Raw genomic sequence first — 41,636 nt, 5'->3', positions numbered from 1 at the left:
GCCTCCGATAATCTTCGGAAGCACAATGGACCCAACCCCCGGTCGGTGGGGTCCCTTTTGGACGCCGATCACCCCAGAAGCGGGGTCCTTATTCCACGCCGGTCAACAGCGCAGTTCGGGAACGTCTTTCCTGACCCAGTCCTCCTCGGGATTCATCCGCGCCTGGCGCTTACCGGTAACGGGCTCCCTGACGAAGCGCTGGCGGTTCCAGAGCAGCACACCACGGTAGAGTTCGTTGTTGATGATCCCGGTTCCCCTGACCCGATGACCCCGGATCGTCGTCGGCTTCCAGCTGCGGCCGCCCGGCCCCGGTTCACCATCCCGATTCAACGCATCGGCGATAGCAGCAGGCGTCTTGCCCTCGGCGAAGTCGCGAAAGATGCGACGGATGATCCGAGCCTGATCCTCATTGATGACGCGGCCCCCTGCCCCGCCCCCCTCGTCTGTGACCACATCATATCCGTAGGCGAGACCACCGCCCGAGCGGCCCTTCTCCACCCTGCCCCGTTGGCCGCGCCGTGTCTTTGCGGCAAGATCGTTCAGGAAGAGCGCATTCATCGTGCCCTTGAGGCCGATATGCATCTCGTTGATCCGACCCTCTGCGAGCGTGTAGAGGCCAATGCCCATGAAGCGGAGAAGCTTGTAGACATGGGCGATGTCTTCCTGGTCGCGGGAGATGCGGTCGAGGGCTTCGGCGCAGAGGATATCAAAGCGCCCTGCCCGTGCATCATCGAGCAGCCGCCGCATCCCAGCCCTGCTGCGAATGGCGGCACCGGAGATGGCTTCGTCATGATAGATTTTAGCTATGTCCCAACCTTTGCGTACCGCAAGTTGCCGGCAGATGCGGAACTGGTCGTCGATGGATTGGGGGTTCTGGAGATCGGAGGAGTATCGGGCGTAGAGGGCGGCTTTGGACATTGAGGCTCCGGCGTTGGGGAGCCGGCGCTTCTGGCAGCAATTTCGTTAACTTGGAAGGCCTCGGTCGCCAGCGGCCCTCGACCACGCCGAAGCTCTCTGCAACCCTCCATAGGCCGCTCTCCGCGCCGCGGTACGCTTCGCAACTGGTTGCAGGTTTCGGGACACCTGATTTGAACCTGCGATTGCAAGCTGTTGATTCTGTTGATGCGGGTGTGGAGCGAGCAAACAAAAACCGCGCTAATCCGTTGCTTTAGCGCGGTTATTTAGGTTCTATTTGGTTGCGGGGGCAGGATCAAATCTTTACTTGCGCCCCGAGCAAGTAAAGATGGTTGCGGGGACGGACAACCATCTTCACTTGCCACCAAGCACTCTCATCTTTCCCATGCTCCGCCAGGTTGAACCAGAAATACTTCGAGAGATATTTCGGACAGCCGCGTAGGCAAACGCCCATATTTGCGCTCGAAACCACCAGCATGAACTGAATTTCAAGCGATCAATGTCAGCAGATCACGGGGCTACGATTTCAGGTCTCCAGAGCGTTGCTCCCGCCACTCCCACCTCGGCAAGGAAACTCTCCAAGAGAGCCACATCTTGCATGGACACGATCGCGGCGACATAGCCGTCGGGACGCACCAGCACCCATTCGCCGGGCGCCAGGCCATAGGCGGCGTGCAGGTGGCCGTCCTCGTCCTCAAGCTCCTGGCCGGGGCCGACCCGGTGGATGTGCAGCCCGCCTCTCGGCGCAATGATGTCGCGCTCAGCCTCGAAGCCGATCAGCATCCAGTGAGGGCCGCTGAACAGGTCGAACAGGCGGCGGGACAGTCCAGAAGCGCCGCGTAGCGGAGCGTCGGGCGCGCGATCCCCGGCGAGCAGGATACCGGGCCGTCCGGAGGGATCGAGGGCCAGCGGCGACTCGGGGTATCCGATGTCGAGCTGGCGGGTCTCGCGGCCGCGCCGCGTCATTCCGCGTTTCATCGCGTCAAGAAGGCCGGTAGCAAGCCCCAGCATCGCTTCGGCCACCGGGCGCCGCTCCGCCTCGTAGGTGTCGAGCAGCTCATCCGGCGCGCCATGCAGCACGGCTGCCAGCTTCCACCCGAGGTTCCAGGCGTCCTGCACGCTGGTGTTCAGGCCCTGACCGCCGGTCGGCGGATGGATATGGGCGGCGTCCCCCACCAGGAACGCCCGGCCGACCCGGTAGCATTCGGCCAGCCGCGCGTTCATGGCATAGGCGGAAGCCCAGGCCACGGAATGCACCCGGATATCGCTGCGGCCTGTCCGATCCAGTATCATTCCCTCCAGCGCCTTGGCAGAGAGATCGGCTTCGCCCTCTGGCGGGATGGGCGCCTGGAGCTGGAACAGGTCGGTCCCGGCAAGCGGGCAGATCGCCACCATCCGCTGCATGTCGCCATCGTCGAACTGATGCCAGGCATCGCGTCCAAGGCCGGTCAACGCGACATCGGCTACGATGGCGCGCACGCCCAGCGTCTTGCCGGGGAACTCCACCCCAAGCGTGCGCCGCACGAAGCTGCGGCCACCATCGGCGCCGACGAGATAGCGGGCGTTCAGGGTTTCTTCTCCCTCCGGCCCCACCAGCCGCACGGTGACGCCCCTCTCGTCCTGCTCGAAGCCAATAAGTTCGGTGCCGAACTCCACGCGGTGGCCAAGCTCGGCCAGACGCTCGCGCAGCACCCGTTCCGTCAGGAACTGGGGAACCATCAGCGCGATCTGATAGGGCTCGGCAGGCGTCGGGTCGTGCCGCTCAGCCATGTCTTTCTCGATCCAGGTGCCATCCGCGCGATATTCCCGCATCGGCGGGTAGATGCCGCCTGCCGCCACCACACGGTCGAGGACGCCCAGATCCGCGAACACTTCCTGCGTCCGCGGCTGGATGCCCTTGCCCCGCGAGCCGGCGAAGGGCTGGTCCATCTTCTCGATGATGCGGAAGGCCACGCCACGACGGGCCAGATCGACCGCAAGGGTAAGACCCGACGCACCGGCGCCACAGATCAGCACCGCAACAGGGTTTTGCGCTTTCATCGTTCCCTCCAATGTGTATGATGCACATATTATGGAGGGTCTGCGCGTGTCAACGATAAAAGTGCATCATACACATATCAGGAAGATGTTGCCCGAGCTGCATCGGGCGCTGATGGACATCGCCAGCCTGATGAACCGCCCCGAGCGGGATGCGCAACTACTGGAAATCGCGGGGCTTACGCTGGAGCGGGCGCTGTTTCCGCTGCTCGTCACGGTCGAGCGGCGGGGGCCAATCGGGGTGGTCGAGTTGGCCGATGGTGTCGGGCGCGACTACACGACCGTAAGCCGCCAGATCGCCCGGCTGGAGGAGATCGGGCTGGTCGAACGCCGCGCCTCTCCCTCTGACAAGCGGGTGCGCGAGGCAGTCATCACGACCAAAGGCAAGGCCGCGACGGACGCGGTTGACGCCGCGCGGGAGAAGATGGTGCTTTCGCTGTTCAAAGACTGGAAACGTGACGATTTCGACGAGTTGATCAGGCTGATGAAGCTGCTCGCCGACAGCATGAGCGCCGAGCCTACCCGGAGCGAGTAGGATAGGCCCGGAGCGAGCCGGATGTCAGACCACGAACACCGTGCGGTTGCGGCTGTCGTCCCGATCCCAGGCTCGGGTGCCGTCTGACAGCGGGACTGCACGGAACGCGATTTTCAGGTTCGCGGGCGCCACCGCCTTCAGCAGCGCCTCCACCGCCGCAAGATGACGGTCGAGCGGGACGGCGCCATGACCGGCGCCCATGAGTTCGATCGCGGAAGCCCGCAGAACCGCGCTCGGAAGGGTGATGGTCGCGCCGCTGACCGAGCCGATCTGGATCACGCGGATCGGAGTGCCGGGCCGTCCGGTCTTGGCCCCTGCGATCAGCAGGCATTCCGCGCTCATCCCCCAAAGGTAGTCGACGACCACATCGACGCCTTGCGCGAACTGCTCTTTGAACCTCTCCTCGAGGGCATCCGTATCCTCCGTAAGCGGGATCGTCACGTCCGCGCCCAAAGCGGCGACCTCGCGCAAAGCCTCGGCATCGCGGCCGGTGGCGATGATCTTCCCCGCCCCCAGGTGCCTGGCGATCTGGACGGCAAGCCTGCCCGAGGTTGCGGTAGCGCCGTTGACGAGAACGGTCTCGCCAGGCTGAGGCCGCGCCCGCTCGGTATAGGCGACCCAGGATGACATGCCCGGGTTGGCGATGGCCGCCGCCGTCAGGTCATCGAGATCATCCGGCAAGACAAGGCACTGCGCCACTGGCACCACCGTCTGCTCGGCCATGCTGCCAAAGGGATCGCGCGGCAGGACGAACCAGACCCGGCGCCCGTCATCAAGGCGACCAACGCCGTCGATGCCAGCGACGAAGGGCAGCCCACCCGATGCGCTGTAGTGGCTGCCTGCGGCCCGTCCCTTGACCACCTGGCTCATCGCGGCGGCGTTGACGGCAACCCGAACCTCGCCCGGCCCTACGGCCGGATCGGGGAAATCGGTATAGGCCGGCGACCGGCCGTAGTCCTGCACAACCAGAGCCTTCATGGCGGCTTCCCTCCTTGATGTGTGTATCAAGCACATATCATGGCGGGAAGCGCTGCGTCAATATAATGTGCATGATACACGTTTTCTGTTGACGCCGGAGGCATGTCGCATTTATGTGCATGATACACATTGAACGGGCGGCAGCAACCGACTTCCCGATGCTCATCCGCGACGCAGATGCGCGCCAACAGAAGGAATCGCGAGATGAACGACGCAGCAACTGCGGACGATGCCGCCCCGGAAAGGCTCGATTGGCGGCTGATGCTGCCGGTCTTCCTGGTCGTCAGCCTTTATGCCGCCAGCGCCGCCTCCACCCTGCCGATCCTGCCATTCTATATCCAGGAGATGGGTGGCACACCGCTGATCCTCGGCATCGTAATGGGCACCGAGGCATTGACCCACCTGGTCGCAGCACCGCTGATCGGCCAACTCTCCGACCGGCTGGGGCGCAAGCGGATCTTGCTCGCCACGCAAGCCACAGCCTTCGTCAGCCTGCTGCTGCTGGGCCTGGCTCAGGCCGTTATCCCAGTCCTGCTGGCACGGATGCTGTTCGGCTTCACCGGCGGAACCTTTGCCGCCGCAGCCGCCTATGCCGCCGACCACAGTTCGCCCGCCAACCGGCGACAGGCGATCGGCACCCTGCACGCCGGGGTAGGGCTGGGCGGCATCGTCGGGGCAGGCATTTCCGGCTATCTGTCCGACATCTCGCTGACCGCGCCGATCTACGCAGCGATGGTGCTGTCTGCTGTCAGCTTCACCGTCACGGCACTCTGGCTGAAGGGCAGCCCTGCGGCATCGCAAACCCCCGACCCATCGCGCGAGGTCTCGTTCAGGTCAATCGTCGGCTCGCCCCTGATCCGCGTGCTGGTCGTCGTGCTGCTCTGCTATTTCTTCGCCTACGGGATGTATAGCTCGCAGCTTGCCAACTACCTCCAGGCGAGTTTCGTCACACCGGAAAACCCCTTCGGCCCGCGAGAGCTTGGCTATGTGCTGGCGGCGGACGGAGCGATCAACATCCTCGTGCAACTGTTCCTGCTGCGTTGGCTGGGACGGTTCTTCACCGAACGTCGCCTGATCATTTTCATCTGTGCCATTGTCGCCACCGGCTACATGACGGTGGGTCTTGCGACAACGCTTCCGGTCCTCGTTCTCGCTATCCTCTGCGTCAGCTTCGGCGATGCGATGGCGCGCCCGACGTTCTTCTCGGCTCTGTCGGTCCACGCTCCGCAGGAACGGCAAGGGATCGTCATCGGCACCACCCAATCCCTGATCGCGCTCACCGATGTCGCCTCCCCGGTCTTCGCCGGGCTGTTGATAGGACAGGCGCTCTACGGCCTTTGGACCGGCGTGATCATCGCCCTCGTCGCACTGACCGCAGCCATCGCCTGGCGACATCTGCCGGCGGTGGACCCGGAAACGGCGGCGCGGGCCGACTGATCTCCCATGCAAGGAAACAGTCCGATGATGCCAGAGGAGCCCGCCGCGCCGGATCGGAGTCCCCTGCCCCCGATCTTGGCGGTTGTCGCGGTAGAAAGTGCTGGTCTGGGCATGATCCTGCCCCTGCTGCCGTTCTACGCAAGCGAGTTCGGAGCCACGCCCCTGACCATCGGGCTGCTACTGGCCAGCTTTTCGCTGTTCGAGTTGCTGGCCGCGCCGATCCTCGGGAAAGCCTCCGACCTATTCGGCCGCAAGCGGCTGCTGGTGGCCAGCCAGATCGGAACCTGTGCCAGCTTCCTCCTGCTCGCCCTGGCCCCCAATCTTGCCGTCGTGTTCGCCGCTCGAATCCTCGGCGGCCTGTCGGCAGGCAACATCTCGATCGCGACCGCCTATGTGTCGGACCGGACGGCGCCCCACAAGCGGCGACAGGCCATCGGCTTCGTCAGTGCCGCGATGGGTGTCGGCACGATGGTCGGACCGGCGCTGGCTGGTGTTCTGGCACCGATGGGCCTGGCCGTGCCGTTCGGAGCCGCCGCAGTCGTTTCCCTGGCCAGCATCCTGGCAACCTGCCTCCTGCTTCCCGCCGAAGGACAGCGGCCGATCCACAAGCCAGCGCCAGCACCTTTCCTGGCGCAGATCGGCGGTCTTCTCGCCTTGCCGCAGGTGAAGCACCTTCTTGCGGCGCTCGCCCTGCTGTTCATGGCGTTCAGCCTGTTCGGATCGCAATTCGCCTTGGTGCTGCACGCCCGCTTCCATTGGCAAGGCCGGCCCTTCGGTCCGACAGAGATCGGGTTCGTGTTCGTTGCGGCCGGAGCGATCAATATTCTGGTGCAGGTCGTCGTGATGCCGCTCCTTGGCAAGGCCCTGCGCGAGAGGACGCTGGCCATGGCCTCCTTCAGCCTCCTCGCCATCGGGTTCATGATCATCGGCCTTGTCGGCACGGTCCCGGCATTGGCGGCCGGAATAGTGATGGCCGCAACAGGCATCGCCTTGGCCCGGCCCACGCTTGACCGCCATCGATGCCGGCGCTGATGGTGGTCGCCGCGTCCTGGGTGATGACCATGCCGTATTTGCGGCCGAAATAGCAGTAGAGCCAGCCCGAATAATAGTTGATGCAGTGATACGAGGTGAACAGTGCCGCATCGACGCCGTTCCCGGCCATCCAGCGGCGCATGTCGTCCTGGCGCCGCTGCATCTCGGCATCCGAGAAAGGGGAAAAATCCTTATCGCCATTATGCCATTCCATGACATGAAGCATGTCGTCGGTCATGAGATCCGTCCTCCGTCGGTTTCCTGACGACAAGGCTATCCGCCACTGCAGCGGGACTAAAATTTGTTTTGATAATCTCAGGATTTGGACGAATGCAGGGGCTGCGTCGAACTCTCGCAGCTGGCCAGCACCAGCTCAACACCGCAGCACCCCTTGTGCTGAAGCCTACCGCATCTGTCGAGAAGCCAACAGGAGCGCATGGCGCTCTTTCGCATCACACAAAGCCTGAGGATTACGGAGAAACATGAGTGCATGACTGCAAAAAAGAATGACGCAAGTTGAAAGCGCTTCAGGATATATGCGGGACACCGCACCGGCATCACTTAAACCAGGGCTTGTCCATTTTCGCACCGACTTGGCGAGGAAAACCGTATAACCATGCTGGTTGAGTATGAAGAACTTGCCTGGCCACCCTGTCCCTGTCACATCTCGATACTCGATGCCGCGCCTCCGGCACGGATGCGGGATTGCGTCGCACTCCTCGCTCTTTCTCCCTCGCCAGACACTCGGCCGCCTGCCGGGGCGTTTTATCCGTCTTGATCGGCCGTGCCGTCGATGATGCGATGCGCCTCGGCATCATGCCGATTCCGGGTCTTCGCGGCATGAATGCGAGATTGCAACTTTTCCATCCCCGGCAGCGGGACGGCAGAGCATGCAGGGGGCCAGGATCAGCTTTACCCCCTGCCTTGGCGATACGGGGCCGCTTTCGCGCGATCCTCGGATCGCCAGATCCTGACCGCCCCGCGACGGCGCGCCCAGTCGCTTATCGGTGCGCCCCGGATCGCACGGAAGCAACGCCGTCGCGCTTGTCCTAGTTCAACCGCTCTCCGTTCTCGGGCGAGAAGTAGGACACTTTCGAGAGGTCGAAGGCGAGCGGAAACATCGCCCGCGCCCGAACCGCGCTTTCCGCGCGCAGCCGCGCCGTGACCGGCTTGCCGCCCAGATGGGTGACGGCAAAGGTATCCGCGCCCGCAGGCTCGACGATCTCAATCATCACCTCGCCGCCCGCGCCCTGCGCCAGCCCCGGCAGATGGGCGCTGCCGGTCGCTTCGTGGATATCCTCGGGACGGACGCCCAGGACGATCTCGGCCGGAAGCTGGCGCGCCACCGGGTCGGTGATGACCAGCGGCGCCGCACCCTCGCGCGCGATCTCGATGCGGGTCTGGTCACCTTCGGAGCGCACCTGCGCCGGGATCAGGTTCATCGCCGGGCTGCCCATGAAATCGGCCACGAACATGTTGGCCGGGCGGTTGTAGATTTCCGCCGGGGTGCCGATCTGCTGGATCACGCCGCCCTTCATCACGACGATCTTGGTGGCCAGTGTCATTGCTTCGATCTGGTCATGGGTGACATAGACGATCGAGGCGTTCAGATCCTGGTGCAGCTTCTTGATCTCGGTCCGCATGGACACGCGCAGCTTGGCGTCCAGATTGGACAGCGGCTCGTCGAAGAGGAACAGCTTGGGATCGCGCACCAGCGCCCGGCCCATCGCCACCCGCTGGCGCTGCCCTCCCGACAGTTGGCCGGGCTTGCGGGCCAAGAGCGGCTCGATCTGCAATTGCCGGGCGACCTCGGCCAGTTTCGCGGCCTGCGTGGCCTTGTCCACGCCGCGCACCTGCATCCCGAAGGTGATGTTCCTGGCGACGCTCATCGTCGGGTAAAGCGCATAGGACTGGAACACCATGGCGATGTCGCGGTCCTTGGGCGACACGCCGGTCACGTCGCGCCCGCCGATGCGGATGGTGCCGCCGGTAATCGGCTCCAGCCCGGCGATGCAGTTGAGCAAGGTGGACTTGCCGCAGCCCGAGGGACCGACAAGGACCAGGAAATCGCCCGGCTCTATGCTGATGTTGATGTCATGCAGGATATGCGTGTCGCCATAGGCTTTCTGCAGATGGTCGATTTCGAGGATCGGCATGGCTTACCCTTTCACGCTGCCGGCGGTCAGGCCGCGGATGAAGTATTTGCCGGCGATGACATAGACCAGCAACGTGGGCGCTGCCGCGATGATCGCGGCGGCCATGTCCACGTTGTAGGCTTTCACGCCGGTGGTGGAGTTGACGATGTTGTTCAGCGCGACCGTGACCGGCTGGCTGCCCGGCCCGCTGAAGCTGACGCCGAACAGGAAGTCGTTCCATATCTGCGTGAACTGCCAGATGACCGAAACGGTGATGATCGGCAGCGACAGGGGCAGGAAGATCGCAAAGAAGATCCGAAAGAACCCCGCCCCGTCCACCTTGGCCGCGCGTACCAGTTCCTGCGGGATGGTGACGTAGTAATTGCGGAAGAACAGCGTGGTGAAGCCGATCCCATAGATCACATGGACGAAGATCAGCCCCGGAATCGTCCCCGCGATGCCCATCAGCCCCAGCATCTGCGCCATCGGCAAGAGCACGACCTGAAACGGGATGAAGCAGCCGAACAGGATCGCCGCGAAGAACAGGTTCGCACCCCTGAAGCGCCATTGCGCGAAGACATAGCCGTTCAGCGCGCCGACGATGGTCGAGATCGCCACCGCAGGCACCGCCATCAGCACCGAGTTCCAGAAGAACGGCCGCAGCCCCTGGCATTGCGTGCCCGCGCAGGCGCTGGACCAGGCCTCGGCCCAGGGGGCGAAGGTCAGTTCGCGCGGCAGCGACAAGAGACTGCCGGTGCGGATTTCCTCAAGGCTTTTCAGCGATGTGGTCAGCATCACGAACAGCGGCATCAGGTAGAACAGCGCGAACAGGATCAGGACCGCATAAAGGCCCCAACGCAGCATGGTGTTACTGGTCACGGCCTTACTTGTCATGGCGGGGCCTCAATTCGCTATAGAGATAGGGAACGACGATGGCGAAGATCACCATCATCATGACCATCGCGCTTGCCGCCGCCTGACCCAGATCGCCGCGCGAGAACGCCATCGCGTACATGTAGGTCGCAGGCAGGTCGGTCGCATAGCCGGGGCCGCCATTGGTCAGCGCGATCACCAGGTCGAACGCCTTGATCGCCAGATGCGCCAGCACGATGAAGGCCGACAGGAAGATCGGCGCCATGGTCGGGATGATGATCGCGGAATAGATGCGGTGCGTCGGGATGCCGTCCACCTGCGCGGCCCGGATGATCTCGGTATCGACCGAGCGCAGCCCGGCCAGGAACAGCGCCATCACGAAACCCGAGGCCTGCCAGACAGCGGCCAGCACGATGGTATAGATCGCCATCTCGGGGCGGATCAGCCAGTCGAAGGTGAAGTTCTCGAACCCCCAGCTTCGCACGGTGGCCTGAATGCCCAGGCCGGGGTTCAGGATCCATTTCCACGCCGTCCCCGTCACGATCAGCGACAGCGCCATCGGATAAAGGTAGACGGTGCGCAGGACGCCCTCGGCGCGGATCCTCTGGTCCAGAAAGATCGCCAGCATCAGCCCGATCACCATCGAGATCACGATGAACAGCCCGCCGAAGATGAACAGGTTGTCCATCGCCACATCCCAACGCGGCGCGGCGAACAGGCGCTCGTATTGTCCGATACCCTCGAATTCATAGCGCGGCATCAGGCGCGAGCGTGTCAGGCTGATCCAGGCAGTCCAGGCGATGAAGCCATAGACGAACACCAGAATCGCCACGAAAGACGGCGCCAAGACCAGCTTGGGCACGTTGCGTTCAAGCCATTCCATTTCCCGATTTCCCCCAGAAAGGAAACCCCGCACCCGGGCTTGCGGCCGGATGCGGGGCTGTCGGCCTTACATCGCGGTCGCGACGGCGTTGGCCAGTTGCTCCACGGCCTCGTCCGAGGTCATGTCGCTGTTGAAATGCGCCGTCACCACATCGGTGATCGCCCCGGCGGGCGCGCCGCGCAGCGCCATGCCATGCGCATAGGAGGGCAGCAGGGAACCGTTTTCCGCACCCGCATTCATCGCCTCGGCCGATTGCCGGGCGCAATCGTCGAACTCGTCCAGTGCCACATCGGTGCGCGCGGGGATCGAGCCCTTGTTGAGGTTGAAGGTCTTCTGGAAATCCTCGCCCATGATCAGGCGGGCCAGCAGCGCCTGCCCCTGCTGGCGGTCATCGCCATCGACGTTGAAGAAGGCGAAGCTGTCGACGTTGTAGAGGAACCCGCCGCCGGGCGTCTGGGCACAGACGAAATCCACGCCCGGCTGCTTGTCGGCGGCCAGAAACTCGCCCTTGGCCCAGTCGCCCATGATCTGGAAGGCGGCCTCGCCGTTCATCACCATCGCGGTCGCGAGGTTCCAGTCGCGCCCCGAGAAATTGTCGTCCACATAGCCGCGGATCACCCGCATCTGGTCGAACACCTGGCGCATGGTATCCGAGTTCAGCGCCTGAGGGTCCAGGTCGACCAGCGCCTGCTGGTAGAATTCCGGCCCGCCCAGGCCCAGGACGACGGTCTCGAACACGGTCGCGTCCTGCCAGCTTTGCCCGCCATGGGCCAGAGGCGTCACGCCCGCCGCCTTCAGCGTCTCGGCAGCGGCGTTGAACTCCTCCCATGTGGTCGGCATCGCGATGCCATGCTCGTCCAGGATCTGCTTGTTGCCCCAGATCCAGTTCACGCGATGGACGTTCACCGGCGCGGCGCACCATTGGCCTTCGCATTGCATGTGCTCGGCGATACGCGCCGGCAGGACGGCTTCCCAGCCGTTTTCCTCGGCCACGGGGCCGATATCGGCCAGCCCGGTTTCCTCGTACCATTCCTGAATGGCCGGGCCTTTCAACTGCACGGCGGTCGGCGCATTGCCCGACAGCACGCGGGCGCGCAGCGCGGTCATTGCCGCGTCGCCGCCCCCGCCCGCCACGGGCATGTCGGTCCAGCTGCCGCCCTCGGCTGCGAACTGCTCTTGCAGCACCGCGACGGAGCGCGCCTCGCCGCCCGAGGTCCACCAGTGCAGCACTTCGGCCTGCGGCTCGGCCAGCACCGGCCCGGCCAGCATCACGGCGGTCGAAGCCGCCAGAAGGGGTTTCATGGTCATGGATCCTCCCAGATCTTGATCGCACGGACCTTGCAGGGACCGCGCCGTGAAAGGATCATGCCAAAGCCGCGGCCATTCGCGCAACGCAACACAGCCATGCGCAAGGCGGATTTCCCACCGTTATGTTACAAACTGTTACGAAGTGATATGTCGAAGGCCGGGAGGACGACATGAGCCTGCATCGCCTGCTTCTGGTCGAGGACGACGCCGAGATGGCGGCGATGCTGGCCGCCTATCTGCAACGGCAGGGCTTCCATGTCAGCCGCGCCGACAGCCGCGCCGGCGCATTGGAGGCGCTGCGGGCGGGCCGGGTCAACCTGATCCTGCTGGACGTGTCGCTGGGCGAGGATGACGGCGTGCAGATCTGCGCCGAGATCCGCGCGGCGCAGGATGTGCCGATCGTCATGGTCTCGGCGCTGTCGGCGGATCATCAGCGCATGGCGGGCTACGAGGTTGGCGCGGACGATTACATCGCCAAGCCGTTCAACCCCGACCTGCTGCTGGCCCGCATCCGCGCCGTGCTGCGCCGCGCCCGCCGCGCGCCCAGCCTGACCCATCGCCGCCGCGACGCGATCCTGCGCTTTCAGGGCTGGCGCTATGACGCGCGGCTCGACGAGGTGACGGCGCCGGGCGGCTGGCAGGTCTCGCTGTCCTCACGCGAAACCGCGTTGCTGCGCGTGTTTCTGGCCAACCCGCTGATCCCGCTGACGCGCGAGGAAATCGCCGCGGCGCTGGACCATGACGAAGCCGCCGGGGGCCGGGCCATCGACATGCTGGTGGGCCGGCTGCGCCAGAAGACCGACCCGGCGCTGATCCGCACCGAGCGCGGCACCGGCTATGTGCTGGCGGCCGAGGTCAGCCGCGACGATGCTTAGCCGCCTCAGCCTGCGCTGGCTGGCCAGCCTGTGGGTGGTGCTGGCGATGGCGGCCGGGGGTGGCGGCGTCTGGCTGTGGATGGCCAGCCAAGCGGCTTGGCAGACGCATCTGGACCGCGCCTATATCGCCGGGCTGGCATTGCACGATTCACTGGAAAATCGCAGCGCCCTGCCGGCGGGCGTGACGATGGTGCAGCAGGGAGCCGCGCCCTCTCTGCCGAATGGATGGCGCGAGACGCTGCTGACGCTGACCGGCGGCGGGCGACCCGATCTGTCGCGCGGCGCGCGGCTGTCGATCCGGGTCCAATCGCCCGACATTCAATACCCGGTCGCCGAAGTGCAGAGCTTCGGCGGCGGTTCTCAGGCGGCGGGGCTGGCATCGGTCACGCGCACGCTGGCCCGGTTCTGCAGCACGCCCCGGCTGTTCGTGCAATTCGATACGGGGCCGTGGATGCGCATCGAGGGCGCCGCGATCTGGGGCTGCGACGCCGCGCCGCCGGATCGGCGGTTGCTGGCGGCGCTGGTGCTGGCGGGCGCGCTGATCCTGCTGCTGGGCTGGGTGGCCGAGATCTCGGGCGCCTTCGCCGGCTTCGCCGCCGCGCTGCGCGACCACCGGGCGCGCAACGCCGCCCTGCCGGTGGGAGGCGTCGAGGAGTTGCGCCAGACCGCCGAGGCGGTGAACGCCTATGTCGCGCAGGACCGCGCCGCACTGGAGAACCGCGCGCTGGTGCTGTCGGGTGTCAGCCACGATCTGGGCACCCCCGCCACGCGGCTGCGGCTGCGCAGCACACTGATCGAGGATGATACCCTGCGCAGCAAGCTGGAGCACGATATCGACGAGATGACCACCATGATCGAAGGCGTGCTGACCTATACCCGCGCCGAGATCGGGGCCGAGCCGTTCCGGCAACTCTCTCTGACCTCTCTGGCCGAGGCGGTGGTGGCCGATTATCAGGACGTGGACATGCCCGTGCGGCTTGTCCCCGCGCCGATCCGGGCCGCCCGCGCGGGAACGTTGTTTGCCCGCAGCCGCCGCCAGCCGGTCGAGACCCACGCCATCCTGATGCGCGGCCAGCCCACCTCGCTGCGCCGCGCGCTGTCGAACCTGATCGACAATGCGCTGAAATACGGGCGCGAGGCCGAGGTGATGGTGGATGGCGATGCGGATGACGCGTGGATCACCGTCACCGATCGCGGCTCGGTGTTGACGGAAGAAGATCTCGCCCGCCTGACCGGCGCCTTCCAGCGGGGCGGCAATGCGGGCACGGCCCCGGGTGTCGGGCTGGGGCTGGCCATCGTCTCGACCATCGCCGCGCAGCATGGCGGACGGCTGGAATTCTTCCGGGCCGATCAGGGGCTTGCGGCAAAGCTGGTGCTGTGCCGCCGGTGGGCCTGACCGGACGTGACGCGAACCTTGCCTGAAACTCGCCCCCAGGTCATGTTGACGAATGGCGGAGCCGCCGCGTGGCCGGATATTGCACCGCCGTTGACAGCACCACCAGCGAATCGTCGGCCAGCCGCTCCGTTTCCTGATTCGGATGAAAGACATAGGTCGCAGCCTCGTCGGCCACTTCAGGCAGGAAGCGCCACTCCACATCCTGCGGCTCCTCGCGCCAGATGCCGAAGCTTTCGGCCAGCCAGTCCTGCAGGTCGAAGCCTTCGGGGCGTTCGTAGACGTCATCCTCAAGCGCAATCCGCTCGAATCCGGCCAAGGCGAACAGGCGCAGGTCGTCCTGGTACTCGCTCCAGGCCAGCAGGTATTGCCTCCCCTCGCCGAACAGCATGGCGATCGGGCCAAGCCGGGTGTTGCGCGACAGCTTGCCCGACGCACGGGCGCGGTGGTCTGCCGAGATCATCACCCCGGCAAGGATCGCCTCGCGCAGGGTGGACAGGATCTCCGGTGCGATGCGCTCGCGCGGGCCGGGGCGGAAGGCCACACCATCGGCCAGAAGCTGCGCCTCCAGATCAGCAGCAACGCGGCGGCGGCGGTCGGCGCGGAACATCGCCTGCACCTTGGCCAGCAGCCGTTCCAGCGTCTCGGCCGTGGCCAGATCGCCCTCGCGTCGCGCGATTGCCACGGCACGGTGACCGGCGCCGAGTTCGTCGAGCGTCGGCTCCTCCATCTTGCCCAGCGTGCCGGGCGGAAAGCGCCAGTATTTCTGACCCTGCGGACCGGGGCGTTCCTCCAGTTGCGGATAGGCGCGCAGCACGGCATCGCGCATCCGCTCGGCCGTGCGCCGGGAAACGTCGAAATTAAGCTCGATATCGGCGATGGAAACTCCTTCCGCCGAGCCCTGCATCATCAGGGCCAGCTTTAGCAGATCTTCCTGACGTGAATAGCGCATGGTTTTCCCTGTTCCCCGCGCCTCACATTCCTTTCGGATGCGCGCAAGGTCAACGGCCGAAGCCAATGGCCCTTGTCTTGCCTTCCTTGGCCTCAGACTCGCGGCGCAATTCCGCGAGGATGGTGGCAGGATCATCCTGCCCAAGCGCGCGCATCCTGCGGGCAACATTGGCAAAGTCCCCCGCCGCCAGCCGGTCGAGCGCCCTGACATCACCATGCACCGGTGAGTCGAAATGCGCACGCCACGCCAGCGGCAACTGATCCTCACGCAGCCAGTCAAAGCGGATGCGGAAGGTGAAGCGCCGCTGGGTCGCCGGGTCGAGGTTCTCGGCGAGATTGGTGGTGCAGACGAAGGGCATTGGATGGTTTTCCATCCAGGTCAGCATCTCGTTGACTTGGCTGACTTCCCATTGGCGCGAGGCGTTGCGCCGGTCGGCCAGCAGACTGTCGGCCTCGTCGAAGATCAGCAGCGCCCCTTCGGCGCGCGCACCGGCAAATGCCTGGGCGATGGCCTTTTCGCTGCCGCCCACCCACATCGACAGCAGGTCGGAGGCGCGCTTCTCGACCACCGGCAGGCCCAGCTGTCGGGCCAGATGGCGGGCCCATGCGCTCTTGCCGGTCCCCGCCGGGCCATCGAGGCAGAAGGAAATCCGCGGTGCGGAAGCGGAGCCTGCGAGCCGTGCCTCCAGTAAGGAAAGGTCGGTGTCGGTATTGGCCAGGGCGGGTTCCCATGCCGCTTCGGAATGATGACGCGGCGGCGGCGCGATGCCGCCATTGGTCAGCTTGGCCGAAGCCCCCAGCACCTGCGCAAAGGTCTCGACCCCACCGCCGCAGTCGCGTGCCACGCGCATTGCGTCGGACACCAGCGCCGGGGGTTGGTTATGGCTCGCGGCCAGCGCTATCAGCGCCCCGGTCTCGGCCAGCGGCTGATGCCGATCGGCGAGCCTTTGCCAGATGCGTTTGCGCACCCGCTCGGACGGCGAGCGCATCTCGACCGAAAAGGTCATGCGGCGCAGGAAGGCCGGATCGCAGGCGTCGATGGAATTGGTGGTCCAGAGCGTCGGCACGGGATTGGTTTCGAGCAGCCGGTTCGCGAAAACCTTCGAGATCCGCTCCTGACGGAAGAACGACGGCATCGCGCCACCGAAAAGGTCCTCCATTTCGTCCAGCAGCAGCACGGTATCACGCCGCGCCGACAGCATCCGTCCGGCGATGCCGAGTTCGGCCAGTCGCTCGCCCCGCGAAGGCTCTTCGCCGCTGTCATCCGCCTCGCCGATGGCGCGCAGACCGGCCCCCACTTCGCGGGCCAGTACCTTGCAGAATTCGGTCTTGCCCGTGCCCGGCGCGCCATAAAGCAGGATGTTCACGCCCGGCGTGCCACTCACGAGCGCATTGGCCAGAAGCTTGCGCATGAGATCAGCGCTTTCGCCCAGCCCCTCGAAGTCCCGCCATTCGGCATCGGGCGTGGGCGCTGCTGGAAACAGCAGTGCAACCAGTTCCTCGATGTCGTCGACATCCGCCAGCATGGCATCCGCCAGTCGGGGTGAAACAGCATAGGGAACCCGCTGGCTGGACCAGTTGCGACCCTCGTTCTGCAACAGGCCCGAAGCTTTCAGCCGTGCATCGGGACGCAGTGCCGTTCTGACTTCCCCTTGCTCAGCACCCGAGAATTGCGCGACGAGGAAAGGCAGGGTCACCTCCCTCGTTTCCAGCGCCTGATCGACTACATGCTCGAACATATCGAAGATGCGATAGTTGGCGAAGAACTCGAGGATCCGCGCCTCGAGTTCCGTCAAGCCGAAGTGCTCGCCGATCCGCGTCGCATTTGCCCGCACCAGATTGCCTTCGCTGCGGTGAGCTTCCTGGCAGAGATCATCCAGCAGACTGCGCACCCGCCCCCACCAGGCAGCACCGGGCCGGGTCCGCGGCCGTTCGGGACATTCGGTGTCGGTCAGATATTCGATCCAGCCCGGCAGTTCCTTGGCGATCTTGCTTCCGGGGCCAAAGCGCTCTGCCAGGGAGGCGACAAGGCCGAGCGCAAGGTGTTTTTCGCAGGTCATCTTTTCTCTCCATTGATGAGGAGAAGATAATCCGCGCCTCCGACAGATTCGGACGCATCCGTCGTCCGCTGCCAGTGAATGTCGGCGGATGCGGGCCGTTGCCGGTTTTCTGTTAGGGTGTTGATGTGGTGTTGATGTAGAACGCGAAAAGGCCGATGGTATAAAAATACCATCTGCTTATCTATTTGATATTGCTTATGTTTTTGGTTGCGGGGACAGGATTTGAACCTGTGACCTTCAGGTTATGAGTCGTGTCGAACGAACCATGAACAATCACTCGGAACCGCGAGTTCTTGCGCAGTTTACGACACTTGCCGATCCCGCGGGCGAGGCTCCGCTTCGCACGATCTGTCGGGATTGCGCAGCGTTTTTCAGCCTCGTGCTTCCACAATGCTTCCAAGGGGCCGTGACCTGATTTTCCGGTAGCACGACCATCAGGCGGCGGTGAGCGACCAGAAGCCGAACTTCCTGCCGTGCTCCTCCTTGAGCCGGGCGACGTAGGCGTCATGCGTCTCGAACGTTCCGAAGTCCGGTATGTCCCGCGCGAGCCGGGCGCAGGAGACCAGGTGCTCGGCGACATAGCGATACCGCTTCGCCCGCGATCGGGTGAGCGTGAATTCGATCATCGCGCGGAGCACCAGCGTCGCAGCCAGCGGATGACGTTCTGACAGGGCCTCCGCCGCGGGGGCAAGATACTCGTAGTGGTCGCCGTCGATCTCGTCGTGTCGGGCCACCAGGAGGTCGGCGGCGCGATCCAGAGCCGGCCAGTCGAGGAAGAACTGCAGGGCGTGAAGAAGGCTCGGATAGGCCATGGCGTGCGCCATCGCGCGCTCCTCGGCTTCCATGTCGTCGAAGTCGGGAAGCCGCTTGAGATAGGCCCGCAGGTAGCCGTCGGAGAGCGTGCGCTCGAAGCAGCCCCACCGGAACGCCTGCGCCTCCTCGCCGCGACCCAGCGCCTCCAGCGTCTGCAGGCGAATGTCCTGCCATGCCAGCGGAACCCGCAACCCGTCGCCGAGCTCCGCGCGCTCGAGGAACCCCAGCGCCTCGCCCGCCCTGCCGGCCGCCAGCAGACGCTGCGCGACCTCGGCTGCGATCTGCGGCACCTTGCGGGTCTTCGGATCGTACTGGGCGATGAAGCTGTCGACGTCGCCCTGCGCGTCGGCGATGTCCTTGAGCGCCATGGCGACCGCGCTCGTGCGCTCGCGCGCCCGCATCTCGTGCTCGTAGGTGATGCCGCCCGTGCCCCAGCCCACCGCCTTCCATTGGTCCTTCGGCGGCACCGGAACAGGCGAGCGACCGAGTTCTTCGGTCATCGATTTCAGGGCCGCCAACCCCTCGTCGCCGAGCGCCGGCGCCATGATGCCGATCAGGCCGTCATACTGGCCATAGCCGTTGTCCTGCAGCGCATCGAGGACAGTGCCGGCGAGCGCCTGCGGATCCTGCCGGACCTTCTCGGCGAGCTGACCCAGATCGGCGCAGGCTTGGTGAAAGATGCCGATGACGGTCCCGCTGGAGTCGTCGCAGCGCTCGAAGACGGGCGTGGCGAGCGCCATGAACCGCCACATGAGCGCGAGCGCCTCGTCCGGATCGGCCGGCGCGATCTGCTCGACGATGGCGCGCCGCTGGGTTTCGAGATCGGTGACCAGCGCCTTGCGGTTCTTCCAGGTGATGAAGCTGCGGGCTCGGGCGATGCTGGTCAGCCGCTTGGTGATCTCCCGCGCCGCCTCCCTCGGGCTCTGGGCCCCGGCCAGCGCGAGCCGCAGCTTGCGCTTGGCGGCCGCGTTGCCGGTGCTGACCTCGATCAGCAATTGCGCCAGGCGCTCGGCGCCCAGCGCTTCGAGGTTCTTCGCATTGAGGGTGGTCTTGGAAGCCATCGGATCGCCAGTTTCTTTTCCCCGAGCCTAACAGCGGTCCACGGGCACCGGAACCTGCGTTTTGATTCGCGCGGCTCGTCGATTTCCCGCACCAGGGCGCCGAAACGCCTTGCGCGGAAACGCGAACCAGTTCCTTTTTATTCGCGATTTCAATGTGTTCGTTGACTGTCGCCCGCGCTTCAGCACTGTGGAGCGGCGAAAGAACCACTGACGAGCGCCATGCCCAAGATCACCAAACGCCTCGTCGACGCCGCAGAAGCCCGCTCCGCCGAATACTTCGTCTGGGACAGCGAGATCCCTGGCTTCAGGCTGCGCGTGCTGCCGAGCGGACGCAAGGGCTACGTGGTCCAGTATCGCGCCGGACGCCGATCCCGGCGGATAAGCCTCGGGCCCAGCACGGTCCTGACCTGCGAGCAGGCCCGCAACCGCGCCATCTCCATTGTCGCCGCCGCGCGCAATGGCGCGGACCCCGCCGCCGAGCGGGACGCGGGGCGCAAGGCGATCACGGTGAAGGAGCTGGCGGAGCGGTTCGACAGGGAACACATCGCGATCCGCGTGAAGGCCAGCACAGCCAAGGAATATCGCCGGAACCTCGAGCGCTTCATCCTGCCCGCGCTCGGGCAACTCACGGTCACGGGCATCACCCGGGCTGACGTGGCGAAGTTCCACCACGACCTCCGCCACATCCCCTATCAGGCGAACCGCTGCCTCGAAGTGGTCTCGAAGATGTTCAGCCTCGCCGAGATGTGGGGCCTGCGTCCGGACGGCACCAACCCGCGAAAGCACATCCGGAAGTACCCCGAGGAGAAGCGCGAGCGTTTCCTCAGCGCGGCCGAACTGCGCCGGATCGGAGAGGTGCTGCGCGAGATGGAGGCGGAGGGGATCGAGCTGCCCTCGGCCATCCTCGCCGCGCGGCTGCTGATCCTGACCGGCTGCCGGTTGAACGAGATCATGACCCTGCAATGGGACCATGTCGATCTGGAGGGCCGCGCCCTGCGCCTGCCCGACAGCAAGACCGGCGCCAAGATCGTTCATCTCGGCCAGCCGGTGGTGGAGCTGCTGCGGGACGCCCCGCGCATCAAGGGCAACCCATGGGTGATCCCCGGCACCCTGCCCGGCAAGCGGCTGAGCGACCTGCAGCCCTTCTGGCAGCGCGTCCGCGCCCGCGCCGGGGTCAAGGACGTCCGCATCCACGACCTGCGCCACACCTTCGCCTCGACGGCCGTCGCCGCCGGTCAGGGCCTGCCGATGATCGGCAAGCTGCTCGGCCACACGCAGGCCCAGACCACCGCCCGCTACGCCCATCTCGCCGCCGAGCCGGTGAAGATGGCCGCCGATGCGGTGGCGCAGAACTTGCGACAATCCTTGGGATAGTTGAGCTCGGGCTCGAAGGATCACACTATGCGACACAGTCCTGACCGAGGGTGGCGGGATTGATCCGGAGGGGTGATTCCCATCGTCGCGCGACTGACCGGGCCGGCGGGAGCATGGACGCTCGCGCTCGTCTGGACGAACTGAAAGATCCGCGCGCGACGTGCACTGTCTCGTGCTCGTGGTCGTCTCCCGGCGTTTCCGGGCTCCCTTGTTCAGGACCGAGCTCGACGGTCCGGGCAACAGCACGACCGCGACCCGGATCGCGCTGTCTCGCGCATTTCCCGGTCTCGACGCTCCAGCTTCTGGTCACGGATCGCGAGTTCGTCGGGACCGAGTGCGTAAAGTTCCTGAATAATGGCATTATCAAGTTCGCGATCCGCCTGCACGAGGACCGTTTCGCCGAAGGCGAAACCCAGTTCGACCGGGTCACTATCGAGGACGGCTGCGATCTGACGCTCTGCGCCTAGCGCACCACGCTCATGCTGGACCTATCCTGGAAGCAGCATGCCACCTGCCAGGAAAAGGTGTCAGCAATTGGCTTGCTTTTTGCCATTCTCGGCGCCGTGGGGTAGGATGCGAGAAGCTCAAGCTTTCGGAGATTTGGCATGACCTGGGTTCGATCCAACCAAGCTGGGCCGTCTGCTCGCCCGACTGACACCGCAAGACCTTCGACAGGCCGGGAAGGGCGAGGCGCGAGAGCGGGCGAAGGCCACGCGGCGATTTTCGCTGCCCTGCGGCCCATCATGGCTCGCAACGTCGTGCACTGCACGGACGGCCACGCATCATACGAACGGATCGCCAAGTGCGAATGCAGCTACCCAAATGGAACCACCACCGGGATGCCCGGGACGCATCCGAACTGTCTGGATGGAAAATGAAGATTGAGAGCCGGCAAAACTCATCAGATTGCTTGCCTCCCCGAGCGATTGATATTTTTTCCCCGAAATGGGGTCGGAAATATTATAGTCCATACGTTGACCTAATGCTAACACAAACAAGGGAAGGCAAGACAGAGTTTGCCGCCAGCTCGAATTTCATCCTCGTCTTCCTGACGCCGCAGGCACGGAGGAAAACCATGCTGGGCTCATCTCGCAGTCAGGAATATTCCGCATCTCCGGGCACGGTGGAATTGGTGCCAGCCGGAGAAAACTACACAGCAGAATGGTCGGAGCCGAAAGAGAACATACTTCTTTCTGTCACGCCTGAGAAATTGAACAACCTGAGCATCAGGGAATACGATCTTGAATTATCAGATCCCCCATTGTTCAAGGTTGGAGATGTGGATCCAATTGCACACAAAATAGCCATGTTGCTAAGGAATGGAATCATCAATGACGGGGATAATCATCTTTACCTGGAGTCCCTCAGCATGGCATTGCTTTCCCACCTCATCAGACGAATGACCAATGCCGACAACCGAGTGGATCACTACCCGAAGCGAGGCGGACTGGCATCACATATTCGGCGCAGGGTTGTCGAGCATATACACGAAAACATCCATCGCAGGATAACAATCAGTGAACTTTCCGACATATCCGGTATGTCTCTCGGGCATTTTTCGCGTAGTTTCGGCGTGGAGATGGGTGTGTCCCCGCATCAATACGTTATGAAACTGAGGGCCCAGCGTGCAATGTCATCTATTGCCAATACAGATTCGCACATCTCGCAGATAGCGAACGCGCATGGCTTCTCTAGCCAGTCTCACATGATGGTTGTCATGAAGAAATTTTTCGGCACAACACCGGGAGAGTTGAGGCGGAACCGATAACGACGCCCTGCATATGAGATCATAACTTCATAATTGTGAAATAGCATGAACGACATTCATGGCACGATCAATGGTCCTGAGGTCTTCACTCATGTCCGCATTATTCTTGGTATGGTGTTAGGGCTCAGTGTTAGTCGTTTAATCACGGGGATGACACGTTTCATACAACACCCTGGCCGAGAGAGGATATACCTTCCACATTTCACATGGGCCTTGTTTCTTGTCTTGTTCATCATCCACTTCTGGTGGTTCGAATTCGCGCTCGCTCATCGCCAGGACTGGTCATTCAACATATATATCTTCCTGATATTTTATGCCTTCTTGTTCGTCGCGATGTCGGCCGTCATCTTTCCAGATAAGATGGATGAGTATCTTGGCTTTGAGGACTATTTCAAGAAGCGTCGGCGTGGTTTTTATATCCTGTTGCTGATGTTACTGACAGTTGACGTTGTCGACACCTTGATCAAAGGCGGCGATTATTATTACCACCGATACGGTTGGTATTATCCAATCAGGCAAGCAATCCTGATCGCCGGCACCTTAGCTGCACTGGCATGGAGATCAGACCGCTATCATGCCATTTTCGCCGTATTTGCCATCATATTCGAGGTAATTTGGATTGTTAGCCTGTTCGAGACGATTGGCTGATCGTCAGGTGAAAGTCAATTTCTGCTGCCGAAATACTCCAACCTCAGGTTCCCTAACGTACCGTCTTCCTGAAGGTCCAGAAGCTCCAGTGTAGTCGGTGTCGTCAGGTTGCTTTCATGCGGGAAGGCAAAGCCGTATTTGTCCGGATGAAACAAGTTGCCGACCACCGCCAGGTTATCCTTCTGATGTGTAAGGACATAATGTTCAAGGATGGGCGCATCTCCCACCACCGCGTCCAGTCGCCCCTCGCGCAGTGCGACAACCGAAGCATCGATATTGACGTATGAACGCGTGGCGACACCCATATCACGCATATATTGCTCAGCAACGCTGCCGGAAAGGACACCAACCGTGTTGCCGGGCAGGTCCGACAGCGCGGAGATGCCTTGGGTCAGTGACACGGTGGTCATGACGCTCGTCACCGATGAAGTAATATAGGCGATAACCGCGACGCCGACGATAAGCCAGATAGCCTGCCAGATGCGCCCGACCCAGCCGAACAGGTTCTTGCGCGCAGTTCGCCCCGAGGTGATAATCGACATCACCTGATAGAAACTTTCCGCGATGGATTCACGCCATCGCCTGGGGTGATCCGGATCAAATCGCCGATCAAAGAGTGACAGACCAACAGTAGCGACCAGGATCATTGACAGTAGAAATATGTAGGCGCGGAGGTGGCCGGCATTCCGAAGCCCGTTCAGCATGCCTCGAAACCCGCCCCCCCCCTGACTGGGCACCATGATCCTTAACCCGGCATCATACCACGGCTGGGTGAATGCGATGAGCTCGGCACGTTCACGGGTAATGGTCAGATTGGTAACGGCCGCATCCACCTCGCCACTGGCCGTGGCACGGACCAGTGAGCCGAAGGTTGGATAAGTGGCATAGCGAAAAGCCAGATCCATCCGGTCGGCAACAGTTTCCCAGAGATCGATTGCCATGCCGGAATAGTTGCCATCGTCGTGCTCCTCGACGAAAGGTGGGCTGACATAGACTCCGACCACCAATTCTTCCGGCGGCGCATCCTGCGCGTCGCTGCGCGCCGCAAGTAATGCCAGAAGCAGTGACATGACGACAGGCATCAATATACGCGTCAACCGGCTATCCTCCTCGAGGTCATGAGATCCATCGTGGTCGCCGGGGTCGCTGTGAGCAGTTCCGGGTATCGAAGGACCTGCAAGCGGCCGCCGACAACCATAACTCAGATTTGGTAGTGATCTGTTGGTGGCAGTTCCATTCTGATACGCGTGCGATTGGTTGCGATGAGAAGTCGTGGTCAGAGAAACCGGGGGATTTCCCAAAGCGCGCATGTCATGGCTTCAGCTCGGCATCGACCTCCTCTTCGATCAGGGTGCAGTGCAGCGCGACGGGCATGGACTGAATGACATCGTCAAGTGGGCCGTCAATGAAATCGCAACTTATGAGATTGTCGTCGCCGCTGATGCGAGCAGTGAAAACATTGACATTGACATTAGGTCGACCCTCTATCCATTCGAGGTCACTTTCGCCAACCTGATTGCCACTGATCTCGGCGATTCCGGGCGAAGCCGGCACCTGCACGGTCTCCGTGCCAAGGTCAAATCGCCCGACATCATCAACGAATTCCTTACCTTTTTCAGAAGGGTCGCCATAGTAGGAGGCTGATACGACAACCTCCTCATGCAGCGCGGTCAGACGTTCCTCTGCCTTGGTCGAGAAGGTCAGATCGACTGTGAAACCGAATGGAGAGTCTGCACTATCATCGAAGGTGACTTGGTCCGCGAAGCAGGTTGCAAGATTACGCGGTGCACCCAGATCCTCTGCCCATTTGATCAATTGCGGGGCTTCGGAAGCTTCGGCAATGCCGCCCCACACGTCCTTGAACTGTTTCTTGCCACCGACCTCCTGGAAGAAGAACATTGCCATATCAGCGGTGGGAATGGATGCGCTCACCGCGCTCCATTCATCGCTTTCCAGAAAGGACCCAACCTCGACATCTGAAGGTTTGAAACGTTCGGATGGCTTCAGATCCTTGGAAAAGGCATCGACGATCAGGTGGGCATATTCTCTGGCGCGCTTATCCGTCAGATTGGTGTCGATACCCGCGCAGGGATCACCCCCCTCAGCCAAGGCAGGTACGGCCGTTGCGACAAGGACCATCACGATGCTTATGAAACAGGTCGTCATTCTCACAGTATACACTCCCAAACCTGTCATCCTGAAAATGGAACAGGGCAGGTCATATCGCCCTCTTCGCATTCCAGATACTGTCGCAGTTCATGCGCGCGCTTCTGCGTCAGGTCGGCCAGGCACAGATCGTGCGCCATGGGGTAGACGCTGCCACCAGTCGCTGCCGAGGCGGCGAAGGCGCATTCCGCGTCGCGAAACGTGATCCAGGCGCGCTGTGAATCGCGCAGAAGATGCCGGGCATCCACATCATCAGCCAGTCGCTGCCTGATCTCATGGAAATACCTGTTCAGATCCGCGTCGGATTTCTCATAGGCTTGCGCCGCGCAGCGGTTCATTGAAGCCTGATCCACTGCCTTATCCATGCACTGATCCGCCTGCGCGGCAGATAAGGATAACGTGCAGAATAATGCTGCCAGGACGATATGTTTCATAGACGCCTCCACTTTCTTCATGACGCATTCCTCGCGTCGCTGGCAAGGAAGATATTAACTCAGGTGATAACCTATGAAACCAGATTGATTGCAATATGGACACAGGCTCGCTTCTACGGAAGCGAGCCTGCGGGTTCATTACGAGTTTCCCCAGGCCGCTTGTCGCGCCCGTCTTTACCGGCCAAGCGTTATGTACGCTGGAAGACCATTCCGCAATTCTTGGCGGCCGAAACCTGCTCGATTGCCTGCATCTGGCCACGCAGTTGTGCAACTTCCGATGTGGTCTGGTCATTCCCGTGAACGAACAGAAGTGCCGGCCAGAACACCACCAGCCCCGCCGCCATAGCAACTTCGTCGCGGGTTTGATGGCGGCGCTGAACATTCGCGGCATCATGCGCGCGATTCGAGACAGTGATAGCCTCGGATGCCAGTTGCTGGCAGGACATGTTCTGATAAGTTGCGGTCGAGGTATAGCCCGCGCGAATATTGTCAGGGTTCTCGGCACATGCCGCAAGGGTGCAAGCCACGCCAATAGCGGATAGCATTTTAAGCTTCATCGTGTATTCTCTCCAAGATGCTCCGCAAGGAGCAAAATATCAGAACCTATAGGACGCACGGAACCGAACGGAGCCGCCATCAACTTCCATGTTGTCGGGGTCGTTCTTGAAGTCACTGAAACGATAACCTTCCCAGGATCCACCGACCAGCCACTTGTCGGATACGGCATAATCGGCGCCGATGCCGAAAACTGCGCCGCCGCTCTTCCCATGGGCACGGTCGGCGCCTTCGGTCCGGGCGTGTGCATAGCCTGCCAAGCCATAGACCAGCCAATTATTATGGGCATATCCCACCTTGGCGCGAACCGTTATCAGACGTTCGACCTGCCAGACGTCGCTGTCGGCGCTGGAGTGATCGAAGGTAATCTCTCCACCGATGACCATGTTGTTGTGAAGCTGGTGGTTATAACCGGCATGGATCCCGTAGACGCCGCCGGTTGCATCATCGACGCCGTCGCGATTTACCGAGAAATCCGAATAGCTCATCTGCATACCGGCATAGAAACCGGTCCAGGTGTTGCTGTGGCTCAGCGCGGGAGCTGCGGGTGCGATCACGGGAGTTTCAATGATCGGAGCCGCATACGAACCAGCATTTGCCGCGCCGCCAATGGCCAGCGCTGCAATCGACATGACACCAAGTCGTTTCATCATTTATTCTCCAAATAGTTAGTATACAGAAACAGGCCGATAGCCCCTACTCTGCCTTTGTCCGGGCATATTATCCCACAGCATCGAGCCGCAACCTCGAGCACCTGCACAGCCGCCGAATATGTGCGTTCCGTTATAAAATGTGCGAATCATGATAGTCATAGCGGGATGACGACCGCCAGGAATATGTATTGTCTTGCTGGTATGACCGGATCCTGGCTGTGCGGCTGCTGGCGAAGACGATGTTGAACACCGGTGGAAAACCGGGGTGCGACTTCGGGGCGCGTCGCGGCATCCGCGCCGGGTGATTTCGCATAAGGAAAGACGCGACATGGTGACGTGCAATACGATTGGGAATCGCAAGTTCCTGCTCAGACGGCTTGGCGGGTCGACGGCTGGGCTGGCTCTGCTTGTCGGGCTGGGCCTGGCATCATCTCCGGCCTTGTCCGATCCAAGGTCAGTCCCACTTGATTACCTGTATGTTAAGGACGACAAGGGGAATGACGAGCTCAGTCGCATCACCATCTGGGTTTCCACAAATGATGGTCAGCGACGGCAGATGCTGTTCGACACCGGTTCGGATAGCGCCAATATGCAGCTCGGTTCCGATGTCAGCGGGGTGAAACCGACGCCGGGCACTGAGCCCCGAGGCTATTTCTATGGTGACGGCACCTATGGCTACCTGTTGCAGCAGGTCGATGTAGATGACATCGCCTATCATGCAGCAGACGGCTCCGAGAGCTTTACCCTGCCGGTTGCGGGGCAATCCACCTATCAGGTGGCGCGGATCGTCGATGTCATTTACACGGCCGATTACAAGGGGCCGGAAAAGCCGATGCTGAGCGCGGATCCTGTCTATGTCGTTACCAACGAGGATGGGTCGAAGACAGCCTATTATGCCGACCTCAATGCCCGCAAGCAGATGGCACAGGACAAGCCCATTGACGATGGCGGAACCCTTTGGGGAACCTTCGGTGCCGGCGACTACCTGGGCCGCGAATGGGCAAGCACATCGGGGCTGATCGGGCGGGCGACGAAGACGGGCTATGTCATTGCCGCCAACGGCAATACCGAGTCGGGCAAGCAGGGTCTTACACCGGGTTGTTCCCCCTGCCTGATCGTGGATGTGAATTCTGCGGTTCGTGCACAGTTCACCTCGGTCATGCCCTGGGGCGACAAGAATGGCGACGACGCCAAGGGTACCTTGCCTAACTTCCCCGGATCTGGCGCACCTGCCTCTGCCGAGTTCGAGGGGAATTACACCCTGGCATTCGGTGACGATGATGCCGCCCCCAGCCTCACCAAGGTTGCCACGTTGCTGGACACCGGAACACCCGGCGGTGGGCAGATCACCATCAGCACGGCGCGTCTGAATGCCCTTGTCGCGTCCGGGGTCAGGGTCGACATCGACAAGGATGGCAACAAGACGATCCCTTCGCTGAATCTTGTGGCGGGGGAGGGTATGCCGGTCGGTCTTTCCAACATTGATGTCGTCGAGATCGAGGGGAACGCAGACACGCCGGTGCAGTTCATAGCTGGTATGGACTTCTTTGTGAGCCAGTCGGTCATGTATGACCTGGAAAACCAGTCCACCGCCTATACGCCATATTTTGTCAGCGCCAACAATTTCACCACGGATACCCCTGCTGTGGACGAAATCGGGCTGTCGCGGGTAACGGCAGAGATGGGCAGCCCGTTTCCCATGAAGGATGATGACGGGACCGAATACACCGTTGGCTATTTCGGCGCGGCCGGGGTGATCTCGGGCGCTGGCGATCTGACGGTGGCAAAACACGCCCAATTGCGGCTTTCCAATGCCAACACCTATACCGGTCAGACCGTGATTGAGACGGATGGCAAGCTCGAACTGGCCGGCATCGGCAGCATCGAAACCTCGTCGCGGGTGGTGGCGGATGGCACGCTGGACATCGGCGACAAGGGTAATCGCATCGCATTCTGGGGGGTGTCAGATGCGTATAATGATGCGCGGATTCGCAGCCTGTCCGGCTCTGGCACGGTGCTGCTTTACGACCGCAATCTGGTGCTGACGGCGGCGCAGGACAGTTTCAGAGGGACGATCACCGACCTTGACGCGGAAAACACGCATCACGGCGGCGGCCTGATCGTTCAGGGTGGCGTGCAGACGCTGGCCGGCAACAATCAGTATACCGGTGCGACCAGGATCAATACCGGTGCAGGATTGGTCCTGACCTCGAAAGGGTCGCTTGCCAGTAAGGTTCTTGTTTCCGGCGGTTTTGCCAATGACGGCACCGTGAATGATCATACGACCGTGCAGAATGGCGGCACGGCAGGCGGCACGGGCACCTTCCACGGCTTGACGGTAGCCGATGGCGGCGCGGTAGCCACAGGCGGCGCGGTACCGTTGAAGGTTGAAGGAAGCTTTACCCAGCAGGCAGGCTCGACCCTCGTATTCGGTCCGGTGGCTGGGGGTGCCCAACCCGGTATCGCTGTCTCGGATCAGGCGTTGATCGAAAATGGCGCAAGCGTAACACTTGACCGCGCCACGGCTGGGCGACTGTCGCTGGGACGCGAGTATCTGTTGCTGGACGCAACTGGCGGCGTCTCTGGTGGTTATAACATGCTGGCGGGGGATCTGGTGACGGATGCACCGTTCCTCAGCTTTGCGCTGAACAATTCTCCTGCCAATGTTGTGCTGGAGGTGAGGCGTTCGGATATCGCCTTCGCCGATGTGGCACAAAGCGCGAACCAGGCTTCTTCGGCTTTCGGGCTGGAGTCACTGGGCAGCGGCAACCCGGTTTATGATGAGGCACTCTATCTAGGTGCCTCTGAGGCGGCGAGCGCCTTCGACTCGGTCTCGGGCGAGATCCATGCATCAATGCAGGGGGCGTTGATCGACGAAAGCCACTTTCTGCGCGATGCGGTAAACGGACGTCTGCGCGCAGCATTCGGGACGGTCGGCGCCTCGAAGAGTGGCGTAATGGCCTTGACCGTCGACGGGGCGGTCGATGCCGTCGCCACGATTGATGGGCCGGTCTATTGGGGCCATGCCTTTGGCGCCCGGGGTCGGACAGATGGCGATGGCAATGCTGCGCAGCTTGACCGCAGAACCCACGGCCTTGTCCTTGGCTATGATGCGCCAGTCGAGGATTGGCGGCTGGGCGGCGTGCTGGCGATGAGCGACAGCTCGTATGACGTGGATGATCGAGTTTCCTCAGGATCAGGAAACGGGATCCATCTCGGGGCCTATGCCGGCACGGAATGGGGGCAGACTGCCCTGCGTGCCGGGTTGACCTATTCGGATTACCGCTTGAAGACAGATCGCCACGCCGCCATCGGTGAAATGGCCGCGCCGCTCTCGTCGAAATATAATGGGCATGTCTGGCAAGCGTTTGCGGAGGTCGGCCACCGTGTCGATCACGGCAACATGGCACTGGAGCCCTATGCCGGGCTGGCCCATGTCCGGTTGCGCACAGACAGCTTCGCCGAACGTGGCGGCAGCATGGCGCTTGGGGGTGTAGAAGGGGTGATGAACACGACCTTCACCACGATCGGGTTGCGCGCGGCTACGACGATCAGATCTGCTGAGCATGACCTCGCGGTCAGCGGCGGAATCGGCTGGCGCCATGCCTTCGGTGACGTTGACCCGGAACTTGCAATGGCCTTTGCCGGGGGCGCAACCTTCGACATCGCCGGCGCGGCAATTGCCCGCAACGCGGCTGTGCTGGACCTGGGCGTCGACATGAACCTTGGAAAGAAGGCAATCATGCGACTGGACTATCAGGGCCAGCTTGCCTCGGACGCGCGCGAGCACCGCCTTGGCGCCACCTTCAGTATGCGTTTCTAGAGACGGGAACATCCGAAGGACCGGGATGAGACGCTAACCCAGATGACGCGATAAGACCAGCCAGCGTCATCCTGCTTTCACACGAATACCACCTCAGGAGAACATCAATGCGGACCGGACTTCTTATTGTGCTTTTGGCAATCGCCCCTCTGGCGGCCTGTGACGAATCCGGTGGCTATGACGATTATGATGGCTGTCACGGCGTCGGCTGCTTGGTCGATAACCCCGATGATCCAGACAATTGGCCGATCTGCTCGGACGGGGCGCAGCGCCAAGACTGCCGAAACGCGCCCCTCGGTTACTGAACAGTCGCTTCCAATGCCTCCTCCGCCGATGGTTGGGGGAGGCACGACATGCGGGTGATTTCAGGTTTCCACTGAAGGTGCCACGCGGGGGCGCGGTCAGCAAAGCAGGAAACGATCAGGTGCGTGATGGTGCCAGAGCTTCGATCCTGACGATAAGGACATGGAAATGCTACGGAAAAAATCAGCTTCTCTTGTGCGGCGCGATCTGATTGCCCGCTACGCCATTTTTGCGCTGTTGGGGGCGGGGATAAACATCGCCGCAGCCGCTCCAGTGATGGCCGAGGCCACGGTAGAGTGTCATTCGAGGAATCATAAATATGATGAATGCTGGGCTGGACCGCTGAAAAAGCCGCAACTCATCCATCAAATATCGAACGCTTCGTGCATTCTGAACAAGACTTGGGGTTACAATCCAAAAAGCCAATACATCTGGGTTGCCCAAGGCTGCGCCGGCGTCTTTGCCGATGTCGCCGGCTATCATCATGGCCGTGGTGGTGGTCACGATGCAAATGCTCGTGCTTATGACGATCACGGCCATGACGTCGGTGCTGTCGTCGGCGCCGCCGTTATCGGCGCTCTTGTCGGCAGCATGACCAGCGATGAGCACAACCACCGAGGTCACGCCCACACGACCACCAACAACTATTACCAGGTCAATGATTACAGCGGCTGTCACGGGATCGGTTGTTATGTCGACAATCCGGACGCGGACGATGAAATCGACCCCAGGCCGCAATTTGATGCGCAGGGAGAGCCAAACTTTGATGAGGACGGCAACTATCAAGGCTGTCATGGCATGGGTTGCCTGGTCGACGATCCGGACGAATAATACGACAAATGCGCCATCCTGCCTCCCCGACGAAGCGGACGGCAAGCTCCGTGTCGGTAAGCTGTTGATTGCCACTGAGAATTGACCCGGCAACGGCCAAAATTGTCACTGAGAGTTGACCCATGTGCAGGGTATGTCGCCCGAAGAGATTGAGTGTGCTTTTGACAGGTTCTACCGAGGCAGCGGGCACGAGACTTTGCCCGGCTCCGGATTGGGGCTGACGCTTGCGCGCGATCTGGCGCGAATACAGGGAGGAGACGTGACCTTGACGCAGCGTGACGGGGGAGGCCTGACAGCCGCGCTTTACCTGCCGAAGGATGACGTCGCATGACCGCGCCACTGATCCTGTGTGTCGAGGATGAACCATCCCTGCGCGACGACATCGCCTTCGAACTGCACGAGGCCGGTTACATCGTGAGCGCCGCCGGAGATGCGCGCGAGGCGCTGGCCTGTCTGGAAAGGCAGCGCCCCGATCTGATCCTCTGTGACATCCTGATGCCCGGCATGGACGGCAAGAGGTTCATGTCCCATTTGCGCCGGACGAGACCCGATCTTGATGACGTGCCCTTTGTCTTTCTGACTGCCCTGTCCTCGCGCCAGCAGGTAATCGATGGGCGCATGGCGGGGGCCGACGATTATGTGACCAAGCCCATTGATTACGACCTGCTTCGTGCCACCGTTGAAGCGCGCCTGAACCGGATGCAAAGGTTGCGCGCAATGCCGGGAGATCGATCTGGCCTGGCCGCCCTCGACCGCCTGGCTCTTGGCGTGGTGCTGCTCGATGCCAATGGCGGCGTGGTCCATGCCAATCCTCTGGCCCAAAGCTTGTCGGGCGCGGCCGGAATCTCGCTGAGTGGGCGTTTTGCCGCCAGCGGCGAAAATGGCCGGAAGCTGTCCGCGTTGATCGCAGGGTTGGCCCCGGGGAAAGGGATGGCGCCGACGGGGTTGCGCTTGGACGATGGGTGCCAGCTCATGATTATCGGGATGTCGCTGCCAGCGCACTCGCACCATGATGAGGCGGTCGCCATGCTGATACTGAGCGGCACAGACAGCAAACCTCCTATGGACACTGCGACGCTTGGCCAGTTGTTCGGCCTGACGCCGATGGAAGCCCAGGTCGCGTGTTTGTTGGCAGAAGGGCTGCGCCGCAGCCAGATTGCAGACCGGTTGGCGATCTCGGGCACGACCGTCGCATTCCATCTGCGAAACATCTTCTCCAAGACCGGCGTGCAAAGGCAGGCGGAACTGGTGGCGTTGATTCTGTCAGTACCACTGGCGCAGCCGGTGACCTGAGTGAAGCGGCGCATTGAATATCTGTAAGTGCCGTCTCCGCCCCATTGGGTTTTCGCTTGCGGTCGGGATCGCTCGGCGTATCCGGCTGCCGCTTTCGCCCTTGTGCGCGCTCAGAATGAGCTCACTGGGGACACCCGGATGAGCTCATTGTGAGGAGTGGGGCGCCGCGGCGTAGGCCCAGGGCATCAACGCATCAATGTCCTTGTCGAGATGGCCGTTGGCGAGCTTGGTGAAGAGATCGCGCAGGTAGGCGTAGGGCTCGACACCGTTCATCTTGCATGTGCCGATCAGGCTGGCGAAGCGTGCCCACGAGCGCCCGCCGTCGTCGTGCCCGGCGAACAGCGCGTTGCGGCGGTTCATGGCCGGGCTGCGGATCGCGTTCTCGACAAGGTTGGAGTCCATGTCGAAGGCCAGTAACCGACGGCTGAACCCCACATTGCTTGGCTGACGCGCTGCTGCGCAGTGAACCGCCCCGGGTTTACCGGAGAGTTTCTGGTTCAATGATTAGGCTGCTTTTTCGGCGGCGTTCAAGCTTGTGTAGAATTCCTCCTCTGCTTCGTTCGGTGTGACGTAACCGATGGCGCTGTGCAGGCGCGTCTTGTTATACCAGTCGACCCACTTCAGGGTTTCCCACTCGACTTGACCCACGGATTTCCAAGGGCCGAGGAACTTGATGACCTCGGTCTTGAACAGGCCGATGATGCTTTCAGCCAGAGCGTTGTCATAGGAATCACCGACGCTGCCGACCGAGGTGTCGATGCCCGCCTCGGCCAGCCGCTCGGTATATCGGATCGAGAGATATTGGCTGCCCCGGTCGCTGTGATGGATCAGCTTGTCAGCCTCGGACGGCGCGCGCTGGCAGATGGCCTGATTCAGAGCGTCGAGGACGAAACCGGTGGTCATCGAAGTCGAGACGCGCCAGCCGACGATCTTGCGGGCGAAGACGTCGATCACGAAGGCCACATAAACCATGCCCTGCCAACTTGAGACGTAGGTGAAATCGCTGACCCACAGCTGGTTCGGCATGTCTGCCACGAAGACCCGGTTCACCTTGTCGTCCGGGCAGGGTTGCTGCGCCGCGAGGGCGAGCCCTCGGGGATCAATCGGATCTATCGGCTCTACCGCGAAGAAGGGCTGACGGTGCGCAAGCGGAAGGCGCGGCGCAAGGCGGTCGGAACACGGGCCCCTATCCTGGTCGAGGCGCGGCCCAATGCACGCTGGTCGCTGGATTTCGTCCATGACCAGTTCGATTGCGGGCGAAGATGCCGGGTGCTGAACATCGTCGATGACGTGACCCGGGAATGTTTGGCGGCGATCCCGGACACCTCAATCTCGGGGCGGCGCGTGGCGCGAGAACTGGCCGCCCTGATCGAACGCCGCGGAAAGCCCGGGATGATCGTCTCTGACAACGGCACCGAACTGACCAGTAACGCGATCTTAACCTTTGCCGCCGATCGCGACATTGAGTGGCATTACATCGCCCCGGGCAAGCCGATGCAGAACGGATTTGTGGAAAGTTTCAACGGGCGGATGCGGGACGAGCTGCTCAACGAGACCATGTTCCGCAACCTGGCCCATGCCCGTATCGTGATCGCCGCCTGGGCTGCCGACTACAACACCGAACGCCCGCACTCGGCCTTGGACTACCAGGCCCCGGCTGACTACGCGCGGACCCTGACCGCCGCAATCGCCCGCCCCGCTGCGCGAGATGAAAGCTCCGCGCGTCGGGCGATTGCTCAACCTGCGCCAATTGGCGTAAACACTAACCGGGCTCCGGTCGCGGCTGGATGAAAGTTCAGGGGCAGGTCACCCCGCCCCCGTAGACCAAAGCCTACGGCAAGGTCGCGACTGACGCCCATGCCCGATCAAATGAGGCACCGAGGCCGCGCTTGCCCCATTCGGACTGCTGAGGTCACGCAAAGGCGGCAAGGGTCCGTTTCAGCAGATCCGCGGCAGCTGTTCGCCCACAAGGCGGTCGACGATGCGGCGCCCGCCGAAGGAGGTCACCATCTGCACACGGGCCGTATGGGCGCCTCCCTCGGATGCGGCCACAGCGCGGCCGATGATTGCGGCGCCCTGCCCTTCGGGGCGGGAACGCATCGCGGTTAGCGCGGCCTCAGCCTCGGCCTCGGGCACGAACAGGACCATGGTTCCCTCATTGGCCAGATAGAGCGGATCAAGGCCAAGAATCTCGCAGACCCCGCGCACCTCGGGGCGCAGGGGCAGCGCATCTTCCCTGATCTCGATGCCGCATCCTGCCGCCAGCGCCATTTCATTCAGCGCCGCGGCAAGCCCTCCGCGGGTCGCATCGCGGGCGGCGCGGGTGCCGGGGGCGGCGGCCAGCACCGCCTCCATCAGATGCCCAAGCCCCTGACAGTCCGAGACCAGATCCGTCGACAGCGCCAGATCGCCGCGCGCCGCCAGAATGGCCGCGCCGTGATCGCCCAGCACGCCATTGACCAGCACGACATCGCCCGGCCTGATCCGCGCCGCAGCCAGATCGCGCCCCGCCGGGATCACGCCAACGCCCGAGGTGGTGACGAACAGCCCGTCCGCCGATCCGCGCCCGACGACCTTGGTGTCGCCGGTCACGATCCGCACCCCCGCCAGCACCGCCTCGCGCGCCATCGAGGCGACCACGCGCTGCAACAGCGCGATCTCGCAGCCTTCCTCGATAATGAACGCCGCCGACAGCCACAGCGGCCGCGCCCCGCCGACGGCCAGATCGTTCACCGTGCCGCAGACCGCCAGCTTGCCGATATCCCCGCCGGGAAATTCCAGCGGCGTGACCACGAAACTGTCGGTGGTCAAGGCCAGCCGCGCACCGGGTTCACACAGCGCATCCGCCGTCAGCCGCGCCTGATCCTCGCCCGATCCGGGGCCGAAGGCGGGAAAAAAGACGGTTTCGATCAGATCGGCCATCGCCTTGCCGCCACCGCCATGCGACAGGGTCACATGGCTGTCGCGCAGCGCTCCGAAAGCAATTGCGTTCATGGTCTGGCCCGCCTCCTATTCCGCTGCGACCCGTGCGCCGCCATATTGCCAATAGGCCGCGCAAGCCCCTTCCGAGCTGACCATCAGCGCCCCCAGCGGCATGTCCGGTGTGCAGCCCTTGCCAAAATGCGGGCAGGCCGTCGGTTTGAGCCGCCCCGCCATGACCGCACCACAGGCGCAGCCCTCGGGTTCCGGCGCCGGGTTGCGCGCCACCGCATAGCCGATGCCGAATTTTTCCTCGGCGTCGAAGGCTGCGTATTTCGGGCGGATGCGCAATCCGCTGGCGTCGATCTCGCCGAGGCCACGCCATTCAAAGCTGGGGCGCCGTTCATAGACATCGGCAATGGCGGCCAGACTGACCGGATTGCCCTCATCGGGGACCACGCGGGCATATTGGTTTTCGACCTCGGCGCGCCCTTCGGCAATCTGGTCCAGCACCATCAGCACCGATTGCAGAAGATCGGTCGGCTCGAACCCTGCGACGACAAGCGGTTTCTGGAAATCCCGGGCAATGAAATCATAGGGATGCACCCCGATGACCATCGAGACATGACCCGGCCCGATGAACCCGTCCAGCACCATATGCGGATCCTTCAGCAGGGCGTGGATGGGTTCGGGCACGGTGATATGGTTGCAGAAGACGCTGAAATTGCCCAACCCTTCCCGCGCGGCCTGCTGGATGGCCAGCGCAGTCGAAGGAGTCGTCGTCTCGAAGCCCAGACCAAAGAACACCACGTCGCGTTCGGGGTATTTCCGGGCCAGAGCCAGGGCATCCAGCGGCGAATAGACCATGCGGATATCCGCCCCCGCCGCCCGCGCCTGCAACAGCGATTGCGACCGGCCCGGCACCCGCATCGCATCGCCAAAGGTGGTGAAGATGACGGCCGGACGCCTGGCGATCTGGATGGATTCGTCGATCCGCGCACGCGGCAGAACGCAGACCGGACAACCGGGGCCGTGGATGAATTCCACGCCCTCATGCACCAGCTTGTCCAGACCATAGCGAAAGATCGAATGGGTGTGGCCGCCGCAGATCTCCATGATATGCACCGGCTTTTCGCGGCTGGCGCCGATCTGGTCGGCGCGGCATGCAATCGCGGCCAGCAACGCGCGCGCTGCCTTGGGATCGCGGAATTCCGAGGCAAATTTCATCGTGCCATCTCCCGGTCGGCTTCGGCCATCTGTTCAAGCGCCTCTTGCGCCTCGCCCAGTTCATGCAACGCGGCCAGCGTGCGCGCCGCCTCGTCCTCGTCGATCAGGCTCATGGCGAAACCGACATGGATCAGCACCCATCGGCCGATCAACCCCTCAGGCAGCCCTTCGGCCACGCAGGCGATATTGACCTCGCGGCGCACACCCGAGATCTCGGCCACGGCCATCATCCTCGCAGGATCGGTCATGGCTGTGATGCGGCCCGGGATTCCCAGACACATGGCTATTCCTCCTCTTCCGGGGTGGCATGACGCTCGGCCGGATCCTTGACGCCATAGCGGTCCAGCTTGGCGCGCAGGCCCACCCGCGACACACCCAGTTCGGCCGCCGCGCGGCTTTTGTTCCAGCGGTGGCGGGTCAGCGTCTCGCGCAGGATGCGCATTTCGATCAGTTCGACCCGCTCTTTCAGGCTGCCGTCTCCGACAAGCACCGCTTGGGTCAGGCGGCCGGCGCCGTCTTCACCCGGCGGCCCCTGAAGGATCCGGCGAGAGATCAAATCGGCACCCAGAACGCTGTCTTGCGCAAGGATCAGCATCCGGGTGATCTCATTCGACAACTCGCGCAAATTGCCAAGCCAGTCATAGTTCTCCAGAAACTCCAGCGCGCGTCCGTCAAAACCATGCACCGGCTTGCCGTGGCGGGCAGCCAGTTCGGCCAGAATGTGCTGGGCCAGCATGGCGATATCGCTGCGTCGCGCGCGCAGGGGCGGCACCGCAATCTCGGCCACCGCCAAAGCGTAATAGAGGTCGGGACGGAATCGCCCTTCGGCCACCAGCGCCGCCAAATCCGTGCCGGCCCCGGCGATCAGGCGCAGGTTGCTGGTCAGCGTCTCTTGCCCGCCGACCGGCGTGAAGCCGCGCCCCGACAGGATCCGCAAAAGCACAAGCTGCAATTCGGGCGTGATGGTCTCGATCCCCGACAGATAAAGCGTCCCGCGATCCGCCTTTTGAATCAGGCCGATCCGGCTGGTTCCTCCAGCCACCGCCCCGCGCCGCGCGCCCAGCAGTTCGATCATGACCAGTTCATCGGGCATTCCGGTCAGATCCAGCGCGTAAAAGGGCCGGTCAGCCCTGAGTGAGGCCAGATGCATCGCCTGCGCAAGCTGTTCCTTGCCCGTGCCCTGCTCGCCCGTCAGCAGCACCGGGACATCGAAGGCCGCACATTGCCGAGCCGCGTCAACGGTGCCGTTCATCGGCGAGTTGGGCGCACGCAGCACGCTGTCGAAGCCCTGCTCCTGACGCAGCGCCCGCCGCCGCTTTTCCAGCCGGCTCTCGGAGGTCGAGGCAAGACGGCGCATTTCCAGCGCCAGACGTTCATTCTCGCGCGCGAGATGGAAAAGTTGCGCCGCATTGCGCACCGCCATCAGCAACTGGTCGGGATGCCATGGCTTGGCGATAAACTGATGGATGCCGGCGAGATTGATCGCATCGACGATGGCCGACGGATCGGTATAGCCAGTTATCAGAAGCCGCACCGTTTCCGGCCAGCGCTCGCGCAGCCCGGTCAGGAACTCCACCCCGGTCTGGCCGGGCATCCGCTGGTCGCAGACCACCACCTGCACCCATTCCTCTTCCATCAGCCGGGCGGCGGCGGCGGCGTCCGGGGCGGTCAGGATTTCGAACTCATCCTCAAGCGCCATGCGCATCGCCGAAAGCGAATGCGGCTCGTCATCCACCAGCAGGACAAAGGGGCGCGGCGTGGGCATGGCTCAGGCCTTTGTCGCCAGACCGGCGCGCAGCCAGTCGATCCAGGCCTGCATCCCCTCGCCGGTGCGGGCCGAAAGGCGCAGGATGTCTATGCCGGGGTTCACCCGCCGCAGATTGGCCTCATAGACCTCGGGATCGGCATCGCAATGGGGGGCAAGGTCGATCTTGTTCAGGATGGCAAGCCTTGCGGCCGTAAACATATCCGGGTATTTCAAGGGCTTGTCTTCACCCTCGGTCACCGACAGGATCGCGACCTTGGCATCCTCGCCCAGATCAAAAGCCGCGGGGCAGACCAGATTGCCGACATTTTCGATGAACAGCAGCGAGGCCGGTTCCAGCCGCAGCGCATCCATCGCACCGCCCACCATCTGCGCATCCAGATGGCAGCCCTTGCCGGTATTGACCTGCACCGCCCGCGCGCCGGTGGCGCGGATCCGGTCGGCATCGTTCTCGGTCTGCTGGTCGCCCTCGATCACCGCCAGCGGTTGGCCTTCCAGCATCGAGATGGTCCGGCACAGCAACGTGGTCTTGCCCGAACCGGGCGATGAGACAAGGTTGACCGCAAAGGCTCGCAGCGCCGAAAGCACCCGCCGGTTGCCCGCAGCCAACCCGTCATTGCGGGCCAGAAGCGAGGTCTCGACCTCGATCAGCCGCTGCTGGGTCAGGCCCGGCACCGACAGACCCGCCGCGCCCGCGCCGTAGTCGTGATGGTGACCATGGCCCGGCGCATGGTCGTGATGATGATGGTGGTGGTGATCGCCGGAACCATGGTCATGCGCGTGACCATTCGCGGCATGGCTGTGCCCGTGGCCATGGCTGTGATCCTGCGCGTGCTCATGGGCCAGGCCCAGCCGGTGTGCCTCGTCATGGCTGATCTCGCGCCCGTCCACCGTCACCGTGCTGCCGCAACCGCAAATCCCACACATCAGATCACCTCCATATCCCTGATCCGCATTTCGTCCCCCGTCTCGGGCATCAGCCTGCCACCGCCACAGAGGGGGCAGGGCGACAGGCGGTCGTCCAATTCCACCTGTTCGGCACAGTCGAAACACATTGCCCGGCCCGGCAGGTCGATCATTTCCAGGGCCGCGCCCTCGGCCGGGCTGCCGCGCATGACCACGTCAAAGGCAAAGCTCAGCGCGGCCTTTTCCACCCCGGCAAAGCGCCCGACTTCCAGCCGCATCCGGGTCACGCGGGAAAAACCGTGGCGGCGGGCCTGATCCTCGACAATGCCGCGGATCCCTTCGCAAAGCGACATCTCATGCATGGGGTCCGGCCTCCAGATGCAGAGGGATACAGGGATCAAGGATCATGGCAAGCAAAGGCGCCCGATCCGCCTTGTGCGGCGGAAGTGTCGCAAGGCTGGCCGCCAGCAGCCCGCCCGGCATCAGCAGGTGATCGGTGGGTGTGCGGCGCGAAAAGCGGGTCACGATGCCGCCGGCCGCGCGCAGTTCAAGCGCGCAGAGACCACGCGAACAGGGCACCAGCGCCGCCCCTTGTGCCATCCGGCGGGGCGGCGGGAAAGCCCCGCGCGACAGGGCGTCGAGATCGACCAGCCGGGCCAGCAGATGCACCAGAGGCCCGTGACCATATGCGCCCCGCACCGCCATCAGCAGCGGATGTCCGGCATGGCGTGTGGCAAGGCTGTTCTCGACAGGGCCGTGGCCGAACGGATCCGTCATCGCCGGCAGATCGCTGACCGCCTCGCCCGGCGCGAAATGCCCCTGAACCGCCGCGACAAGGCGCGCAAACGGCGCGGGGCCCGCGCTCCATGCGGCCAGATCACCGGGTCCGGGCAGGCCATCCTGCCCGAAAAGCGCCACCCGCAGCGCGCGCCCCCCCGCCTGCCAGCCCTGCGGCAACGCCAGGGGCGCAAGCCCAAGCTGCGGCGGCAGATGCAGGCACAGCCTGGCCAGATGGTCGCGGATCATGTCGCGGCGCAGATCGTCCAGGGGCGGCAGCGGCAGCCCAAGCGCCAGCGCCATAGCCCATTCCTGCACGGACCGGCACAGGCCGAACAGGGCAGGTAGCATCTGCCTGACCTCATCCACCCTGCGCCCCGTCATCAGCGCATCCACCGCCAGCCCCGCCTGCGTCCCCTGCGCAAGGGCAAGCCCTCCGTCGCGGGGCAAAAGGCGAAAGCTGACGGCGGCAGAGATCATTCCACGCCCCCGGATATCTCCGGATCGTCGCCCTCTGCCGGAGCAGCGGCCAGCCCGCCGGTCAGCAGCGCCCGGCGCGTGGGGCGCGGATCGGGGATCGGTGCATCCGATGCCGGTCCGGCCTCGGATGCGGCCTCGGGCGGCGGCGCAAGCTCGGCCTCGCGGGCGGCGCGAATCTCGGCGGCGCGGTCGGTCCCGTCGCGGTTTTCGGGTTTGAACAGCTCGACCATCACCGCGCGCGCGACATCGACGGCCTGCAACTGGCTGGTGAAATCTGCCATCGGCGAGAACAGCGAACAGGCCTTGTAAGGGCCGGTCATCTCACGGCTGTTATGGATGAATTCATATTCGCCCGAGGGGCTCTGTTGCACAAATCGGCTTAAGGCCGAGGTTCCCCTTTCCCCGGACGGACTTATCCCACAGCTTCC

General features: G+C 63.0%; 35 protein-coding genes and 4 pseudogenes. 13 read left to right on the top strand and 26 right to left on the bottom strand.

The annotated features are described in order from the left end of the window. Positions 1-102: 102 nt before the first annotated feature. Positions 103-918 carry a recombinase family protein gene (locus ACFOMP_RS10750; RefSeq protein ID WP_379030286.1) on the bottom strand — a complete coding sequence of 272 codons (816 nt, stop codon included), beginning with the start codon at positions 916-918 and terminating at the stop codon, positions 103-105. Between the two features lie 507 nt (positions 919-1,425). After that, on the bottom strand, positions 1,426-2,955 hold the full coding sequence (locus tag ACFOMP_RS10745) for an FAD-dependent oxidoreductase (RefSeq protein ID WP_379030283.1): 1,530 nt from the start codon (positions 2,953-2,955) through the stop codon (positions 1,426-1,428). 85 nt (positions 2,956-3,040) lie between these two features. On the opposite strand from ACFOMP_RS10745, the gene ACFOMP_RS10740 reads away from it, so the two are divergent. Continuing rightward, positions 3,041-3,487: a MarR family winged helix-turn-helix transcriptional regulator gene (locus ACFOMP_RS10740; RefSeq protein ID WP_379030280.1), complete on the top strand. Its 447-nt coding sequence runs from the start codon at positions 3,041-3,043 to the stop codon at positions 3,485-3,487. Positions 3,488-3,511: 24 nt separating this feature from the next. On the opposite strand, the gene ACFOMP_RS10735 is transcribed toward ACFOMP_RS10740, so the two are convergent. Next, complete coding sequence (locus ACFOMP_RS10735; protein ID WP_379030278.1) at positions 3,512-4,465, bottom strand: quinone oxidoreductase family protein; 954 nt, start codon at positions 4,463-4,465, stop codon at positions 3,512-3,514. Between the two features lie 204 nt (positions 4,466-4,669). Here ACFOMP_RS10735 and ACFOMP_RS10730 point away from each other — a divergent pair, with 204 nt between their 5' ends. Next, positions 4,670-5,902, top strand: a complete 1,233-nt coding sequence (locus ACFOMP_RS10730) for an MFS transporter (protein WP_379030275.1) — start codon at positions 4,670-4,672, stop codon at positions 5,900-5,902. 6 nt (positions 5,903-5,908) lie between these two features. After that, positions 5,909-6,934, top strand: coding sequence for an MFS transporter (locus ACFOMP_RS10725; RefSeq protein ID WP_379030272.1), 1,026 nt, complete (start codon positions 5,909-5,911; stop codon positions 6,932-6,934). Here the strand turns inward: ACFOMP_RS10725 and ACFOMP_RS10720 are convergent. The 5 genes and pseudogenes from ACFOMP_RS10720 to ACFOMP_RS10700 all read right to left on the bottom strand — a co-directional run. Next, positions 6,903-7,172: pseudogene (locus ACFOMP_RS10720) on the bottom strand (creatininase); the annotation flags it as partial. The gene ACFOMP_RS10725 and the pseudogene ACFOMP_RS10720 sit on opposite strands and share 32 nt — an antisense overlap. 811 nt (positions 7,173-7,983) lie before the next feature. Further along, positions 7,984-9,090, bottom strand: a complete 1,107-nt coding sequence (locus ACFOMP_RS10715; protein WP_379030269.1) for an ABC transporter ATP-binding protein — start codon at positions 9,088-9,090, stop codon at positions 7,984-7,986. A 3-nt stretch (positions 9,091-9,093) separates the two neighbouring features. Further along, positions 9,094-9,963 carry a carbohydrate ABC transporter permease gene (locus ACFOMP_RS10710; protein WP_011749655.1) on the bottom strand — a complete coding sequence of 290 codons (870 nt, stop codon included), beginning with the start codon at positions 9,961-9,963 and terminating at the stop codon, positions 9,094-9,096. Beyond that, complete coding sequence (locus ACFOMP_RS10705) at positions 9,953-10,825, bottom strand: carbohydrate ABC transporter permease (RefSeq protein WP_011749654.1); 873 nt, start codon at positions 10,823-10,825, stop codon at positions 9,953-9,955. The genes ACFOMP_RS10710 and ACFOMP_RS10705 overlap by 11 nt, the downstream gene beginning before the upstream one ends. A 66-nt stretch (positions 10,826-10,891) precedes the next feature. Next, positions 10,892-12,133 (bottom strand): ABC transporter substrate-binding protein, encoded by a 1,242-nt coding sequence (locus ACFOMP_RS10700; RefSeq protein ID WP_379030264.1) that lies wholly within the window; start codon positions 12,131-12,133, stop codon positions 10,892-10,894. Between the two features lie 170 nt (positions 12,134-12,303). On the opposite strand from ACFOMP_RS10700, the gene ACFOMP_RS10695 reads away from it, so the two are divergent. Next, on the top strand, positions 12,304-13,008 hold the full coding sequence (locus ACFOMP_RS10695; protein WP_379030261.1) for a response regulator transcription factor: 705 nt from the start codon (positions 12,304-12,306) through the stop codon (positions 13,006-13,008). Next, positions 13,001-14,404, top strand: coding sequence for a sensor histidine kinase (locus tag ACFOMP_RS10690; protein ID WP_379030258.1), 1,404 nt, complete (start codon positions 13,001-13,003; stop codon positions 14,402-14,404). The genes ACFOMP_RS10695 and ACFOMP_RS10690 overlap by 8 nt, the downstream gene beginning before the upstream one ends. A 40-nt stretch (positions 14,405-14,444) precedes the next feature. Here the strand turns inward: ACFOMP_RS10690 and ACFOMP_RS10685 are convergent, their stop codons facing one another. From ACFOMP_RS10685 to ACFOMP_RS10675, 3 genes are all read right to left on the bottom strand, one after another. Then, positions 14,445-15,353 (bottom strand): helix-turn-helix transcriptional regulator, encoded by a 909-nt coding sequence (locus tag ACFOMP_RS10685; protein ID WP_379030255.1) that lies wholly within the window; start codon positions 15,351-15,353, stop codon positions 14,445-14,447. A gap of 49 nt (positions 15,354-15,402) precedes the next feature. Further along, positions 15,403-17,412, bottom strand: coding sequence for an AAA family ATPase (locus ACFOMP_RS10680; protein WP_379030252.1), 2,010 nt, complete (start codon positions 17,410-17,412; stop codon positions 15,403-15,405). A gap of 434 nt (positions 17,413-17,846) precedes the next feature. Continuing rightward, a complete protein-coding gene (locus ACFOMP_RS10675) occupies positions 17,847-19,286 on the bottom strand; it encodes a DUF6880 family protein (RefSeq protein WP_379030249.1) in 1,440 nt (479 codons plus the stop codon). Between the two features lie 219 nt (positions 19,287-19,505). Between ACFOMP_RS10675 and ACFOMP_RS10670 the strand changes: the two genes are divergently transcribed. From ACFOMP_RS10670 to ACFOMP_RS10660, 3 genes are all read left to right on the top strand, one after another. Further along, entirely contained in the window at positions 19,506-20,660 is a 1,155-nt protein-coding gene (locus ACFOMP_RS10670; RefSeq protein ID WP_379030246.1) for a tyrosine-type recombinase/integrase, read from the top strand. Between the two features lie 874 nt (positions 20,661-21,534). After that, positions 21,535-22,428 (top strand): helix-turn-helix domain-containing protein, encoded by an 894-nt coding sequence (locus ACFOMP_RS10665; protein WP_379030243.1) that lies wholly within the window; start codon positions 21,535-21,537, stop codon positions 22,426-22,428. Positions 22,429-22,473: 45 nt separating this feature from the next. Continuing rightward, on the top strand, positions 22,474-23,076 hold the full coding sequence (locus ACFOMP_RS10660) for a hypothetical protein (RefSeq protein WP_379030240.1): 603 nt from the start codon (positions 22,474-22,476) through the stop codon (positions 23,074-23,076). Between the two features lie 14 nt (positions 23,077-23,090). Here ACFOMP_RS10660 and ACFOMP_RS10655 read toward each other — a convergent pair whose 3' ends face one another. From ACFOMP_RS10655 to ACFOMP_RS10635, 5 genes are all read right to left on the bottom strand, one after another. Further along, the gene (locus tag ACFOMP_RS10655; protein WP_379030237.1) at positions 23,091-24,146 is read right to left on the bottom strand and encodes a transporter substrate-binding domain-containing protein; all 1,056 of its coding nucleotides are present in this window, start codon (positions 24,144-24,146) and stop codon (positions 23,091-23,093) included. A gap of 241 nt (positions 24,147-24,387) precedes the next feature. Continuing rightward, a complete protein-coding gene (locus ACFOMP_RS10650; RefSeq protein ID WP_379030234.1) occupies positions 24,388-25,215 on the bottom strand; it encodes a hypothetical protein in 828 nt (275 codons plus the stop codon). 53 nt (positions 25,216-25,268) lie between these two features. Next, positions 25,269-25,697 carry a lysozyme inhibitor LprI family protein gene (locus ACFOMP_RS10645; protein ID WP_379030231.1) on the bottom strand — a complete coding sequence of 143 codons (429 nt, stop codon included), beginning with the start codon at positions 25,695-25,697 and terminating at the stop codon, positions 25,269-25,271. Positions 25,698-25,864: 167 nt separating this feature from the next. Continuing rightward, positions 25,865-26,233, bottom strand: a complete 369-nt coding sequence (locus ACFOMP_RS10640) for a hypothetical protein (protein ID WP_379030228.1) — start codon at positions 26,231-26,233, stop codon at positions 25,865-25,867. Between the two features lie 39 nt (positions 26,234-26,272). Further along, on the bottom strand, positions 26,273-26,884 hold the full coding sequence (locus ACFOMP_RS10635) for an outer membrane protein (protein ID WP_379030225.1): 612 nt from the start codon (positions 26,882-26,884) through the stop codon (positions 26,273-26,275). 328 nt (positions 26,885-27,212) lie between these two features. Here ACFOMP_RS10635 and ACFOMP_RS10630 point away from each other — a divergent pair, with 328 nt between their 5' ends. From ACFOMP_RS10630 to ACFOMP_RS10615, 4 genes are all read left to right on the top strand, one after another. Beyond that, positions 27,213-30,707, top strand: a complete 3,495-nt coding sequence (locus ACFOMP_RS10630) for an autotransporter outer membrane beta-barrel domain-containing protein (protein WP_379030222.1) — start codon at positions 27,213-27,215, stop codon at positions 30,705-30,707. Between the two features lie 465 nt (positions 30,708-31,172). After that, the gene (locus tag ACFOMP_RS10625) at positions 31,173-31,841 is read left to right on the top strand and encodes a DUF3011 domain-containing protein (RefSeq protein WP_197025573.1); all 669 of its coding nucleotides are present in this window, start codon (positions 31,173-31,175) and stop codon (positions 31,839-31,841) included. 133 nt (positions 31,842-31,974) lie between these two features. Continuing rightward, positions 31,975-32,172 (top strand): ATP-binding protein, encoded by a 198-nt coding sequence (locus tag ACFOMP_RS10620; protein ID WP_379030289.1) that lies wholly within the window; start codon positions 31,975-31,977, stop codon positions 32,170-32,172. Further along, positions 32,169-33,134 (top strand): response regulator, encoded by a 966-nt coding sequence (locus ACFOMP_RS10615; RefSeq protein ID WP_072463932.1) that lies wholly within the window; start codon positions 32,169-32,171, stop codon positions 33,132-33,134. Before ACFOMP_RS10620 ends, ACFOMP_RS10615 begins: the two co-directional genes overlap by 4 nt. A gap of 144 nt (positions 33,135-33,278) precedes the next feature. Here ACFOMP_RS10615 and ACFOMP_RS10610 read toward each other — a convergent pair. After that, a pseudogene (locus ACFOMP_RS10610) lies at positions 33,279-33,539 on the bottom strand (transposase domain-containing protein); the annotation flags it as partial. Between the two features lie 99 nt (positions 33,540-33,638). Then, positions 33,639-34,202: pseudogene (locus ACFOMP_RS10605) on the bottom strand (IS3 family transposase); the annotation flags it as partial. Between ACFOMP_RS10605 and ACFOMP_RS10600 the strand changes: the two are divergent. Beyond that, positions 34,203-34,925, top strand: a pseudogene (locus tag ACFOMP_RS10600) (IS3 family transposase); the annotation flags it as partial. Between the two features lie 147 nt (positions 34,926-35,072). Here the strand turns inward: ACFOMP_RS10600 and hypE are convergent. From hypE to hybE, 8 genes are all read right to left on the bottom strand, one after another. Then, positions 35,073-36,128, bottom strand: coding sequence for a hydrogenase expression/formation protein HypE (gene hypE / locus ACFOMP_RS10595; protein WP_104494082.1), 1,056 nt, complete (start codon positions 36,126-36,128; stop codon positions 35,073-35,075). 15 nt (positions 36,129-36,143) lie between these two features. After that, on the bottom strand, positions 36,144-37,280 hold the full coding sequence (hypD, locus tag ACFOMP_RS10590) for a hydrogenase formation protein HypD (RefSeq protein WP_104494083.1): 1,137 nt from the start codon (positions 37,278-37,280) through the stop codon (positions 36,144-36,146). Next, positions 37,277-37,561 carry a HypC/HybG/HupF family hydrogenase formation chaperone gene (gene hypC / locus ACFOMP_RS10585; RefSeq protein WP_028714000.1) on the bottom strand — a complete coding sequence of 95 codons (285 nt, stop codon included), beginning with the start codon at positions 37,559-37,561 and terminating at the stop codon, positions 37,277-37,279. The genes hypD and hypC overlap by 4 nt, the downstream gene beginning before the upstream one ends. A gap of 2 nt (positions 37,562-37,563) precedes the next feature. Continuing rightward, complete coding sequence (locus ACFOMP_RS10580) at positions 37,564-39,045, bottom strand: sigma-54-dependent transcriptional regulator (protein ID WP_028714001.1); 1,482 nt, start codon at positions 39,043-39,045, stop codon at positions 37,564-37,566. A gap of 3 nt (positions 39,046-39,048) precedes the next feature. Further along, positions 39,049-39,972, bottom strand: coding sequence for a hydrogenase nickel incorporation protein HypB (hypB, locus tag ACFOMP_RS10575; protein ID WP_028714002.1), 924 nt, complete (start codon positions 39,970-39,972; stop codon positions 39,049-39,051). Continuing rightward, positions 39,972-40,313 (bottom strand): hydrogenase maturation nickel metallochaperone HypA, encoded by a 342-nt coding sequence (hypA, locus tag ACFOMP_RS10570; RefSeq protein ID WP_104494084.1) that lies wholly within the window; start codon positions 40,311-40,313, stop codon positions 39,972-39,974. Before hypA ends, hypB begins: the two co-directional genes overlap by 1 nt. Continuing rightward, entirely contained in the window at positions 40,306-41,208 is a 903-nt protein-coding gene (locus ACFOMP_RS10565) for a hypothetical protein (protein ID WP_051416312.1), read from the bottom strand. Before ACFOMP_RS10565 ends, hypA begins: the two co-directional genes overlap by 8 nt. Then, on the bottom strand, positions 41,205-41,636 hold a 432-nt coding region (gene hybE, locus ACFOMP_RS10560; RefSeq protein ID WP_379030213.1), incomplete at its 5' end, for a [NiFe]-hydrogenase assembly chaperone HybE. The genes ACFOMP_RS10565 and hybE, both read right to left, overlap by 4 nt.

This window comes from Paracoccus simplex, assembly GCF_042648325.1.
GTDB classification, from domain to species: Bacteria; Pseudomonadota; Alphaproteobacteria; order Rhodobacterales; family Rhodobacteraceae; genus Paracoccus; species Paracoccus simplex.
Note: the sequence above shows the minus strand (reverse complement) of the source record. Positions and strands in the feature narration are given on the sequence as shown.

Excerpts from the sequence above, each read along its gene's own strand:
- hypC (WP_028714000.1), bottom strand. The coding sequence starts at position 37,561 with ATGTGTCTGGGAATCCCGGGCCGCATCACAGCCATGACCGATCCTGCG.
- ACFOMP_RS10580 (WP_028714001.1), bottom strand. The coding sequence starts at position 39,045 with ATGCCCACGCCGCGCCCCTTTGTCCTGCTGGTGGATGACGAGCCGCAT.
- ACFOMP_RS10745 (WP_379030283.1), bottom strand. The coding sequence starts at position 2,955 with ATGAAAGCGCAAAACCCTGTTGCGGTGCTGATCTGTGGCGCCGGTGCG.
- ACFOMP_RS10620 (WP_379030289.1), top strand. The coding sequence starts at position 31,975 with ATGTCGCCCGAAGAGATTGAGTGTGCTTTTGACAGGTTCTACCGAGGC.
- ACFOMP_RS10635 (WP_379030225.1), bottom strand. The coding sequence starts at position 26,884 with ATGATGAAACGACTTGGTGTCATGTCGATTGCAGCGCTGGCCATTGGC.
- ACFOMP_RS10660 (WP_379030240.1), top strand. The coding sequence starts at position 22,474 with ATGAACGACATTCATGGCACGATCAATGGTCCTGAGGTCTTCACTCAT.
- ACFOMP_RS10700 (WP_379030264.1), bottom strand. The coding sequence starts at position 12,133 with ATGACCATGAAACCCCTTCTGGCGGCTTCGACCGCCGTGATGCTGGCC.
- ACFOMP_RS10655 (WP_379030237.1), bottom strand. The coding sequence starts at position 24,146 with ATGTCACTGCTTCTGGCATTACTTGCGGCGCGCAGCGACGCGCAGGAT.
- ACFOMP_RS10640 (WP_379030228.1), bottom strand. The coding sequence starts at position 26,233 with ATGAAGCTTAAAATGCTATCCGCTATTGGCGTGGCTTGCACCCTTGCG.
- ACFOMP_RS10630 (WP_379030222.1), top strand. The coding sequence starts at position 27,213 with ATGGTGACGTGCAATACGATTGGGAATCGCAAGTTCCTGCTCAGACGG.
- ACFOMP_RS10615 (WP_072463932.1), top strand. The coding sequence starts at position 32,169 with ATGACCGCGCCACTGATCCTGTGTGTCGAGGATGAACCATCCCTGCGC.
- ACFOMP_RS10740 (WP_379030280.1), top strand. The coding sequence starts at position 3,041 with ATGTTGCCCGAGCTGCATCGGGCGCTGATGGACATCGCCAGCCTGATG.
- hypA (WP_104494084.1), bottom strand. The coding sequence starts at position 40,313 with ATGCATGAGATGTCGCTTTGCGAAGGGATCCGCGGCATTGTCGAGGAT.
- ACFOMP_RS10725 (WP_379030272.1), top strand. The coding sequence starts at position 5,909 with ATGCAAGGAAACAGTCCGATGATGCCAGAGGAGCCCGCCGCGCCGGAT.
- ACFOMP_RS10695 (WP_379030261.1), top strand. The coding sequence starts at position 12,304 with ATGAGCCTGCATCGCCTGCTTCTGGTCGAGGACGACGCCGAGATGGCG.
- ACFOMP_RS10735 (WP_379030278.1), bottom strand. The coding sequence starts at position 4,465 with ATGAAGGCTCTGGTTGTGCAGGACTACGGCCGGTCGCCGGCCTATACC.
- ACFOMP_RS10680 (WP_379030252.1), bottom strand. The coding sequence starts at position 17,412 with ATGACCTGCGAAAAACACCTTGCGCTCGGCCTTGTCGCCTCCCTGGCA.
- ACFOMP_RS10675 (WP_379030249.1), bottom strand. The coding sequence starts at position 19,286 with ATGGCTTCCAAGACCACCCTCAATGCGAAGAACCTCGAAGCGCTGGGC.
- ACFOMP_RS10715 (WP_379030269.1), bottom strand. The coding sequence starts at position 9,090 with ATGCCGATCCTCGAAATCGACCATCTGCAGAAAGCCTATGGCGACACG.
- ACFOMP_RS10625 (WP_197025573.1), top strand. The coding sequence starts at position 31,173 with ATGGAAATGCTACGGAAAAAATCAGCTTCTCTTGTGCGGCGCGATCTG.
- ACFOMP_RS10705 (WP_011749654.1), bottom strand. The coding sequence starts at position 10,825 with ATGGAATGGCTTGAACGCAACGTGCCCAAGCTGGTCTTGGCGCCGTCT.
- ACFOMP_RS10690 (WP_379030258.1), top strand. The coding sequence starts at position 13,001 with ATGCTTAGCCGCCTCAGCCTGCGCTGGCTGGCCAGCCTGTGGGTGGTG.
- ACFOMP_RS10670 (WP_379030246.1), top strand. The coding sequence starts at position 19,506 with ATGCCCAAGATCACCAAACGCCTCGTCGACGCCGCAGAAGCCCGCTCC.
- ACFOMP_RS10650 (WP_379030234.1), bottom strand. The coding sequence starts at position 25,215 with ATGGTCCTTGTCGCAACGGCCGTACCTGCCTTGGCTGAGGGGGGTGAT.
- hypB (WP_028714002.1), bottom strand. The coding sequence starts at position 39,972 with ATGTGTGGGATTTGCGGTTGCGGCAGCACGGTGACGGTGGACGGGCGC.
- ACFOMP_RS10685 (WP_379030255.1), bottom strand. The coding sequence starts at position 15,353 with ATGCGCTATTCACGTCAGGAAGATCTGCTAAAGCTGGCCCTGATGATG.
- ACFOMP_RS10665 (WP_379030243.1), top strand. The coding sequence starts at position 21,535 with ATGAAGATTGAGAGCCGGCAAAACTCATCAGATTGCTTGCCTCCCCGA.
- ACFOMP_RS10565 (WP_051416312.1), bottom strand. The coding sequence starts at position 41,208 with ATGATCTCTGCCGCCGTCAGCTTTCGCCTTTTGCCCCGCGACGGAGGG.
- hypE (WP_104494082.1), bottom strand. The coding sequence starts at position 36,128 with ATGAACGCAATTGCTTTCGGAGCGCTGCGCGACAGCCATGTGACCCTG.
- ACFOMP_RS10645 (WP_379030231.1), bottom strand. The coding sequence starts at position 25,697 with ATGAAGAAAGTGGAGGCGTCTATGAAACATATCGTCCTGGCAGCATTA.
- hypD (WP_104494083.1), bottom strand. The coding sequence starts at position 37,280 with ATGAAATTTGCCTCGGAATTCCGCGATCCCAAGGCAGCGCGCGCGTTG.
- ACFOMP_RS10710 (WP_011749655.1), bottom strand. The coding sequence starts at position 9,963 with ATGACAAGTAAGGCCGTGACCAGTAACACCATGCTGCGTTGGGGCCTT.
- ACFOMP_RS10730 (WP_379030275.1), top strand. The coding sequence starts at position 4,670 with ATGAACGACGCAGCAACTGCGGACGATGCCGCCCCGGAAAGGCTCGAT.
- ACFOMP_RS10750 (WP_379030286.1), bottom strand. The coding sequence starts at position 918 with ATGTCCAAAGCCGCCCTCTACGCCCGATACTCCTCCGATCTCCAGAAC.